This is a genomic window from Flavobacterium magnesitis (assembly GCF_041729735.1).
In the GTDB taxonomy this organism is placed as follows: domain Bacteria; phylum Bacteroidota; class Bacteroidia; order Flavobacteriales; family Flavobacteriaceae; genus Flavobacterium; species Flavobacterium magnesitis.
The window spans coordinates 1-57,671 of sequence record NZ_JBCFQK010000004.1 but is presented as its reverse complement, the minus strand read 5'-3'; the positions used below and the strand labels follow the sequence as shown (position 1 = coordinate 57,671).

56 protein-coding genes (1 of these 56 running past the window's edge) are annotated in these 57,671 nt (G+C 32.9%); 23 read left to right on the top strand and 33 right to left on the bottom strand.

Annotation, left to right across the window (positions count from 1 at the left end):
• A protein-coding gene (locus AAGV33_RS04220; RefSeq protein WP_373390702.1) for an ATP-binding protein crosses the window boundary here: on the top strand, positions 1-343 show its 3' portion. 806 nt of this gene lie to the left of the window's left edge; the window shows 343 of its 1,149 coding nt (coding positions 807-1,149); the start codon falls outside the window, past its left edge; its stop codon occupies positions 341-343.
• On the opposite strand, the gene AAGV33_RS04215 is transcribed toward AAGV33_RS04220, so the two are convergent.
• The 3 genes from AAGV33_RS04215 to greA form a co-directional block, all read right to left on the bottom strand.
• On the bottom strand, positions 340-1,512 hold the full coding sequence (locus AAGV33_RS04215) for a transglutaminase domain-containing protein (protein ID WP_373390701.1): 1,173 nt from the start codon (positions 1,510-1,512) through the stop codon (positions 340-342). The two genes, AAGV33_RS04220 and AAGV33_RS04215, sit on opposite strands and share 4 nt — an antisense overlap.
• Before the next feature lie 69 nt (positions 1,513-1,581).
• Positions 1,582-1,971, bottom strand: coding sequence for an HIT family protein (locus tag AAGV33_RS04210; RefSeq protein WP_373390700.1), 390 nt, complete (start codon positions 1,969-1,971; stop codon positions 1,582-1,584).
• Positions 1,972-2,024: 53 nt separating this feature from the next.
• Complete coding sequence (greA, locus tag AAGV33_RS04205) at positions 2,025-2,501, bottom strand: transcription elongation factor GreA (RefSeq protein ID WP_373390699.1); 477 nt, start codon at positions 2,499-2,501, stop codon at positions 2,025-2,027.
• A 151-nt stretch (positions 2,502-2,652) separates the two neighbouring features.
• Between greA and AAGV33_RS04200 the strand changes: the two genes are divergently transcribed.
• The gene (locus AAGV33_RS04200) at positions 2,653-3,072 is read left to right on the top strand and encodes a Rieske (2Fe-2S) protein (RefSeq protein WP_373390698.1); all 420 of its coding nucleotides are present in this window, start codon (positions 2,653-2,655) and stop codon (positions 3,070-3,072) included.
• Positions 3,073-3,130: 58 nt separating this feature from the next.
• Here AAGV33_RS04200 and AAGV33_RS04195 read toward each other — a convergent pair whose 3' ends face one another.
• The 5 genes from AAGV33_RS04195 to AAGV33_RS04175 all read right to left on the bottom strand — a co-directional run bounded on the left by AAGV33_RS04195 (position 3,131) and on the right by AAGV33_RS04175 (position 9,065).
• A complete protein-coding gene (locus AAGV33_RS04195; RefSeq protein WP_373390697.1) occupies positions 3,131-5,320 on the bottom strand; it encodes a TonB-dependent receptor in 2,190 nt (729 codons plus the stop codon).
• Between the two features lie 308 nt (positions 5,321-5,628).
• Positions 5,629-6,033, bottom strand: coding sequence for an alternative ribosome rescue aminoacyl-tRNA hydrolase ArfB (gene arfB, locus AAGV33_RS04190; RefSeq protein ID WP_373390696.1), 405 nt, complete (start codon positions 6,031-6,033; stop codon positions 5,629-5,631).
• A gap of 3 nt (positions 6,034-6,036) precedes the next feature.
• Positions 6,037-7,656 (bottom strand): DUF4301 family protein, encoded by a 1,620-nt coding sequence (locus AAGV33_RS04185; protein WP_373390695.1) that lies wholly within the window; start codon positions 7,654-7,656, stop codon positions 6,037-6,039.
• A gap of 29 nt (positions 7,657-7,685) precedes the next feature.
• On the bottom strand, positions 7,686-8,330 hold the full coding sequence (pnuC, locus tag AAGV33_RS04180) for a nicotinamide riboside transporter PnuC (RefSeq protein ID WP_373390694.1): 645 nt from the start codon (positions 8,328-8,330) through the stop codon (positions 7,686-7,688).
• Between the two features lie 3 nt (positions 8,331-8,333).
• A complete protein-coding gene (locus tag AAGV33_RS04175; protein WP_373390693.1) occupies positions 8,334-9,065 on the bottom strand; it encodes a phosphoglycerol geranylgeranyltransferase in 732 nt (243 codons plus the stop codon).
• A gap of 270 nt (positions 9,066-9,335) precedes the next feature.
• On the opposite strand from AAGV33_RS04175, the gene AAGV33_RS04170 reads away from it, so the two are divergent.
• Both AAGV33_RS04170 and AAGV33_RS04165 read left to right on the top strand, forming a co-directional pair.
• Positions 9,336-9,617 carry a hypothetical protein gene (locus AAGV33_RS04170; protein ID WP_373390692.1) on the top strand — a complete coding sequence of 94 codons (282 nt, stop codon included), beginning with the start codon at positions 9,336-9,338 and terminating at the stop codon, positions 9,615-9,617.
• Between the two features lies 1 nt (position 9,618).
• Positions 9,619-10,035, top strand: a complete 417-nt coding sequence (locus tag AAGV33_RS04165; RefSeq protein ID WP_373390691.1) for a group III truncated hemoglobin — start codon at positions 9,619-9,621, stop codon at positions 10,033-10,035.
• A gap of 134 nt (positions 10,036-10,169) precedes the next feature.
• Here the strand turns inward: AAGV33_RS04165 and AAGV33_RS04160 are convergent, their stop codons facing one another.
• On the bottom strand, positions 10,170-10,859 hold the full coding sequence (locus AAGV33_RS04160) for a transposase (protein ID WP_373390690.1): 690 nt from the start codon (positions 10,857-10,859) through the stop codon (positions 10,170-10,172).
• Positions 10,860-10,880: 21 nt separating this feature from the next.
• The gene (locus AAGV33_RS04155) at positions 10,881-11,531 is read right to left on the bottom strand and encodes a 4'-phosphopantetheinyl transferase family protein (protein WP_373390689.1); all 651 of its coding nucleotides are present in this window, start codon (positions 11,529-11,531) and stop codon (positions 10,881-10,883) included.
• 263 nt (positions 11,532-11,794) lie between these two features.
• On the opposite strand from AAGV33_RS04155, the gene ahcY reads away from it, so the two are divergent.
• Together ahcY and AAGV33_RS04145 are read left to right on the top strand one after the other, a co-directional pair.
• On the top strand, positions 11,795-13,111 hold the full coding sequence (gene ahcY, locus AAGV33_RS04150) for an adenosylhomocysteinase (RefSeq protein ID WP_373390688.1): 1,317 nt from the start codon (positions 11,795-11,797) through the stop codon (positions 13,109-13,111).
• Positions 13,112-13,317: 206 nt separating this feature from the next.
• Positions 13,318-16,101: an outer membrane beta-barrel protein gene (locus tag AAGV33_RS04145; RefSeq protein WP_373390687.1), complete on the top strand. Its 2,784-nt coding sequence runs from the start codon at positions 13,318-13,320 to the stop codon at positions 16,099-16,101.
• A gap of 340 nt (positions 16,102-16,441) precedes the next feature.
• Here the strand turns inward: AAGV33_RS04145 and rpmA are convergent, their stop codons facing one another.
• Both rpmA and rplU read right to left on the bottom strand, forming a co-directional pair.
• Positions 16,442-16,708: a 50S ribosomal protein L27 gene (gene rpmA, locus AAGV33_RS04140; protein ID WP_026709571.1), complete on the bottom strand. Its 267-nt coding sequence runs from the start codon at positions 16,706-16,708 to the stop codon at positions 16,442-16,444.
• Between the two features lie 24 nt (positions 16,709-16,732).
• Positions 16,733-17,155 (bottom strand): 50S ribosomal protein L21, encoded by a 423-nt coding sequence (gene rplU / locus AAGV33_RS04135; protein WP_373390686.1) that lies wholly within the window; start codon positions 17,153-17,155, stop codon positions 16,733-16,735.
• A 243-nt stretch (positions 17,156-17,398) separates the two neighbouring features.
• Here rplU and AAGV33_RS04130 point away from each other — a divergent pair, with 243 nt between their 5' ends.
• Positions 17,399-18,724: a M16 family metallopeptidase gene (locus AAGV33_RS04130; protein WP_373390685.1), complete on the top strand. Its 1,326-nt coding sequence runs from the start codon at positions 17,399-17,401 to the stop codon at positions 18,722-18,724.
• A 13-nt stretch (positions 18,725-18,737) separates the two neighbouring features.
• Positions 18,738-20,150: a M16 family metallopeptidase gene (locus tag AAGV33_RS04125; protein ID WP_373390684.1), complete on the top strand. Its 1,413-nt coding sequence runs from the start codon at positions 18,738-18,740 to the stop codon at positions 20,148-20,150.
• 81 nt (positions 20,151-20,231) lie between these two features.
• Here AAGV33_RS04125 and AAGV33_RS04120 read toward each other — a convergent pair whose 3' ends face one another.
• The 5 genes from AAGV33_RS04120 to mutY form a co-directional block, all read right to left on the bottom strand.
• Positions 20,232-21,098, bottom strand: a complete 867-nt coding sequence (locus tag AAGV33_RS04120; RefSeq protein WP_373390683.1) for a DMT family transporter — start codon at positions 21,096-21,098, stop codon at positions 20,232-20,234.
• 67 nt (positions 21,099-21,165) lie between these two features.
• The gene (gldD, locus tag AAGV33_RS04115; RefSeq protein ID WP_373390682.1) at positions 21,166-21,759 is read right to left on the bottom strand and encodes a gliding motility lipoprotein GldD; all 594 of its coding nucleotides are present in this window, start codon (positions 21,757-21,759) and stop codon (positions 21,166-21,168) included.
• On the bottom strand, positions 21,752-23,050 hold the full coding sequence (locus AAGV33_RS04110; RefSeq protein ID WP_373390681.1) for a gliding motility-associated protein GldE: 1,299 nt from the start codon (positions 23,048-23,050) through the stop codon (positions 21,752-21,754). The genes gldD and AAGV33_RS04110 overlap by 8 nt, the downstream gene beginning before the upstream one ends.
• 23 nt (positions 23,051-23,073) lie before the next feature.
• Positions 23,074-23,514: a single-stranded DNA-binding protein gene (locus tag AAGV33_RS04105; RefSeq protein ID WP_373390680.1), complete on the bottom strand. Its 441-nt coding sequence runs from the start codon at positions 23,512-23,514 to the stop codon at positions 23,074-23,076.
• A 53-nt stretch (positions 23,515-23,567) separates the two neighbouring features.
• A complete protein-coding gene (gene mutY / locus AAGV33_RS04100; RefSeq protein ID WP_373390679.1) occupies positions 23,568-24,602 on the bottom strand; it encodes an A/G-specific adenine glycosylase in 1,035 nt (344 codons plus the stop codon).
• A gap of 134 nt (positions 24,603-24,736) precedes the next feature.
• Between mutY and AAGV33_RS04095 the strand changes: the two genes are divergently transcribed.
• The 4 genes from AAGV33_RS04095 (at position 24,737) to AAGV33_RS04080 (ending at position 28,720) form a co-directional block, all read left to right on the top strand.
• Positions 24,737-25,027 carry an HU family DNA-binding protein gene (locus AAGV33_RS04095; protein ID WP_007805026.1) on the top strand — a complete coding sequence of 97 codons (291 nt, stop codon included), beginning with the start codon at positions 24,737-24,739 and terminating at the stop codon, positions 25,025-25,027.
• Positions 25,028-25,407: 380 nt separating this feature from the next.
• Positions 25,408-26,952, top strand: coding sequence for an Rne/Rng family ribonuclease (locus tag AAGV33_RS04090; RefSeq protein WP_373390678.1), 1,545 nt, complete (start codon positions 25,408-25,410; stop codon positions 26,950-26,952).
• A gap of 236 nt (positions 26,953-27,188) precedes the next feature.
• Positions 27,189-27,485: a helix-turn-helix domain-containing protein gene (locus tag AAGV33_RS04085; protein ID WP_373390677.1), complete on the top strand. Its 297-nt coding sequence runs from the start codon at positions 27,189-27,191 to the stop codon at positions 27,483-27,485.
• Positions 27,486-27,490: 5 nt separating this feature from the next.
• A complete protein-coding gene (locus AAGV33_RS04080; RefSeq protein ID WP_373390676.1) occupies positions 27,491-28,720 on the top strand; it encodes a type II toxin-antitoxin system HipA family toxin in 1,230 nt (409 codons plus the stop codon).
• Here the strand turns inward: AAGV33_RS04080 and AAGV33_RS04075 are convergent.
• Positions 28,700-29,866 (bottom strand): MFS transporter, encoded by a 1,167-nt coding sequence (locus AAGV33_RS04075; protein ID WP_373390675.1) that lies wholly within the window; start codon positions 29,864-29,866, stop codon positions 28,700-28,702. The genes AAGV33_RS04080 and AAGV33_RS04075 overlap by 21 nt on opposite strands.
• 119 nt (positions 29,867-29,985) lie before the next feature.
• On the opposite strand from AAGV33_RS04075, the gene AAGV33_RS04070 reads away from it, so the two are divergent.
• Positions 29,986-30,819, top strand: a complete 834-nt coding sequence (locus AAGV33_RS04070) for an AraC family transcriptional regulator (RefSeq protein ID WP_373390674.1) — start codon at positions 29,986-29,988, stop codon at positions 30,817-30,819.
• A 2-nt stretch (positions 30,820-30,821) separates the two neighbouring features.
• Here AAGV33_RS04070 and AAGV33_RS04065 read toward each other — a convergent pair whose 3' ends face one another.
• On the bottom strand, positions 30,822-31,265 hold the full coding sequence (locus AAGV33_RS04065; protein ID WP_373390673.1) for a nucleoside deaminase: 444 nt from the start codon (positions 31,263-31,265) through the stop codon (positions 30,822-30,824).
• A 38-nt stretch (positions 31,266-31,303) separates the two neighbouring features.
• Here AAGV33_RS04065 and AAGV33_RS04060 point away from each other — a divergent pair, with 38 nt between their 5' ends.
• Both AAGV33_RS04060 and AAGV33_RS04055 read left to right on the top strand, forming a co-directional pair.
• Positions 31,304-33,091 carry a 1-deoxy-D-xylulose-5-phosphate synthase gene (locus tag AAGV33_RS04060; protein WP_373390672.1) on the top strand — a complete coding sequence of 596 codons (1,788 nt, stop codon included), beginning with the start codon at positions 31,304-31,306 and terminating at the stop codon, positions 33,089-33,091.
• A gap of 31 nt (positions 33,092-33,122) precedes the next feature.
• Positions 33,123-34,292 (top strand): DUF3078 domain-containing protein, encoded by a 1,170-nt coding sequence (locus AAGV33_RS04055; protein ID WP_373390671.1) that lies wholly within the window; start codon positions 33,123-33,125, stop codon positions 34,290-34,292.
• Between the two features lie 4 nt (positions 34,293-34,296).
• Here the strand turns inward: AAGV33_RS04055 and AAGV33_RS04050 are convergent, their stop codons facing one another.
• Entirely contained in the window at positions 34,297-35,643 is a 1,347-nt protein-coding gene (locus AAGV33_RS04050; protein ID WP_373390670.1) for a deoxyguanosinetriphosphate triphosphohydrolase, read from the bottom strand.
• Between the two features lie 80 nt (positions 35,644-35,723).
• Positions 35,724-36,185: an Lrp/AsnC family transcriptional regulator gene (locus AAGV33_RS04045; RefSeq protein ID WP_373390669.1), complete on the bottom strand. Its 462-nt coding sequence runs from the start codon at positions 36,183-36,185 to the stop codon at positions 35,724-35,726.
• A 155-nt stretch (positions 36,186-36,340) separates the two neighbouring features.
• Between AAGV33_RS04045 and metE the strand changes: the two genes are divergently transcribed.
• Positions 36,341-38,665: a 5-methyltetrahydropteroyltriglutamate--homocysteine S-methyltransferase gene (gene metE / locus AAGV33_RS04040; RefSeq protein ID WP_373390668.1), complete on the top strand. Its 2,325-nt coding sequence runs from the start codon at positions 36,341-36,343 to the stop codon at positions 38,663-38,665.
• 48 nt (positions 38,666-38,713) lie between these two features.
• Here metE and AAGV33_RS04035 read toward each other — a convergent pair whose 3' ends face one another.
• From AAGV33_RS04035 to AAGV33_RS04020, 4 genes are all read right to left on the bottom strand, one after another.
• Positions 38,714-39,211, bottom strand: coding sequence for an RDD family protein (locus tag AAGV33_RS04035; RefSeq protein ID WP_373390667.1), 498 nt, complete (start codon positions 39,209-39,211; stop codon positions 38,714-38,716).
• Positions 39,212-39,365: 154 nt separating this feature from the next.
• On the bottom strand, positions 39,366-41,759 hold the full coding sequence (locus AAGV33_RS04030; protein ID WP_373390666.1) for a ribonucleoside-diphosphate reductase subunit alpha: 2,394 nt from the start codon (positions 41,757-41,759) through the stop codon (positions 39,366-39,368).
• Positions 41,760-41,914: 155 nt separating this feature from the next.
• Positions 41,915-42,904 carry a ribonucleotide-diphosphate reductase subunit beta gene (locus AAGV33_RS04025; protein ID WP_373390665.1) on the bottom strand — a complete coding sequence of 330 codons (990 nt, stop codon included), beginning with the start codon at positions 42,902-42,904 and terminating at the stop codon, positions 41,915-41,917.
• Between the two features lie 250 nt (positions 42,905-43,154).
• On the bottom strand, positions 43,155-43,733 hold the full coding sequence (locus AAGV33_RS04020; RefSeq protein ID WP_373390664.1) for a DUF3109 family protein: 579 nt from the start codon (positions 43,731-43,733) through the stop codon (positions 43,155-43,157).
• 205 nt (positions 43,734-43,938) lie between these two features.
• On the opposite strand from AAGV33_RS04020, the gene AAGV33_RS04015 reads away from it, so the two are divergent.
• The 3 genes from AAGV33_RS04015 to AAGV33_RS04005 all read left to right on the top strand — a co-directional run bounded on the left by AAGV33_RS04015 (position 43,939) and on the right by AAGV33_RS04005 (position 45,453).
• On the top strand, positions 43,939-44,517 hold the full coding sequence (locus AAGV33_RS04015; protein WP_373390663.1) for a MarC family protein: 579 nt from the start codon (positions 43,939-43,941) through the stop codon (positions 44,515-44,517).
• Between the two features lie 121 nt (positions 44,518-44,638).
• Positions 44,639-44,839, top strand: coding sequence for a hypothetical protein (locus AAGV33_RS04010; RefSeq protein ID WP_373390662.1), 201 nt, complete (start codon positions 44,639-44,641; stop codon positions 44,837-44,839).
• A gap of 8 nt (positions 44,840-44,847) precedes the next feature.
• Positions 44,848-45,453, top strand: coding sequence for an FAD-dependent oxidoreductase (locus AAGV33_RS04005; protein ID WP_373390661.1), 606 nt, complete (start codon positions 44,848-44,850; stop codon positions 45,451-45,453).
• 14 nt (positions 45,454-45,467) lie between these two features.
• Here the strand turns inward: AAGV33_RS04005 and AAGV33_RS04000 are convergent, their stop codons facing one another.
• Genes AAGV33_RS04000 through AAGV33_RS03990 form a run of 3 tightly spaced genes read right to left on the bottom strand, consistent with a single transcriptional unit; the run spans position 45,468 to position 48,072 of the window.
• Entirely contained in the window at positions 45,468-47,042 is a 1,575-nt protein-coding gene (locus AAGV33_RS04000; RefSeq protein WP_373390660.1) for a S41 family peptidase, read from the bottom strand.
• Entirely contained in the window at positions 47,026-47,475 is a 450-nt protein-coding gene (locus AAGV33_RS03995; RefSeq protein WP_373390659.1) for a deoxycytidylate deaminase, read from the bottom strand. Before AAGV33_RS03995 ends, AAGV33_RS04000 begins: the two co-directional genes overlap by 17 nt.
• Positions 47,476-47,478: 3 nt before the next feature.
• Positions 47,479-48,072, bottom strand: a complete 594-nt coding sequence (locus tag AAGV33_RS03990; RefSeq protein ID WP_373390862.1) for a HupE/UreJ family protein — start codon at positions 48,070-48,072, stop codon at positions 47,479-47,481.
• Between the two features lie 226 nt (positions 48,073-48,298).
• Here AAGV33_RS03990 and AAGV33_RS03985 point away from each other — a divergent pair, with 226 nt between their 5' ends.
• On the top strand, positions 48,299-48,730 hold the full coding sequence (locus AAGV33_RS03985; RefSeq protein WP_373390658.1) for a tellurite resistance TerB family protein: 432 nt from the start codon (positions 48,299-48,301) through the stop codon (positions 48,728-48,730).
• 158 nt (positions 48,731-48,888) lie between these two features.
• On the opposite strand, the gene AAGV33_RS03980 is transcribed toward AAGV33_RS03985, so the two are convergent.
• Both AAGV33_RS03980 and fbp read right to left on the bottom strand, forming a co-directional pair.
• Positions 48,889-49,263 carry a hypothetical protein gene (locus AAGV33_RS03980; protein ID WP_373390657.1) on the bottom strand — a complete coding sequence of 125 codons (375 nt, stop codon included), beginning with the start codon at positions 49,261-49,263 and terminating at the stop codon, positions 48,889-48,891.
• 61 nt (positions 49,264-49,324) lie between these two features.
• Positions 49,325-50,338, bottom strand: a complete 1,014-nt coding sequence (gene fbp / locus AAGV33_RS03975; RefSeq protein WP_373390861.1) for a class 1 fructose-bisphosphatase — start codon at positions 50,336-50,338, stop codon at positions 49,325-49,327.
• A 171-nt stretch (positions 50,339-50,509) separates the two neighbouring features.
• Here fbp and AAGV33_RS03970 point away from each other — a divergent pair, with 171 nt between their 5' ends.
• The 3 genes from AAGV33_RS03970 (at position 50,510) to AAGV33_RS03960 (ending at position 53,667) form a co-directional block, all read left to right on the top strand.
• Positions 50,510-51,016, top strand: a complete 507-nt coding sequence (locus AAGV33_RS03970; protein ID WP_373390656.1) for a GNAT family N-acetyltransferase — start codon at positions 50,510-50,512, stop codon at positions 51,014-51,016.
• An 89-nt stretch (positions 51,017-51,105) separates the two neighbouring features.
• Positions 51,106-52,362 carry an aspartate kinase gene (locus AAGV33_RS03965; RefSeq protein ID WP_373390655.1) on the top strand — a complete coding sequence of 419 codons (1,257 nt, stop codon included), beginning with the start codon at positions 51,106-51,108 and terminating at the stop codon, positions 52,360-52,362.
• A 231-nt stretch (positions 52,363-52,593) separates the two neighbouring features.
• Positions 52,594-53,667, top strand: coding sequence for a glycosyltransferase (locus AAGV33_RS03960; protein ID WP_373390654.1), 1,074 nt, complete (start codon positions 52,594-52,596; stop codon positions 53,665-53,667).
• A 100-nt stretch (positions 53,668-53,767) separates the two neighbouring features.
• On the opposite strand, the gene AAGV33_RS03955 is transcribed toward AAGV33_RS03960, so the two are convergent.
• The 3 genes from AAGV33_RS03955 to AAGV33_RS03945 form a co-directional block, all read right to left on the bottom strand.
• Positions 53,768-55,717 (bottom strand): OmpA family protein, encoded by a 1,950-nt coding sequence (locus AAGV33_RS03955; RefSeq protein ID WP_373390653.1) that lies wholly within the window; start codon positions 55,715-55,717, stop codon positions 53,768-53,770.
• A 12-nt stretch (positions 55,718-55,729) separates the two neighbouring features.
• Complete coding sequence (locus tag AAGV33_RS03950) at positions 55,730-56,644, bottom strand: PorP/SprF family type IX secretion system membrane protein (RefSeq protein ID WP_373390652.1); 915 nt, start codon at positions 56,642-56,644, stop codon at positions 55,730-55,732.
• A 54-nt stretch (positions 56,645-56,698) separates the two neighbouring features.
• Positions 56,699-57,671, bottom strand: a 973-nt coding sequence (locus AAGV33_RS03945; protein ID WP_373390651.1) for a gliding motility-associated C-terminal domain-containing protein, incomplete at its 5' end; no start/stop codon positions are given.

Sequence of the window (57,671 nt, the reverse complement as noted above, 5' to 3'; positions counted from 1 at the left end):
AATTTATACCATGCTGAATCCTACCTTGCATAGTTGGACTATAGAAAACCTGATTAAAAATGCCATTGACGCCATGAAAGGCAAAGGAAAAATTATTGTCAAGATAGAAGAAGATGCTCTTTTTGTAAAAATAAACGTTAGCGATACAGGCAGCGGAATTCCTAAAAATCAATTTAAAACCATTTTTGAGCCAGGATTTACAACTAAAAAAAGAGGCTGGGGATTGGGACTTTCTTTAACCAATAGAATTGTAAAAGAATACCATAAAGGGAACATCAAAGTTCTACATTCTGAAATTGGGAAAGGAACCACGATGCAAATTAGTTTTAAAAAACTAGTTTAATTTAATGGTATTCCTAACCAGAATATTTTTGAGAACATTGTTTTTCTAATCAATTTAGATTTACTCAAATAGTCTTTTACAAATGCAGCATGCTCATCTGCCTGAACCAAAGCCTGTGCAATGGTCTTTTTTACCGAAGTTAAATTAGATGCATTTTCTGCTCCAACAGTTCCAATCTTAAAAATATCGTTTTGGCATTTTGCTAATTTCTCTCTTGGAGTTTGAATCATTTTACTAATCGCTTCATCCGAAAAAACAGGTTTGAATTTTTTATTTCGATACATTATAAAATCATTCAACTGCATCAATGCTTCATTGAGTTCAGCTACAATGGTATTCAATTTTTCAATATTTGCATTTTGCATTACATTATTCCACTGATTCTTTTTAACACTATGATATTCTGCAATCATGGTATTTTTCAAACCATTTTTTTCTACTCGTGCAGCCGATTCAAACAACTGATCGTTTTCGGATATTTTATAGTAAAGAGCGATTTCTTTCTCATAATCAAAATACTTTTTAGTTTTATCTACTTGGGTTTTTCCAGCGTAAAACTCTGCATTGGTAACAGGATAATTCGAAAATTGCCATAAATAATCAAATGGCATGTGCGAAGCAATTATTTTAGAAGGTTCGACTTTAAAATAAGCATTATTTAATTTCTTTATAAACTTGCCATTGATTACACCACCAGCTCCCCATGTAGGATCAAACACAAACCATTTATTGTCAATTTGAGCCGCACACCAGGCATGAGATAGATCATCAACCTTTCCATGCTGTTTGGTATAGCCTTCAATTATTCGACATTTAATTCCAATTTTATTTGAAATATCGTTGAAAACCTCAGCATAATGAATACAAACTCCTTTCTTGGATTTTAATGTATTATCTATTTTTTGCTGTGCTGATTCGAATTGATTTGGCGCAAGCATATTGGGCACATCATAACTGATATTAGTAGCTGTCCAATAGAAAACTGCTCTGATTTTTTCAGTATCTGTTTTAAAATTATCCGTTATAAATTTTGCAATTCCTGTTGTAGAAGTAGTCAAATCCACTGGAATTTTGGAAATCTTATTATCAATATCAGTATAAATTGTTTTAGTTTGAGCAACACTTAAAACAGATAAAAACAAAAATATAAAAGGAACAATTTTTCTCATATTAGTTGAGTTTTTTATATAAAAAAACACGAAAAAATTTCGTGCTTTTATTTTATGCCATTTAACAGATTATAGATTAGCTCGAATTTCCTGAGCTAAATTTTCAAATTCTTCTTTACTTAAAGCTACTTTTTTCTGAAAACGAATGTCATCCATTGTATTTAATGGAATCAAATGAACGTGAGCATGAGGAACTTCAATACCTATAACTGATACTGCAATTCGGTTGCAGGGAATGGTTTTTTCTAAAGCAATTGCTACCTTTCTTGAAAAGTGCATTAATCCCAAATAATGGGCTTCGTCCATATCAAAAATCTTATCGATTTCAAATTTTGGAATGCACAAAGTATGCCCTTTTGCATTGGGATTAATATCTAAAAAAGCAAAATAATTATCATCTTCAGCAATTTTATAACATGGGATTTCTCCGTTTACTATTTTGGTGAATATTGAACTCATAGTTTAATTTTTAAAAATCTATATCGTGAGATTGCTTCGTTCCTCGCAATGACTTAGTCTCTTGAAATTTCTAAAATTTCAAATTTCAAAACACCATTAGGCACATTAATTTCGGCAACTTCACCTATTGATTTCCCTAATAATCCTTTTCCAATAGGAGAAGTAACAGATATTTTTCCTGTTTTCAAATCAGCTTCACTTTCGGCAACTAAGGTGTATTTCATTTCCATACCATTTGCCTGATTCTTAATTTTTACATTAGACAACACCAACACTTTTGACAAATCAAGATTAGTTTCATCAATCAAGCGAGCATTAGCATGAACTTCCTCTAGTTTAGCAATTCTCATTTCTAACATCCCTTGTGCTTCTTTGGCAGCATCATATTCTGCATTTTCAGATAAATCACCTTTATCCCTTGCATCTGCTATATCTTGAGATGCTTTAGGACGCATCACCGTTTTTAAATAATCTAATTCTTCTCTTAATTTTTTAAGTCCTTCCGCTGTGTAATAAGATACTGTACTCATAACTTCATCATTTTATAAAATAGAAAAAATCCCATCGGAACGGGATTTCTTTCCACAAAGATAATATATTTTTTTATAGTCTATAATTATATGTTAACCATATAATATTTCAAATGTAAATAAATTAAATTTGTTTCACTAATTTAAAACCATGAAAAAAATTATCCCACTTTTGCTAATTGCCCTTTTGTTTTTGTCTTGCTCTGACAATGGGTTTAACAATAAAAATCCTTACATTCCTAATTATACTTTTTCGGTAACTTTTGACTTGAATTTTCCAGCTTATTCGAATTTAAAATTTGTGAGTAATGCTATTTATTATGCAGGTCCCGAAGTAGGCCCAAGAGGGATTTACGTATTTAATACCGGAAGCGGCTACAATGCTTTTGACGCTGCTTGTCCTAATCAATCGCTGAGCAGTTGTTCTACTTTAGTACTCGATGGCATCAATGTAATTTGTCCTTGTGATGATGAAGAATACAGTTTATTTACTGGTCAGGGAAAACTACAATATCCTTTAAAACAATATCGGGTAGAAGTAAACGGAAATATCCTTCGAGTATACAATTAAAGCAAAAAAGCCTGAAAAAATTAAATTTTCAGGCTTTTTAAATATAAAAAACTACAAATTAAAACTTCAATGTTAGTCCAGCTAAAAAGTTGATTCCAGCTTGCGGATAGTAGTATGGATAAATATCCCACATGTATCCATTTGAAACATATTTTTTATCTAGAAAATTATTCACTAAACCAGTTATTGTTATTGATTTGAAAATTGATTTTGGTTTTATTTCGAAAGAAACATTCAAATCGTTTACAAAATAATCAGCTAATTTCGCTTCTGGCAATTCGATGTTGTTCATGAATTGCTGGCCAACAAATTTCTGCAATAACGAAATGTGTAAATTTTGAATCGGACTGTAAACAATAATATTTCCTACAATAATTTCTGGAGAATAAGCAATTTTAGTAGTTCCGTAATTTTGACCTTCAACAGCCAAATCAACATTTTTGTTACTACTTAAAGTAAAATTAGGACGAAGAATAATTTTTTCTGAAACTGCAATTGTTGCATCAACTTCAAAACCTAAACGGTAACTTTTATCAGTATTTGAACGAATTGGCGCTCCTACATCATCTAATCTTCCCGTTAAAATCAACTGATCTCTATAACCCATATAATAGAAATTAGAATTCAATTGGAATGTCTCTGAATTGAATCTCCATCCTAATTCAAAATCATTTAGCTTTTCAGGTTTTACGTTTCCGCCTTCGTAATCGGTTCTGTTTGGTTCACGATTGGCTCTGGCGTATGAAAAGTAAAGATTGTTTTTTTGATTTATTTCGAAATTTAAACCGGCCTTTGGATTAAAGAAATTGAAAGTATCATCAACTAGTCCTGTATCGGCACCATTGGCTTTGTAAGTTACATTTCGATATTGCAAATCGCCATAAAAACTTAATTGTTCTGAGATTTGATAATTGGCTTTGGCAAAAATATTTCCATCAGTTTTTGACGAAAAATCATCGTAATAATGATCTCCTAATTCTGTTGGACCAGAATTTCTTGCCCAAATCACTTTGCCAAAATGATCTCCTTCGTACTTATTCCAGCCTCCGCCAACGATAACATCTAATTTCTCCTCTTTATATTTTACAGAAAAAGTAGTTCCATAAAAATCATTGTCTAACCACTTTTGACGAATTAAATCAGTTCCAGGAACTAAGTCACCATTATCATTTTCAACCATTTTAGTTGACTGAATTGATCCATAGCCCTCAACTGGTTCATCATTTTTATAATTTTCAAAATAACCTTTCCCTTTTGTATAATGAAAAGCTAAATTAGTACTCCATTTATCCGAAAACGATTCGTTCCAATGCAATTGGTAATGATCTTGATTGTAATTATCAGTTTCATTATCATAATAACGATCAACTCCATTTGTATCAGTAAACATTCCTGCAGAATTAAATCTACGGTTTTCATTTAGAGTTTCACCATCAATTCCGTTCCATGATTGATAAGTTTTTTGTGTTCCTCCAAAAACTAAAGCTTTAATTAAAGTGGTTTTACCAATATAAGTTCCCTGAAGAAAGTACGATTTTAAATCAGAACTAGCACGATCCACAAAACCATCCGATTTTATTGTAGACAAACGCCCAGCCAATTCAAAATGATCATTTAATAAACCTGTACTGAATTTTACTGAATTTTTATTGGAATTAAAACTTCCGTAAGAACTTGAAATTTCTCCAGTTGGTTTTGATGCGTAATTGTCAGTCAACATATTCAAACTGGCTCCAAAAGCTCCAGAACCGTTTGTAGAAGTTCCAACACCGCGTTGCAATTGCAAACTTTCTACTGAAGAAGCAAAATCGGGCATATTTACCCAAAAAGTTCCCTGACTTTCGGAATCATTGTATGGAATTCCGTTGATGGTTACGTTTACTCTGGTAGCATCGCTTCCACGAACTCTAATTCCGGTATACCCTATTCCTCCTCCTGCATCAGAAGTGGTAACAACCGACGGTAGATAATTCATTAAAATTGGAATATCCTGCCCCAGATTTCTGAATTTAATTTCTTTTTTATCCATATTACTAAACGTAACCGGAGTTTTAGAAGTCACACGAATAGCCGAAACCAATACCTCATCGAGTCGGTTGACTTCTACAGTGTCTTTGACTTGGGAAAAAGAAAATTGAGAATAGAAAATAGAGGCTAGAAGAAAGAAAATAGATTTAGCTCCGACAATATTTTGGACCTTAGAACCTTTGTAGCTTTGTGCCTTAGCACCTAAAAAAAAAGTTTTCATTCGTAATTATTTTACGAATAAAAGGGGGAATTATTCTTTTTGTTATTTAATAAATAGATTTGTTCAACTAATAAACCAATAGTATTTACTATTAATTTATTGTATTTTCCCTTAGCAACATTACTTGCTCAGGTTCGTTGGGTATGATCTCAGCTTCATTCTGAACTTGTTTCAGAATCTGAAATAAATTCAGATTTAAGCACCCCTTTGAGACAGTGCAAATGTAGTGTTAAAAAACAAATTCCAAAAATTAAATTCCAAATTCCAAAAAAACTAACTTGATATAGTTTTCTATTGGATTTTGGAATTTAATCTAAATTAGGTTTCCTGCGAGATTGTTTAATTTCGGAGATATTCTTTTTGTCTTTGATTCGTTTTTTAATCACCGACTTAGGAATTTTAGTTGCTTTTCTAATTTTAGGCACAAAAAGTCCTTTTTTAATCAGTTCCAGAAATCGTTTGGTAACTATTTCTTTGTTTTTTAGTTGGCTTCTGTCTTCATCACAATTTAAAATCAAAACTAAATCGGCAGTTAACCTTGAAGAAAGATTGGTTTCTAACAACAACTTTTCTTCTTCTGATAATACCTGAGAATTTTTCAAGTCAAAAGTCAGCACCACTTTAGACGAAACCTTATTCACGTTTTGCCCTCCAGCACCACTACTTCTAACGGCTTTATACTGTAATTCGGATATGAGTTTTGGAATTTCCATTTTCTATTTCGACTGATGTGCTTCTTTTAGCAAATCATTTACTGTTTTTACGGGGTTAAAAGTAATCAAAGGTACTTCAACAAAAACAGTCAGCCAATTTGCCATTGCTCCATTCCACAAACCAGGCAATTCATAGCTTTTAATATCTTTTCCTAAATAATTTTTTTCTACTATAAAACCACTATTTTCATCTACAAACTGATGCAAATCAAATTTTTCGTTTTTATAATTTTTAGTAGCACAAACTAAATCAACAGGATTAAAATGAGTAGCATTTGCCATAATTTTTGCCTGTTTTTTATCATTCAAATCTACTTGCGAAGATTCTACAATTTGCAATGAAATTTCTTTTTGTCCATTTTTTACCCAAAAAGGGCCTCCACCAGGTTCTCCTTCATTTTTAACCATTCCGCATATTCTCATTGGACGATTTAAAATAGCTTTCAATACTTTAATTTTATTCTCAAAAGTATACAAATCAAAATCGGCTTTGATTTCCATATTCAGTTTCATTTTCAAGAAATTTTTAATCTCTTCTATTTGATTATTCTCGGCCGTATAAAGATCAATTAAATTCAAACAAGCAAATATTTCTTGTTGTAATTCCAGCAAAATTCCTGCTAACGCTTTTTTATAAAGTGCTATAGTATCATTATTATGAAGAATTACATTATCAATGTTTTTTACAAAAATAATATCAGCATCCAACTGATTCAAATTTTCAATTAAAGCACCGTGTCCTCCAGGTCTAAAAAGTAATTTTCCATCTTGGGTTCTAAAAACCTTATTATTCATACTCACTGCAATGGAATCGGTACTTTTATGCTGATAGGAATAACTTACTTCAATACTAGTATTGGTTTCTTTTTCTACCTTTCCCTTTACATTATTTATAATGTGCTCAAACTGTTTTTGATGCGATTCTGAAACTGTAAAATGCAAATACGACTGATTATTAGTACTCGAATAATAACCACATTCATATAAATGTTCTTCTATGGGTGTAGCAATTGCGGTTGCATATTTATGAAATGGTAAAATTCCTTTTGGCTTAGAAGCAAAATTAAAATACTCTGAACCCAACATGAATTTGATAAAATGGTAATTTTTATAATCACGAGACAAGGAATCAAAATCGGGAAATTCTTCTTTTAATTTTTTATAAATACTATCAAAAAAAGGCAACTTATCCATTCCTACAATAAAAACACGCAGCTTAGTGTCTTTCTTTCTATTGATATAAGCATTTATACTTTCCTCTTCCAGATTATATTCATTCAAGAATGTCAATAAAAATTTAAACATTCTGGTTGCTGCACCTGAAGCTGGAACAAACTTTAATAATTTTAAATCTGATTTATGTTCATCAAAAAAAGTAGCTTTTTCAACAAACTCTTCTTTGCTCAATTTTAAAATTCCATTTCCCACAGTAGCTGCTTCGAGCAATTCCATCTTGGCAATTCCTTTTTTAAAAATAGCCAGTTGTTTTTGGATATTTTCTAATGAAATACCATGCTGATTGATTTGTTCAAAATCTTGTTCTGACAATCCCATACTTTTAATTTTATTTAAATCCTCCATTAAATTAGATTGCTCTAACACCGAAATTTTTATTTCACTCATACAATTATAACTAAATATTCTGGAATTTATTATTCTAAAAGAACTCCTTTCGTAGAGTTTTTCTCTTGGTTATTCAAAATCTTCTTCCACTCTAAGTAACCAAAAATGGCAAGAATTGTAAAAATCAAATATTGTAAAGAAGTAAATGTATATCCTTTGCAAAAATACAAAGGTATCGAAATGAAATCTCCTACAATCCAAAAAATCCAATTTTCAATTTTCCGTTTAGCCATCAACCACATGCCTACAAAAAACAAAGCTGTTAAAAAAGTATCCACATAATTGTACCAATCTTTAAATTTATCAAAATATTGATAAACTAAAAACACAAAAACTAAAGTTAATAAAAAAATTACAACTGCTATTTTATTTTCATTTTTAGTTGCTGTAGAAATAGGAAAGACTACAACATCTCCTTTTTTCCTCGTCCAATGGTACCAACCATAAATACTCATTATAAAATAATAACCATTAATCATAGAATCGCCTAAAAGTTCCCATTTCCAAAGCAAATAAGCATAAATAAAAGTACTGACTAAGCCCGTAGGAAAAACCAAAATATTATCTTTCTTAGCAAACCAAACACTTGCTAATCCAAAAAAAACAGCCACTAATTCCAATATAATCCCCGAAGTGGGATAAGTAGCATATTGGGCAAAAAAGAACTCTATCATTTACTATTTTATTGGAAAATTAAAAAAATTAATGTCGTTTTCAAAAGAGGTTCCTATCACAACTAAATCAGCACCTGATTGATACGCATTTTGAATCCCTTGTAAATCTACAATTCCACCGCCTACAATTAACGGAATAGTAGTGTTTTGAGAAACTAATTCAATCATTTGTAGCGGAACTGCTTTTTGTGCACCACTTCCCGCTTCCAGATAAATCAATTTATTACCCAACATTTCTCCTGCTAAAGCTGTTGCCAATACCAAATCGAAATCATTTCTATCCAAAGGTTTGGTTTTACTCACACGCTCCACAGCAGTTTCACTTCCGCTTTCAATTAAAAGATAAGCCGTAGGAATAATTTCGAGTTGGCTTTGCTTTAAAATAGGCGCAGCTTTCACCTGATGTTCTATTAAATAATCTGGATTTCGTCCTGACAATAAAGATAAAAACAAAATTCCATCGGCGTGATTCGAAATTTGAGAAGGATGTCCTGGAAAAAGCACTATTGGCAAAACACAGTCTTGTTTGATTCTAATAATTAAATCGTCTAAAATGCTAGTTTCTACAAGGCTTCCACCAATAAAAACGTGAGTGGCTGGAGATTGATTGATCTTGCTAATTAAATCCGTTATTAGTTCCCAAACTATTTTATCAGGATCCAAAAGGATGGCCAATAATTTCTGATTAGCTAATTTGGCGGCTTGTATTTGTTGGTAAATTGTTGCTTTTTCCATGAGAACGTAAAAGTAAAAAGTTTTTAGAGTCCAAGAACCATTTCGAAACAATTATATTTGTTAGTACATTGGAATTCATAAAATCCTTTTATTATGATTGCTGTTACACTACTCGAACAATATGGAGGAATGATGAAAAACTTCAAAAAAGGCGATTTAAAAATAATTAACAGAAAAGTGTACTGATAAAAAATAGTATTTCTTATGATTTAAGTCATAAAATGCAGCTTCCTTCTGGTTGTAAATTTGTGTCATTAAAAACACATCATTATGACACTTTACAACAATACATTCGAAAAATTCAATGAAAACTTTATAGGATCTGCTACATTAAGCATTCTAGTGCAAAGCTGTTTTGGCGGAGCCGCTGCCATGAGCGTTTTAGCTAATGGAACTTCATTGATACAAATGGTTCAGCTAGCTTTAATTGTTTTCATTTGCATGATTGCAAACACTTCTATTCTTGCTCAATTACAACACAAATTTATCTTCAATTCTGTATTACTAAGTATTTTTTCAAGTATTCTTTTTATCATTTTGAATAATCTGTAAGATGAAAAAAGATATTGAAAACAGAGCTGACATTTCTATTTTAGTACATCAATTTTATGACAAGATAAGAGCCGATGCCGAAATCGGCTCTTATTTTAATTCTATGATAACGGATTGGGATGCACACCTGGAAAAACTGACTGATTTTTGGGAAATGAATCTCTTTGGCGGAAAGATTTACAAAGGCAATCCTATTGAAGTTCACAATAAAGTAGACGAACATTTTGAGGGTCAAATCAGCTCGAATGAATTTGGGATTTGGCTGAACTATTGGTTTCAGACTTTAGAAGAACATTTTGAAGGCGAAAATGTAGAAATTCTAAAAAGAAGAGCACGCAAAATGGGTAGTCTTCTTTATCTGAATATGTTTAAAAACAGATCAAAAGAAATATCAGGAACACAGATTGAAGAACTTTAAAAATCTCTTTTTATAATTTGTAGATTCTCTTTGGCTTTAAATATGGTACGCAGATAATACAGATATAAGCAGATTTTTTGGAACACAGATTAAAGAAATTCTATAAATTTTAAAAAGTTTTCAAATTTTGTATTTTAATCTTCAATAAAAAAATCTCTTTCAACTGAATCAATTTTGCGTGCATATTCCAAATGACAATATTTAAAATTTTCAACATCATTAAAATACCTAATCACTTCTCCTTTTAATAATTTAGTCTCTTTATTTGAAATTATATTATGATATGACGACCATTTCCACTCTATGAAATCTTTAACCAAATTATGTTTTTGTGCATTGGTATTAATATAACAGATTAATTCTAGTAAATAATTTTCGTCTTCTACCCGAACCCGCTTGAAAGGTGTTTGAAAAAGTGTTCCTATTCTGTTTTGTTCTTTGTTAAACGCCATTGCATAACTTTGAAAAAACTTCTTAAACTGATGGCTTATAATATTATGCGTAGTTTTATGTTGGCTTGATTCTTCAAGATTTGACAATTTTTTGGAAGTTGTTAAATTGTTTTCGTTATCGAGATTTGACAACTTTTCGAAAGTTGTCAAATCTGTCAAATCATTTACTTTTATCATAAAATGAAAATGATTTCCTAATAGACAATAAGCATAAATTTTAATATAACCAGAAAGATATTTATCAAATTGACGAATAAAAAAGTGGTAATTTCTATCCGATGTAAACATAGGTTTTCTATCTACAGTTCTATTATAAATGTGATAAACTCCATTATTTTCAAACCGAGTATAATAATGCTCTATTTTTGCCATTTTTTTTGGGTTTATCTCTATTTATTTAGATTTGACAACTTTTACTTCTAAAGCATAGACTAAAGTAAAATCTTCTACTTCTTTAAAATAGATATTGAATTCTTTGTGTAAACCTCCAAAATGAAGATTGGCTATAGCTTGAATTTGGTTCAAATCAAATTCATTAACTGCAATATGATCTTTAAAACTGATGCCTTTTTCGTTTCTAATTTTAAAAATGGCTTCTTTTGCTCCCCAAATCACCGTTAGTTTTTTAATGTATTCTTCTGTTTTATCTCGAATTAAATATTGAAATTCGGTATCACAGAACTTATCGGCAATGCGGATGATTTTTTGTCTTTGTAATTCGATGTCAATCCCAACAGTTTCATTGCTAATGATTATTGCAGCAAATTGATGGGAATGAGTAATCGAAATATGCTTTCCATCTTGAAGATGTGGTTTTCCAAATTCGTCATAATACAAATCAAAATCAGTATAGCCCGCTTCATTTAAAAGTTTGCGAACACTAAGAAATCCTCGTTGATGCAATTCTGATTTCATGCCATTAATGCGCAATAGGCATTTTGGGTTCAAAATGACTTCTTTGAACAACTGTTCGTAGGATTCAGTAATCTTCCAAATGAAAATTTGTGTGTGAGTATTAAACTGTATTTTCTGGTGTAAAGGCATTCTTTTGAATTATGTGTTATGAGTTATCCGTTTTATCTCTTAACCCAGATATCTACTAGCCCCGGTAGTAGCGGCATCCTTTTACTCCTTTCTTTAAGGAGTAAAAGATAGAGTGGATAACGGGAATAGCTTCAAATATAATAAATTGCTAGTATTCTAATTATTACCACATTAAACAATTCATAAATCTATCAGAATATAGTGGACTTCAAAAAGTTATTACGTAAATTTGCAAAAATTTTACAATTACAAATATACTATAAATGAGTACTACAACTACGCCTTATGTGGCTTTCAAAGTAAAAGACATTTCTCTAGCGGCTTGGGGAAGAAAAGAAATTGAATTGGCTGAAGCTGAAATGCCAGGTTTAATGGCGCTTCGTGCTGAATATAAAGATGAGCAACCGTTGAAAGGTGCTCGTATTGCTGGATGTTTACACATGACAATCCAAACTGCAGTTTTAATCGAAACTTTAATTGCTCTTGGTGCAGAAGTTACTTGGTCTTCTTGTAATATTTTCTCTACTCAGGATCAGGCTGCTGCTGCTATTGCTGCTGCTGGAATTTCAGTTTATGCGTGGAAAGGTTTAAATGAAGAAGAATTTGACTGGTGTATTGAGCAAACTTTATTCTTTGGTGAAGACAGAAAACCATTAAACATGATTCTTGATGATGGTGGAGATTTGACCAACATGGTTATTGATCGTTTTCCTGAATTGGTTCCTGGAATTAAAGGTCTTTCTGAAGAAACTACAACTGGAGTTCACAGACTTTACGAAAGAGTAAAAGCCGGAACTTTACCAATGCCTGCTATCAACATTAATGACTCGGTTACTAAATCTAAATTTGATAACAAATACGGTTGTAAAGAATCGGCTGTTGATGCTGTTCGTCGTGCAACTGACTTGATGTTAGCCGGAAAAAGAGTTATCGTTTGTGGATACGGTGACGTTGGAAAAGGAACTGCGGCTTCTTTCAGAGGTGCTGGATCTATTGTAACAGTTACTGAAATTGACCCAATTTGTGCTTTACAAGCTGCAATGGACGGTTACGAAGTGAAGAAATTAAACACTGTAATTGCTACTGCTGATATCATCATTACCACTACAGGAAATAAAGATATCGTTCTTGGAAGTCATTTCGAGCAAATGAAAGACAAAACTGTAGTTTGCAACATCGGACACTTTGATAACGAAATTGATATGGCCTGGTTGAACAAAAACCACGGTGCTTCTAAAATCGAAATCAAACCACAAGTTGACAAATACACTATCAACGGAAAAGATATTATCATTTTGGCTGAAGGTCGTTTGGTAAACCTAGGTTGTGCTACAGGTCACCCAAGTTTTGTAATGAGTAACTCATTTACAAACCAAACTTTGGCACAAATCGAATTATGGAAAAACAGTGCTGCTTACAACAATGACGTTTATATGTTGCCAAAACATTTAGATGAAAAAGTGGCTGCTTTGCACTTAGCTAAATTAGGAGTTGAATTGGAAACTTTACGTGACGATCAGGCTGCTTATATTGGAGTTCCTGTTGAAGGCCCATTCAAACCAGAATATTACAGATACTAAATGATTGTAAATTGCTGATTAGCGATTTATGACCTCAGATCTAAACCCTTGCAGGAAACTGAACTAAATTCAGTTTGAATGCGAGGGTTTTTTGTTTTGTTAAAAATTACCAAACCAACCACTAAAAAAATAAATATAAATTTCACACTTCTTGATTAAACCTTTTCTTTTAATTAACATCTTATGTTAAGTTTAACCAAATTATCATGTGTAAATATTTATCTTTTCTGTTTCTTCTTACTTTTTCTTTCTATGCTTCTGCACAAAACAGTTACACTTTAAAAGGAAAAGTACTTAACATCAATAACCAACTCCCATTAGAATCAGCTACAGTATACATTACAACTGTAAAGGATTCTACCGTATTAGAATACACTTTGACGGATAAAAATGGGGATTTTAACTTTGCAGTTAAAAAAAATGAAAAACCTGTATTTTTAAAAGTTACTTATATGGGGTTTGAAACCTTTACAGAAGAGCAAAAAGATCTTACCGCTAACAAGGATTTCAATAACATTTACCTTTCTGAATCAATAAACACCCTTAACGAAGTTACCGTAAAAGGAGAAGCCCCTCCTATTCGGGTTAAAAATGATACTATCGAATACAATGCTTCTTTATTTAAAGTACGTCCTGATGCCAATGTAGAATTACTACTAAAACAACTCCCTGGTCTTGAAATAGACAGTGATGGAAAAATTACAGCTAACGGAAAAGAAGTTACCCAAGTTTTAGTAAACGGAAAACCCTTTTTTGACCGCGATGGCGCCATGGCACTAAAAAACCTTCCTGCTGATATTATTAATAAAATTCAGGTATCGGATTTTAAAACTAAAAAAGAAGAATATTCTAAAGACCAGGCTGCTTCAGACAATGCAAGTATCAACCTGACTATTGACGAAGACAAAAACAAAGGTTATTTTGGAAAATTCCTAGGTGGCTATGGTACTGATGACCGTTATGAATCTAGTTTTTTAGTTAACTTTTTTAAGAAAAACAGAAAGATAAGTATCTTAGGATCTTCTAATAACATCAATGCTCAAGGGTTTTCTCAAGATGAAGTTTTTGACAATATGGGCGGTGGTAGAAACAACCCAGGAGCCGTTAGCAGAGGTCAGGCTAATGGAATTACAACATCAAATTTATTTGGATTCAACTATTCTGATGAATTATTTAAAGATTTTGAAACCAATGTGAGTTATGATTTTAGAGACACCCAAACAGAAAACATAAACAAATCCAACTCTACTAACTTTAGACCTGACGGAAACTTTAATACTGTTTCTGAATCAACAACGAATAACAATAACACTTCAAACAGAGCTAATGTAGAATTAGAATACAAAATATCGCCAAGCATGCGATTGTTTGTTGCTCCTAGATTCAATACCTCACAATCTGATAATCGTTCCGAATCAAATAGCAGCACGACTAATATAGATAACAACGAACTAACAAATGATTCACGTTCGATATCAGCAAATAAAAATGAATCTAATACTTTTAGCAACTCGATTAATTTTAATAAATCGTTCGAAAAAAAAGCCAGAAATCTTAGTGTAGTTTTCAACAATAGCAATTCAAATTCAAATGCTAATAATTTAGTTGAATCAGAAACACGATTTTATACCCGAAACGATAGTATTATTAGAAATCAAAATGTAAGAAACAATGGTATCAACGATTCTTACTCGGCCGAAATTGAATTTACTGAACCAGTAACAGATTCCATCCGATTCAGAGTCGGTGTAGAATATAATTTTCAAAATTCTATCACTGACAACAAAACCTTCGATGGCAGTAATGGAAATTACACTGATTTGAATGACTTACAAACGACTTATATTAGTTCCAAACAAAATAGTATTGCTCCTAAGGCTGGTTTTCGAATTCAAAAAAACAATCTTACTTTTGATGTTAACTCATCAACTTCAATTGTACAATTTGACAACAACTTTAAATATTTAGGAGAGTCAACTGATTTAAACCGAAAACACATTTTACCTAGTGCCAGCGCTCAGATCAGATATCGAGTAGATCGTTCTAAATTTTTTACCACTCGATACAACTACAATGTTTCGCTACCATCGGCAAATCAATTGCTTTTGGAAAACTTATCTAATCCTTTAGATACCATTGTAGGAAACCCCAATTTACTACCCAGAGAAACTCATAGTGCTAACATTAATTATAGAAATTTTGATTTCCGTACTCGTTCAGGTTACAATCTATATATAAATAGTAATTACACTAATAATGATGTTATTTCTTCTGTTTTTTATAATGATGATAACAGTAGAAGATCTTCTTATCAAAATGTTTCAGGAATCTATAACATATCTGGTGGTGGTAACTGGAATAAATCTATTAAGCAAGAATCTAATTTATTGCGTTATGGACTTGGAATAAACGGAAATTATTCCTTTACAAAGGGATTAATTGACGGAACATTATATGGTGCAAAATCTATAGGAATATCTCCAAGGGTCTACCTTAATTACGATTACGGCGAATTTTTTACTATAGCTCCTTCTTATAATTTCTCATATAATGAAACAACATACGACATTAGCTCACTCAATGCGAGATCAAATGTGGTTCACAGAATCAATCTACAAACCACAAGTTACTGGCCGAATAACTGGATTTGGGGTAACGATTTTGGATACACTTACAACTCTATCAATCAGGAATTTTACTTATGGAACACCAGCTTATCTTATACCTTCTTAGACAAAGCATTTATTGCCAAAGTAAAAGTATATGATGTTTTAAACCAAAATCAAAGCATTACCAGAAACATTTCGACAACATCGGTTAGCGATAATGAAAACACCGTTTTAAGACGCTATGCAATGTTCTCTCTTACATACAAAATCCAAAACTTTGCAGGAAAAGCTCCTGGAAGAAATAGAAATATGGAAGGAATGGACAGAGGTCAACGCCCAGAAGGATTTGGTGGTGGCAGACCTGGAGGACCAATGGATTAATCAAACCCTAATTATTAATTCAATTTACACAATAAATCCGCTTACTTTCTAAAAAGTAAGCGGATTTGTTCTTTCTATACTGGATGAAATATTTGTAAAATCTGAAATTCATTCAAATTAGTCACTTCTAAACTTACAAGCTACATAACAGTTAGAGCCAATTCGATACAATTACTAAACTAGTATCTTACTTAGAATCACAGCTTAATTTAGCATTAAAATCCAAAATTGCAAAGAATTGAATCCACCTAAATCAGATAAGTTTTCGAACTAATTCTATGCAGAAAAACCCGTTTCGAAATAAATCGAAACGGGTTTTTAATAAATTGAGATCAATCAATTATGCTTCTACTTCAAATGGAAGGATTGAAACGTATGATTTGTTGTCTCTTTTCTTTTGGAACTTAACAACTCCGTCTACTCTTGCGTGTAGGGTGTGATCTTTACTGATGTAAACATTTTCACCTGGATTGTGTTTTGAACCTCTTTGTCTTACGATGATGTTCCCTGCGATAGCAGCTTGTCCTCCAAAAATCTTAACACCTAAACGTTTTGATTCTGATTCTCTACCATTCTTAGAACTACCGACACCTTTCTTGTGAGCCATGATGTTTTAGTTTTAATATTGTTATTATTCTTGAGTATCTTCTTTTTTAGCTTTAGCTACCTTTTTCTTTGGAGCTTCAACCTCTTCTGTAGTTGCTTCAGCTGCTGCTTTTTTAGTAGCCGCTTTTTTAGCACCTGCACCTGTAATACCTTCAATTACAATTTGAGTAAGATATTGTCTGTGACCATTTCTCTTTTTGTATCCTTTTCTTCTTTTCTTTTTGAAAACGATAACTTTATCTCCTTTTAAGTGTTGTAACACTTTAGCTTCTACTGAAGCACCTTCTATAGCTGGGGCGCCTAAAGTTACATTCCCATTGTCATCTACTAAAAGAACTTTGTCAAAAGAAACTTTTGATCCTTCTTCGTTAGACAAACGGTGAACATAAACCTTTAAGTCTTTGCTTACTTTGAATTGTTGCCCTGCTATCTCTACGATTGCATACATACCAAATTGATTTATTGATTTTTAAGGTTGCAAATATACAATAATATTTTTATCACGCAATCACTAAATTTAAAAAAATATTTCTTCTTACTTTCGCTTTATTTTCAAGACGTTAGAAACTCGATTCCAACTTATTTTTTTGTTAAAAAATCGAGCAACACACATTCAATACTAAAAAAAAGTATTTTTGAAGAAACAATATCACTATTTAAGTATTGCAACTTTATTTTTTACTAATCTTATATGAAAAAAACAATAATGGCAATTAGTACTGCACTTTTACTTGGCGGTGTCGCCACAGCCCAAAAAATAGCTTTCGAAGAATACGATTTAGACAACGGCATGCACGTTATCTTACATCAGGACAATAGTGCTCCTGTAGTTATTACTTCGGTGATGTATCATGTGGGTTCTAAAGACGAAAATCCTAACAAAACAGGCTTTGCTCATTTTTTTGAACACCTACTATTCGAAGGCACAAAAAACATCAAAAGAGGCGAATGGTTCAACATTGTAACCGCTAATGGCGGAGTAAACAATGCCAACACTTCAGACGACCGAACCTATTATTATGAAGTTTTTCCTTCTAACAATTTAGAATTAGCGCTTTGGATGGAATCTGAAAGGTTGATGCATCCAGTGATTAACCAAATTGGAGTTGATACCCAAAAAGAAGTAATCAAAGAAGAGAAAAATTCGCGTTATGACAATCAACCTTACGGAAAAATAATTCAAGCTGTTAAAGAAAATTTATTCATCAATCATCCTTATCGCTGGACAACAATAGGTTCTACAGAACATTTAAATTCAGCGAAACTAGAAGATTTTAAAGCTTTTAACGAAAAATTTTATGTTCCAAACAATGCTGTTTTAGTAGTTGCAGGCGATTTCGAACACAAACAAGCCAAAGAATGGATTCAAAATTATTTTGGACCAATCAAAAAAGGAACTGCAATAAAAAGAGAAACATTTGTTGAAAAACCAATAACCGAAACTATCAAAGCGACTCACATTGACCCTAACATCCAAATCCCGATGTTGGTAACGGCATACAGAACGCCATCCATGAAAACCAGAGACGCTCGCGTTTTAGATTTCATTTCGTCGTATTTAAGTGATGGAAAAAGCTCGAAATTATACAAGAAAATAGTAGACGACAAGAAAAAAGCATTGCAAATTGGCGCCGTTGGTTTTAACCAGGAAGATTACGGCATGTACATTCTATATGGTTTACCAATGACCAACTTCACTAACAAAGACTTGCTCCAGGAAATTGACGAAGAAATTGTTAAAATCCAAACCGATTTGATTTCTGAAAAAGATTATCAAAAACTACTAAATCAATTTGAAAATCAATACGTAAATGAGAATTCAAGCGTAGAAGGAATTGCCGAAAATTTAGCAAAATACTACTTACTTTATGGTGACATCAGTTTGATTAATAACGACATCAATATCTACCACTCTATTACCCGAGAAGAAATTAGAGATGTTGCTAAAAAATACCTAAATCCAAATCAACGTCTAATATTGGATTATATTCCTACTCCTGAAAAGAACGAAAACTAAGCCATTTCGAATCATGAAAAAATCAAGCATCTTATTCATTCTAATTTTAGTTACCGCAATCATGCAAGCACAAGAACGCAAACAACCCACAGCTGGAAAACCACCTGTTGTTAATATAAAAAAACCACAAAGTTTTAAACTACCCAACGGACTTAAGGTAATGATTGTTGAAAATCATAAATTACCCAAAGTAACTTTCAACCTTACCATAGACAATCCACCTTTTGCCGAAGGAGAAAAAAAAGGAGTGGACGAATTATGCAGTAGCTTAATAGGAAACGGCAGTAGTAAAATCTCCAAAGAAGACTTTAACGAAGAAGTTGATTTTATGGGAGCTAATATTTCTTTCAGCTCTAGCGGTGCTTATGGGAGTTCACTTTCTAAATTCTCAAAACGCACACTTGAACTTTTAGCATACGGAGCTTTAGACCCTATTTTTACACAAGAAGAACTGGAAAAAGAAAAAGCAAAAGCTATTGAAGGATTACGTTCTCAGGAAAAAAGTGTTTCGGCAATTGCTAGTAGATTAGTCAATGCATTGTCTTATGGAAAAAATCATCCTTCAGGCGAATTCATTACTGAAGAAAGCTTATCCAAAATCACACTAGAGGATGTTATAAAAAACTACAACACTAATTTTGTTCCTCAAAATGCTTATTTGGCAATCGTTGGAGATGTGAAATACGATGAGATCAAACCACTTATTGAACAACTTTTTAGTTCCTGGAAAAAAACAGAAACTAGCAAAACCATTTACCCTGATCCGGAAAACGTAGCAACAACCCAAATTAATTTTATTGATGTTCCTAATGCCGTTCAATCTGAAATTTCATTAGTAAACACCTATAAATTAAAAATGAACGACAAAGATTTCTTTCCTGCCGTAATTGCCAGTTACATATTGGGCGGCGGTTTCAACAGCTACCTCAACATGAATTTAAGAGAAGCTCACGGATGGACTTATGGCGCAAGCACTAATATTGGAGCAGGAAAATATGTAACCAGCATCAGATCGTCATCGGCTGTAAAAAACAATGTGACAGATAGCGCCGTGGTAGAATTTGTAAAAGAAATCAAGAAAATCAGAACCGAAAAAGTAACCACCGAGCAACTGGACAATGCAAAAGCAGGATATATTGGTCGTTTTGTAATGAAGGCCGAAAAACCAGAATCGGTGGCGCGATATGCACTAAACATCGAAACCGAAGATTTACCAGCTGATTTTTACGAAAATTACATTAAAACCATCACTGCTGTTACTAAAGAAGATGTACTGGCTGCAGCCAACAAATATTTTTTAATTGACAATTCGCGAATAATCATAGTCGGCAAAGGCAGTGAAGTGATTCCAGGATTAGAAAAACTCAACATCCCAATTTCTTATTTTAACAAATACGGGAATCCTGTAGAAAAACCTAAATTCTAAATAGTAGAAAAATGTTATGAGTTATGGGTTATGAGATAAGCGTTAGAAGTTCACGCAATTTAGCTCATAACTTATAACTCCTTACTTTCTGGCACTCAAATACACTCCTATCAAAATAATAAATGCACCAAAAAACTGTACTGGTGTCAACATTTCATTATCTAACAAACCCCAAAAGAAAGCAACAACAGGAATTAAATAAGTTACTGAAGTCGCAAAAACAGGCGACGAAATCTGGATTAATTTAAAAAACAAAATATTCGCAATTCCAGTTCCAACAACACCTAAAACCATAATAAACAATACTGAATGCTGTACTTTTTCAACAACAAGCACATCATAAAATCCTGTAAAATAAAGAATTGTTAACGCTGGAAAAATTAGAAACAAGAAATTTCCCGTTGTAATACTAATTGGACTCAAATCAGATAAAAAACGTTTAATCAAATTAACATTTACCGCATAACAAAGTGAAGCAATCACAACCAAAATAGCATAATAATAATTTTGACTTGGATGATTCATCGCTCCGTTAAAAACAAGAAGCAAACTCCCAATAAGCCCTATGAAAACACCCCAAACTTGTCTTTTTTGAAAACTAATTCCAAAAAACAAGACACCTAAAATTAATGTATTTAATGGTGTTAACGAGTTTAGAATAGAACTTACAGAACTATCTATTTCTGTTTGGGCTAATGCGAAAAGAAAGGCAGGTACAAATGTTCCGAAAACAGAAGTTAAAGCAATAAACTTCCATTTATCTTTTGGAATTACAGATAAACTTTTAAATCCAATTAATAATAAAAACAGCGCTGCAAATACAATTCGTAAAGACCCCACTTGAATGGCAGACAATCCTATTAATCCTTTTTTAATTAGTATAAAAGAACTTCCCCAAACTAAAGAAAGTAATACTAAATAACCCCATTTTAATTGCTTTGATTCCAAACTCTAATTTTTTATCAAAATTGTACTATTTCAATGAAACACACTCTTTATTAGTAAAAAACCAATATCATTTCCAAGTTAAAGTTTCCATCAAACGCTGCATATCATTTTTAATATAGCTCGCCGCTGGCATAATCGAATCAAAATTAGGTTTTGCATAAAAATAAACCGAACCCGTAATAAAATGTTTGGTGCTGTCAGTCACGTAAAACTGAGAATTAGTCGCTGCATTTCCATCTACCTGATAAAACATTCCGTACACTTTTTTTTCAGTATTCAAATACGGCTGTTCTAAGATATCATCGGCTTTTATAACGTGTTCGAAAGTCAATTTTTGGGCGTCACGCAACAATTTATTCAAATTATTATTTACAGGCTTATAAGTCAAATAAATCGTAGCTTTCATCTTTGGATAAGAAATTGTAAAACCACAATCCTTTTCGCCTTTAATAATAGCTTTGGAATTCATATCAAATGCAAAAGGACATTGATTTTCAAAACCTACATATTCAGCCACAGGATAATCCAATCGAAGATAACTGGCAGGTTTTGGTAACACCTCATCTTTACAACTAGAAAACAACAACAAGCCTAAAACAATACACACAAAAACAACTGTATTGTAATTGTATTTTGTCTTGGCGTATTTTAAATTAAACATCAATAGTTACTTTTATCTGTTTGATACGTTTTTTATCCACAACCTCAATAGTAAACACACAATTATCGAAAGCTATTTTTTGTCCTTTAGCTGGGAAATTCCCTGAAATTTCTAAAATAAATCCTGCTAAAGTTTCTGCTTCTCCTTTTTGTTCTTCAAATACTTCTTCGTTTACATCAACAATTCTATAGAAATCTTTCAGGTTTATTTTGCCTTCAAAAAGGTAATTTCGATCATCTATTTGAGAGAAATTAATATCTTCATCATCAAATTCATCGCTAATATCACCCACAATTTCTTCGATTACATCTTCTAATGAAACCAAACCCGAAGTTCCGCCATACTCATCCACTACAATGGCAAGATGACTTTTCATGGACTGAAAATCCTTTAGTAAATTGTCCAACTTTTTGTTTTCAGGAACAAAAAACGGCTCTCTTATTAAGGTAATCCAATCAAATTCTACTTTATCAATATGAGGCAACAAATCTTTAACAAACAAAACGCCTTCAATCTGGTCAATATTGTCCCGATAAACCGGAATTCTTGAATAACCTTTTTCAACAATTTTAGTATAAATTTCACTAAAAGTTTCGGTTATTTCCAAAGCAAAAATATCAATCCTTGGACTCATAACCTGTTTCGTATCGGTATTTCCAAAAGAGACAATTCCTTCTAATATTTTTTGTTCATCAGTCGACGTTTCATCGGTTGCTGTAAGTTCCAAAGCCTGCGAAAGTTGGTCTACAGAAAAACTAGTCTTTTGTTTACCTAATTTATTATGCAAATAAATTGTTGTAGCCCGCATAGGAACACTAATTGGCGTTAGAAAATAATCCAAAAGCGAAATGGGATAAGCAACGGTTTTAGCAAACTTGACATTGTTTCTACTAGCATACACTTTTGGCAAAACTTCTCCAAAAAGCAACAACAAAAAAGTAACAAAGATAACTTCAAAAATAAACTTTAATAAAGGAGAACTAATAGCCGCAAACAAATCAGAACCAATAAAGGAGAACAAAATAACCACTCCGATATTGATAAAATTATTAGCCACAAGAAGCGTTGCTAATAATTTTTTAGGTTTTTGCAATAACTCAGAAATGATTTTTCCTGTCGAAAGATTCTCTTGAAGCGTATCGTCAAGGTCTTTTTGCGATAGCGAAAACAAGGCTACTTCGGCTCCCGAAACTACTGCAGAACAAAACAGTAATACAAATATTCCGGCAAAACCAAACAATAGATTAAGATCTAAAGTATAAACGAAATTTAAACTGGGCTCTGGGTCCAAATTAAAAAAAATTAGTTAAACAATTAAAAAGGCAAATCATTGATAGGCAAGCCTTTATTTGGTGGGTCAAAGTTAGTGTTTTTTGTGGATTCTGGACTCTGAATTTGCTTGTTGTTTTCAGCATCTTTTTTGGTTGACAAAAAAGTAAATTCTGTTACCTGAATCTCGGTGGTATGCTTCATCGAACCGTCTTCTGCCTGCCACTGACGGGACTTTATTTTCCCTTCCACATAAATCTTATCTCCTTTAGACAAATATTTTTCACACATTTCGGCGGCTTTATTACGCACCACAAGATTATGCCACTCGGTCGAAGTGATTTTTTCATTGGTAGTCTTATTAATATACACTTCATTTGTCGCCAACTGAAATCTTCCAATACAATTGCCTGCTTCAAAATAGTGCATTTTAACATCGTCACCCAAATGACCTATTAGCATTACTTTATTAAGTGTTCCGTTCATAACCGTTTTAATGTGTGGTACAATTCCAAAGATACATTTTTTTGCTCTTTTATTTATTCCGATTCAATAAAATTATGAATCACAATTGGAAAAGGATATTGCTTTAATTCCTCTTTAGTAATTCCATTCTCCACCTTCCCTTTTACATTCAGCTTCCAAAACTTTATATGCAAATGTTGATGCGATAATTTATGTACAATGCTTTTTTCGTTACATGCTCGCATACTTATAATAGGATTAGTAAAAAATGATTCGTTCAAAACGGCATTCGATACAAATTCAAAATCTTCCTCCTGCAAAGTTTCTATTAATGGGAACTCATATAAGTTATGCCAAATTCCTTTTGCCGTTCGTTTTTGAATCAGAGTCTTTTCTTCGGCATCCGAAAGCATTAAATAATTAAAGTATCTATTTCTAACTTTCAGTTTTTTTAATTTCACTGGCAATTGATCAACTTTCTTTTTCTGCAAAGCCGCACAGCTAGAATTAAAAACACATATCCCGCAATTAGGACTTTTAGGAACACATTGTAATGCACCAAATTCCATTATAGCCTGATTAAAAATCGCTGGGCTGTCTTTTGGCATTAATTCGAAAGCCAAAGCAGCAAATTCTTTTTTGGCGGAAGCCAAAGCAATATCCGTTTCTACATCAAAATAACGAGAAAGTACTCGAAATACGTTTCCATCTACAACAGGAACGGCTTCGTTATAAGAAAAAGAAGCAATTGCAGCAGCAGTATATTCGCCTACTCCTTTTAATTGTAACAAGTTTTTATAATTATCTGGAAAAACTCCGTTTAATTCGGCTGCTATATATTGAGCGGTTTTATGCAAATTGCGAGCACGGGAATAATAGCCCAAACCTTGCCACAATTTTAAAACTTGTTCTTCATTTGCGGCGGCGAGATCAAAAACCGTTGGAAAAGCAGTTGTAAAAGACAAAAAATACGGCATTCCTTGCGCTACTCGAGTCTGTTGCAGCATGATTTCGGAGAGCCAAATATGGTATGGATTTGAGGTATTTCGCCAAGGCAAATCGCGCTTGTTTTCTAAATACCACTTTATAAGCAAGTTATGAAAATTCATTATTAATTATTTGTTCACAAATGTAAAAGTTTATGTAATTAAAATTTAATGAATTAGCTTGAATAATTGTTTTTTAAATTCATATATTTGCACACTCAAAAAAATTATTACAGAATAATAAATAAGGAAAGAAAATGACGAAAGCAGATATCGTAGCGAAAATTTCAGAAAAGTTAGGTCTTGAAAAAGGTGATGTGCAAGCAACAGTAGAGACTTTTATGGAGGAAGTAAAAACTTCATTAGAAACTGGAGACAATGTTTATTTAAGAGGTTTTGGTAGCTTTATCGTAAAGACTAGAGCTGAGAAAACAGGTAGAAATATCTCTAAAAACACTACAATTAAAATACCTGCACACAACATTCCTGCTTTCAAACCTGCAAAAGTTTTTGTAGAAGGAGTAAAAACGAATAACGAAGCAAAATAATATTATTAATCATAAAATCTAAAAGATTATGCCAAGTGGTAAAAAAAGAAAAAGACATAAGGTAGCTACTCACAAACGTAAGAAAAGAGCGAGAGCTAACCGTCACAAAAAGAAAAAGTAGTTTTTAACTACTTTTTTCTTTTTAAACGTTCATTGAAATTTGGATTTCAGACTTCAGATTTTAGACTTCAGATTGCAGCATAAACTGCCATCTGCTCTCTGAATACTGCAAACTGCATTCCTCAGGGTTCATACCTGTTCAAAAATATTGTTTAATCCATCCTTACCGAAGTTGGAAGTTAGAAGTTAGAAGTTTTTTGTGTTTACAAAAATCTGAAATCTGAAATCTGAAATCTGAAAGTGCGGATAAAAATTTGCAAATGAATAAAGAATTAATCATTCGATCTAGTTCTGATTTCGTAGATTTTGCCTTATTAAAAGATGGAAAACTAATTGAATTGCACAAGGAAGAAGAGACAAGCAACTTTCAAGTAGGCGATATTTTTATTGCCAAAATAAGAAAACCAGTTGCTGGATTGAACGCTGCTTTTGTAAATGTAGGCTTCGAAAAAGATGCCTTTTTACATTATCACGATTTGGGTCCTAATCTAACTTCTCAACTGAAATTCATAAAACTTGTAAGCGCAGGTAAAATAAAAGATTTCTCCCTAAAAAACTTTCAGTTTGAAAAAGAGATAGACAAAGATGGGACCATTACTGATGTAATAAACGCCAATCAATCTATCTTAGTACAAGTTGTAAAAGAACCAATATCTACCAAAGGACCAAGAATTAGCGCTGAGCTATCTCTTGCCGGACGTTTTATTGTTTTAGTTCCTTTCTCTGATCGTGTATCTATTTCTCAAAAAATAGAAGACAAAAAAGAAAAAGACCGACTAAAAAAACTTGTACAATCCATCAAACCAAAAGGATTTGGTGTTATTGTTCGCACAGTAGCCGAAGGCAAAAATTCAGCCGAATTAGAAAAAGATTTGCAGAACCTGCTAAGCAGATGGACTGCAATGTGTAAAAAATTACCAACTGCTCATCATCCCTCAAAAGTATTAGGCGAACTCAACAGAGCTTCCTCAATACTAAGAGACGTTTTTAACGATACTTTTACCAGTATCCAAATAGATGATGAAGAGTTGTACAATCAAACCAAGGATTACCTGCAAGAAATTGCACCATCCAAACAATCTATTGTCAAGTTTTATCAATCAAACGACACACCTATCTTCGAGAAATACAATATAGAGAGACAAATCAAAACTTCCTTTGGAAAAACTGTTTCTATGAGCAAAGGCGCTTACCTTATTATCGAACACACTGAAGCTTTGCACGTTATAGACGTGAATAGCGGAAACCGTTCGAATAAAGCGACTAATCAAGAAGACACAGCCATGGAAGTCAATATGATTGCCGCAGCCGAAATAGCCAGACAATTGCGTTTGCGCGATATGGGCGGTATCATTGTAATTGATTTTATCGACATGTCTAATCCCGAAAATCGCAAAGTCCTGTTCGACTTCCTGAGAGAAGAAATGAGCGATGATAAAGCAAAACACAAAATCTTACCTCCTAGTAAATTTGGATTAGTTCAAATTACCAGACAAAGAGTAAGACCAGAAAGAAATATTAAAACCAGAGAAGAAGATCCAAACAATGAAAATGGTGAAATCGAAGCGCCAATTCTAATCATTGATAAAATCAACGGAGATCTGGAAAGAATTTTAAAAAACCACAAAAAAGTTGTACTTAATGTACATCCGTTTGTGGCTGCTTACCTCAGTAAAGGTTTTCCATCATTACGTTCAAAATGGTTTCTTGAACATAAAAAATGGGTGAAAATTATACCACGTGACGCTTACACGTATTTAGAATATCATTTCTTTGACAACAAAGGAAATGCTATAAAAGACTAAACAAAAAACCGCTTCTCGAAAGATCAGCGGTTTTTTTGTGTCTTTTTTTTAGGAGCTATTTCCTGCTATTCGCTTCAATCTTTTATCTCTAAAAACGAGATAAAAGGATTTCCGCTGCTATCAGGGCTAAGGATTTTGATTTCACAACAACTATATCTAATAGAACAATATTACCTTCAATACAACACAACAATAATAGCAATTATATTAGCTATTTTAGTTTAAAAATGATATATTTGGCTATTATTTTAGCTAAAATGAAAAACTATTCCATCAACAAAACACCTTTACAAGTTCAAATAGAGCTTGCCGAAAGATTACGGAAAATCAGGAAAGATAAAAAAATATCACAATCCGAATTAGCTGCTAAGTCAGGGGTTTCATTAGGAAGTATCAAACGATTTGAACATACTGGAGAAATAGCATTAGCATCATTACTCAAACTGGCACATCTTTTTGACAAATTAGATGATTTTAATTCTATTTTTAAATCTGATGATAATTTGAAAGAAATAGAAAAATTATTTAAGTAATAATTATGGGAAGAATTCAAAAAATAAAAGCTTTTCTAAATCTAGATGACACAAAAGTTGAAATTGGAACCATGGTAGAAAACCAAAGCAAAATTTATTTCAAATACCATCCAGATTTTATTTCAAGTGGATTAGAAATTTCTCCTTTTAAAATGAAATTGTCCAACGAAATATTAACTCCAAAAGAAGCACATCTGGAAGGGCTTTTTGGTGTATTTTCAGATTCCATACCTGATGGCTGGGGAAGACTATTATTAGACAGAAAATTACTCTCCATGGGAATCAATTTAAATGAAATTGGTCCGTTAGATCGATTGACCTATATAGACCGAAATAGTGCTGGAGCAATCTCTTACGAACCTGAATACGAAAATAGTTATACTAATTTCAATACGGTAGATTTAGACCTGATCTCTAATGAAATTGAAACCGTTTTAAACGGAACTTCAGAAGATGTAATTGAAGAACTTTTTCTTCTTGGTGGCTCATCAGGAGGCGCTAGACCAAAAGTTCTTATTGGATTTAACCCAAACACTCAGGAATTACTTTATGGAAAATCAGAATTACCAGAAGGTTATGAACACTGGATCATAAAATTTCCATCATCTAATGATTTAACTGACATTGCCGTAATTGAATACACTTACAACCAAATGGCGCAAATGGCAGGAATTGAAGTGAATGAATTTCGATTATTTCAAAGTAAAAAAGGACAATACTTTTTCGGAAGCAAGCGATTTGACCGAATTCAAAATAAGAAACTTCATCTACACTCGGCAGCAGGACTATTACATGACAATTTTAGAATGAGCACTTTAGATTATGGGCATCTCATGGATTGTGCTTTCACATTAGAAAAAGACTTTAATGCTTTTAATAGAATCCTTCAACTAGCCACTTTTAATGTTTTAGCTCACAACCGAGATGACCATAGCAAAAACTTTTCTTTTTTAATGGATAAAAAAGGTAAGTGGAAATTAGCTCCTGCCTATGATTTAACCTTTTCCAACTCCTCTTATGGTTTTCACAGCACAACCGTTGCTGGCGAAAGCAAAAATCCAACATTAAAACATCTAACAACCTTAGCCAAGCATTTTGGAGTTAAAAACCCTAATTCAATTTTTGAAAAAGTACAAGAAGCAATTTCTCAATTTAACATACTCGCAAAAAATAATGAAATCAGTAAAGATTCTATAAAATTAATAAGCGGTAATTTAAACAGTTTGAAATCTTAAACTTCGTTTTCTTCTTTGTATCAGAATCACTATAATCAAAACACCTATTAATGACATTCCAACTCCAACCAAATTAGGAGAAGCATAACTAAATCCAGCAATTAAAGGTAAACCACCTAAAAAAGCCCCTAAAGCATTCCCAATATTAAAAGAAGCTTGTATCGCAGCCGAAGCAATCATCTCAGCACCCGCAGCAATTTGAATTATCAACATCTGGATAGGTGCAATCAACGCAAAAGCAATGCAACCCGTACAAAATACCAAAACCAGACTAACATACGGATTTGAGGATAAGAAAAATACCATTGCCAAATCTAAAGCCATCAGCAAAAGCAAAACAATTAAAGTTTTCTCTGGCGAAAACTGATCGGCTAATTTACCTCCAAGAATATTTCCTACCACCATTCCAGCACCGGCAAGAATCATAATATAAGGCACATCGGCAGCATCAAAACCAGAAATATCAGTCAACAGAGGAGCAATATAACTAATCCAGCAAAACAAACCTCCTACTCCAATTGCGGTAATTAAAATAACTAACCAGGCTTCCATTTTCTTAAAAAACTGCATCTGCTCTTTAACCGAAACTTTCTCATTCGATTCGATATTTGGCATCCAGAAATAAAGCGAAATAAAAGTGATAATACCAAAAATTGCAATCAGAATAAAAGTATAGCGCCAGGAAAAATGATGTCCAATGTAAGTTCCGACGGGAACGCCAATTAAATTAGCAATTGTCAAACCCGCAAACATAATTGATATTGCCTGAGCTTCTTTTCCTTTTTGGGCAAGCTTACTGGCTACTACGGCTCCTACTCCAAAAAAAGCTCCATGAGGTAAACCAGACAGTAACCGACTTAAAAAGAAAAAACCGTAACTGGGAACTACAATAGACAATGCATTAAAAAAAGCAAGCATAGCCGCCAGAATTAAAAGCGTTTTTTTAGGCGGATAATTTCTCGCGATAACAACCAATAACGGCGCACCAATAACTACTCCAAGTGCATAAGCTGAAATTAAATAACCTGCAACAGGAATACTTACATTTAAATCAGACGCAATATCGGGCAATATTCCCATCATTACAAACTCGGTAATTCCTATTGTTAAACCGCCCAAAGCGAGTGAAAGCAAACTCTTTTTCATTTTATTATATTAACTAAGATTGTATAATTGATTAAGCAACCTCTATTTACTTTGCAAATTTATTGATATCAGCAACAAAGAAATTGTAAATTTGCAATATAAACTTGTAATTATAGGTTATGAAAAAATTAAATCAGTTTGACACCTTAGTAATAGATGAATTTGAAGAAGACCAATATCATCTTCCCAGACACAGTCACACCTATTATGAGATTATTTACATCATAAAAGGAAGCGGAATTCATCAATTAAACCAAAACCTGATTCCTTATAAATCTGGGGATTTGTTTCTTCTTTCTACCGATGATGAGCATTATTTTGATATCAAAAAAACAACTCGATTCTTCTTTATAAAATTCACCGACACCTATTTTAATTCGAATAAAAAACTGGCTTGCGATGAGTTTTTACTGAACACTCCCGAGAATTTCATGCGTGACAAATCGCTTAAAGAAAATGTACTGAAACTGGATTCGACTTGTGCAAGTATATTAAAAAACACCATTGACAACATCAGAACTTACAATAGCAAATCGAATATTTCTACTTCGCCAATTGCCTTTTACCAAATCTTATCGATTTTTGGGTTGATCAAAGAAAGCCTGCAACAACAGAACATAAAAATCACAGGATCAGGAATAGACAACGACCAGATTATCTCCTATATTCATCAGAATATCTACAAACCAAAACTGGTTCTAATTAAAAACATTGCAGCCCATTTTAATATTTCTCAGGGTTATTTCGGGACGTATTTTAAACGAAATTTCACAATAAGTTATCGGGAATATTGTAATAAACTGCGAACACAGTTAATAGAAAAGCGGATTTTAAACAAACAATTATCCATGAAACAAATTGCTTATGAATTTGGTTTCACCGATGAAAGTCATCTTTCTAATTATTTTAAAAAACAAAGAAATTTAAAACCAAGCGAGGTTAAAAAAACATAAAATTATTTTCTTCTTTCTAGAAAAAAACGTTTCATCAAATCGGCAGCTTCATTAGCCATAACTCCAGAAACTACTGTAGTTTTTGGGTGTAATTTGGTTCCCATAATCATAAATCCGCGTTGCTCATCTCGTGCTCCAAAAACAATTTTAGAAATCTGGCTCCAGTATAAAGCACCAGCGCACATTTGGCAAGGTTCTAAAGTCACATACAAAGTACAATCTTTAAGGTATTTTCCGCCCAAATAATTTGCAGCTGCGGTAATGGATTGCATTTCTGCATGAGCCGTAACATCATTCAACATTTCGGTTAAATTATGACTTCGTGCAATGATGGTGTTATTCACCACAATAACAGCTCCTACGGGAATTTCGCCCTTTTCAAAAGCCATTTCCGCTTCTTGCAAAGCCTTTTTCATAAAATATTCGTCGGTGAAAATGTTTTCCATACGGCAAAAATACAGCATTCAATTCGTACATTTGCCTTATGCCAGAAAATTTGCTTTCAAACATAAATAACCCAACTGATTTACGCCAACTTGACGAAGCCCAACTTCCTCAAGTAGCACAAGAATTACGTGACTTTATTATTGATATTGTTTCGGTAAAAGAAGGACATTTGGGCGCTAGTTTAGGAGTTATCGAATTAACCATTGCTTTGCATTATGTTTTCAATACACCTGATGATGCATTAATTTGGGACGTGGGTCATCAGGCTTACGGACATAAAATTCTAACGGGTCGGAGAGCCATTTTTCATACTAATCGCCAACTAGACGGTATTTCTGGTTTTCCAAAAAGATGCGAAAGTATCTATGATGCTTTTGGCGTAGGCCACTCCTCAACTTCTATTTCGGCAGCTTTGGGAATGGCAATTGCATCTAATATTAATGGTGATTTCGAAAAACAACATATTGCTGTAATTGGCGATGCTTCGATAGCTTCAGGGATGGCTTTTGAAGGATTGAATCATGCCGGAGTAACTAATGCTAATTTATTAGTTATTCTTAACGATAATGCCATCGGGATTGACCCGAGTGTTGGTGCTTTGAAAAACTACCTTACTGCAGTAAAAGAAGGCAAGAATCCGAGGCAAAACAACATGATAAAATCCTTGAATTTTAATTATTCAGGACCCATTGATGGAAACGATATTTTTGCCGTCATTAAAGAACTAAAGCGTTTACAAAAAATAAAAGGACCAAAATTTCTTCATGTAATTACCAAAAAAGGAAAAGGATTACTACAAGCCGAAGAAAATCAGGTACAATATCATGCTCCAGGAAAATTTGATGCCCTAACTGGAGAAATTATTCCCAAAATAGAAGAAAATCTTCCTCCGAAATATCAGGACGTTTTTGGGTTGACTATTTTAGATTTGGCACAAAAAAACAAAAGAATAGTTGGAATCACTCCCGCCATGCCTACGGGAAGTTCGCTAAAATTCATGATGGACGCCTTGCCAGATCGTGCTTTTGATGTAGGCATTGCCGAACAACATGCCGTAACCTTGGCCGCTGGAATGGCCACTCAAGGTTTGATTGTTTATTGTAATATTTACTCTACTTTTTTACAAAGAGCCTATGATCAGGTCATTCATGATGTGGCTTTGCAAAAACTGCCTGTTATTTTTTGTTTGGACAGAGCTGGTCTTGTTGGCGAAGACGGAGCAACACATCACGGTGTTTTTGATATCGCTTATTTACGCTGCATTCCTAATCTAATTATTTATGCTCCTGCCAATGAAATTGCGTTGCAAAACATATTATACACTGCCCAATTAGATTTAGAATTACCAATTGCAATAAGATATCCAAGAGGTCGAGGCATTATTGCTGATTGGAAAAAAGAACATTTTGGCAACTATCAAAAAATCACTATTGGCGAAGCAAATTGTGTTAAAGAAGGTTCAGAAATAGCTGTTTTATCGAATGGAACCATCGGGAACAATGTAAGTTTAGCATTAGAAGAGATTGAAAACTCAGATCAAATTGCACATTATGATTTTGCTTTTGTTAAACCACTGGACGAAAAAGCATTACACGAAATATTTAAAAAATTCAAAAACATCATCACAATAGAAGATGGCACAGTTATTGGTGGTTTCGGAAGTGGAATTCTCGAATTTGCCGCTCACAACAATTATCAGAATAGTATTAAAACATTAGGAATTTCAGATAAATTTATTGAGCAAGGAACTGTAAATCAATTACAACAATGTTGCGGAATTGACGTTAAAACACTAAAGTTACTTTTTTTAAGTTATATAAATTAGTAATTTTCGCAACCCAAATTTCAATTTAATAATGAAACTACAAGACTTCAAAAAAATTATAATTGCATTTATATTCTTAACAAGTACTTCTGTTTTTTCGCAGATATTAAACGACACCATTTTAAAAGACTCTGTAAGGACGGCTACTATTCCTAAATTGAAGAATATAACTCCACAAACAACCCCTGTTCTTGTAGTAAACGATACCATTGTGAAAGATTCTGTAAGAAAAATAATTGTATCAGTATTAGATGACAACTTTTATCAAAAACCAGACCCACAGAAACTAAAATATACTCTTGCAAGAATAGTTACTATTCCTGAAATAGTACAAATAGAGGCACATTATTCTCATTGGAAAGGAAAAAACATTCTAGGATTTGATATCTCGGAAATTGCATTTGTAAACTGGAGTGCGGGTGGAACCAGTTCCATTTCCGGACTACTCAAAGGGGATTTTAACAGAACATACGAGAGAAAATACACAAAATGGGTGAATGAACTCAGTATTAGATACGGAATGAACAAACAGGATGGAATTGAACTCCGTAAAACAGATGATGCTTTTCGATTTGACTCTACTTTTGGATACCGAAGAGACCCAAAAAGCAACTGGTATCACTCCGGAAAACTAAACTTTAATACTCAGTTGACCAACGGTTACAAATATCCAGACAAAAGCAATCCTATTTCCAGACTATTTGCACCTGCTTATATGTTTTTAGGAACTGGAGCTGAGTATAGCAAGAAAAAGAAAGATCTTGTTTTTTATGCATCTCCTTTTACTTATAAAGCAACTTTGGTCTGGGATGAAACTCTAGCAAACTTAGGATCTTTTGGTGTTGAAAAAGCTATTTATGATGAAGAAGGAAACGTCCTTAAACGAGGAAGAAGAGCTAAAAATGAAGTCGGTGTTTTAGTCACAAATCATTATAAAAGTGAAATTTCCAAAAACGTTATCTTTGTAAGTAATGTGAGTCTCTATTCAGATTACATCAACAAATTTGGAAATGTCGATGTAGACTGTGATTTAGCGCTGAATTTAGTGGTAAATCAATATGTAAGAGCAAACATAGGTGCTAGAATTATTTATGATGACGACATCAAAAATAAAACTGAAGTAGCCGGAGTACAAGTTACTGAAGGTCCAAAAACACAAATAAAACAAGTTTTAGGTGTGGGATTAACTTATGCATTTTAATCCATTATCGTTTTTTTGTACCATTTATTGTTTCATATAATTCCAGCGCATTTCCATCAGTAAGTAACGAAACATAATGGCAAATATGTAACAATCGATCGTAAAGATTTTCTTTTTCTAAATGATGTTTCTCTGGCATTAATTTGAGAATTAATTTGTCATAATTAGAAGCGGTGCCGTTGAATTTATTGTCATAAGCTGTAATAAATCTATCAAGCAAAGTTTGTATGATTTGGTAACCCACCAATTCTTTTTCAATAACTTCCCGGCTTTGGTAAATATTATCAATACTAATTTTGATAATATCATCCATTTGTGCCTTGTACTTGCTTTTATCCATTAATGCAAAAGGAAATTTCCCTTCTAAAATTGATTCTTCATTGGCAATAAAAACTTTAACCGCATCGTTTATCAAACTACTTATTGCCAAAGCTCGCAAATAACTGATTCGGTCTTCTTTAGTTTCCAAAGTTTTATATTTCGCAGTATTAATACTATCTTTTACCAATTTAATTAGGTATTCCAAAGCAAAATCTTCTGAAACCAAACCTAAATTAATTCCGTCTTCAAAATCAATAATGGTGTAACAAATATCATCTGCTGCTTCAACAAGATAAGCCAGCGGATGTCTTTCAAAACCAATATCATCACCTGATTTATTTGGGATTAAACCCATATCTTTTGCCGCTTCCTGGAAAAAAGCTTTGTCTGCCTGAAAGAATCCGTATTTTTTATCTGAGATATTTCGGGTTGGTTTTTTAGGCAAACTCTCTTTAGGATATTTCATAAAAGCGCCCAGAGTAGCATACGAAATACGCAATCCGCCTTCAATTCCGGGACGACTGGAAGTCATTACCGAAAAACCATTGGCATTGCCTTCAAAATGAATTAAATCCTGCCATTGTTTGGCAGTTAAATGCTCTTTGTATTTCTGGCCTTTTCCGTTCGAAAAATACTCTCCTATGGCTTTCTCTCCCGAATGACCAAATGGTGGATTTCCAATATCGTGCGCTAACGATGCTGCAGCGACGATAGCTCCAAAATCGTTCATGTGGAAACCATGGACTTCTTTTAAATGCGGATATTTTTCGATGATTTTTTTTCCAACCAAACGTCCCAAAGAACGTCCCACAACCGAAACTTCTAAACTGTGTGTCAATCGAGTGTGCACAAAATCAGTTTTGGAAAGCGGAATAACCTGTGTTTTATCTTGTAAACTTCTAAACGCAGCCGAGAAAATAATACGATCATAATCGACCTCAAAGCCCAATCGGGTGTCGTCTTGCTCAATTCGTAATCTTTTGCTTGTATCGCCCTGACGTTTTAAAGATAAAAGTTGTTCCCAGTTCATGTTGATTTTTTAATTCAGATTTAAAAACCAAAAATACGTTTTATTTTAAGACTTTTTCCATACGAAAACGTCCAACTTTTTTAAAAACTCAGTTCCGTACTATACTTAATCTCCCCCATTACAAAAATACTTTGGGTATAACCAATATTTTCGATGGTAGATAATTTATTCATCACAAAATCCTGATAACTGGACATATCTTCTACCAAAATTTTCAGCATAAAATCATAATCGCCAGCAATGTTATAACACTCTATGATTTCTGGAAGTGCAACGATATCTTTTACAAAATTACTTCCCACATTTCTTGCATGTTCTTTCAGTCGAACATTACAAAAAACAGTCATTCCAAGATTAAGTTTTTTCTTGTCTAATAAAGCCACATACTTCATAATATAACCATCTCTTTCCAGTCTTTTGATACGTTCATAAACAGGAGTAACTGTCAGGAATAATTTACTTGCCAGCTCTTTTGTATTGATATTCGAGTTCTCTTGCAAGTGTTTTAATATCTGTAAATCGATTTTATCTAAGTTTTCCATAGTTTTTTTTACTGTCAAAGGGATATTACAAGCACCTATTCCATACAAATTACTGTAAAAAAGACTAAAAAAACATCATTTTACTAAAATAAATAAGATTTATAAGTATAAAAAACCATTACAATACATTTGTACAGTAAAAAATACTTTAAAAAATGAAAACAAATAATTTAGGTTATCCAAGAATTGGTAACAATAGAGAACTAAAAAAAGCCAGCGAATTATACTGGGCTGGAAAAATCACTGCAGATGAATTATTAGAAGTTGGAAAAAACATTCGTGCTGCAAACTGGCAATTACAAGCCAAAGCAGGAATCGATTTAATTCCTTCTAATGATTTTTCTTTCTACGATCAGGTCTTAGATTTAACGCTTACTTTGGGAGTAATTCCGAATCGTTACAGCGAAATTGCTAAAGCCAATTCTCCTTTAGATTTGTATTTTGCTATGGCAAGAGGTTCGCAAAAAGAAGGACAAGATGTTGTAGCAATGGAAATGACCAAATGGTTTGACACCAATTATCATTATATAGTTCCTGAATTTACAAAAAACCAAAAATTCGAATTGTTTTCAACCAAAATAATCAAAGAATTTGTCGAATCTAAAAAATTAGGAATCACTACAAAACCAGTTCTTATAGGACCTGTAACTTATTTGTTATTGGGAAAAGAAAAAGAAGCAGATTTTCACCGAATTGATTTGATCGAAAAATTATTGCCTGTATATTTTGAAATTCTTACCGCTTTACAAAACGAAGGAGCCGAATACATTCAGCTAGACGAGCCATTTTTAGCTTTGAATTTAACCGATAAAGAACGCAATGCAATTACTTACGTTTACAATGAAATCAACAAAAAATTCCCTGCTTTAAAAATAATTTTAGCGAATTATTTTGACTGTTTTGGAGAGAATCTAGAGACTGTTTTAGCTTTGCCAGTTCATACTTTACACTTAGATTTGGTTCGTTGTTCATCTCAATTGGATGATATTTTAGATTCAGGAAAATTGGCTGGCAACGTGAATCTTTCTCTGGGAGTGGTTGATGGAAGAAACATCTGGAAAAATGATTTCAAAAAATCTTTGGCAACTATCAAAAAAGCAACTGATGCTTTAGGCAAAGACCGAATTTTGATTGCACCGTCTTGTTCGCTTATTCACAGTCCGTGCGATTTAGATTTGGAAACCAATGAAGCTACATTGACACCTGAAATCAAACAATGGCTAGCTTTTGCCAAACAAAAAATAGAAGAAATTGTATTGCTTCAAAACTTTGCTCTGGACGAAATAAGTCTGGTTGATTCTGTTTCATTTCAGCAAAATACTATTGCTAATAAAAACCGAAAAACTTCGAAATTAATCCATAACGAAGGAGTTAAAAATCGTGTAGCGAGTATCACAACTGGCGATGATCAAAGAGAAAATACTTTTGCAAAAAGAAGAAAAAGTCAAATTGACGCCTTGAATCTTCCTTTGTTTCCAACTACAACAATTGGTTCTTTTCCACAGACAGCAGAGATACGTAGCTGGAGAGCCAAATTCAAAAGCGGTCAATTGACGCAACAGCAATACGATGATTTATTACAAAAAGAAACCGAAGAAACCATCCGTTTTCAGGAAGAAACTGGAATAGATGTTTTGGTTCACGGAGAATTTGAACGTAATGATATGGTAGAATATTTTGGAGAACAATTAGACGGATTTACGTTTACCAAAAACGGTTGGGTTCAAAGTTATGGTAGCCGTTGTGTAAAACCTCCAGTTATTTATGGTGATGTTTCTAGACCAACTCCAATGACGGTAAAATGGGCTGAATTTGCACAATCGCTTACACCAAAATGGGTAAAAGGAATGTTGACTGGCCCCGTAACCATCTTGCAATGGTCGTTTGTTCGTAACGATCAGCCCCATTCTGAAACCTGTACACAAATTGCTTTGGCGATTCGTGATGAAGTAGTTGATTTAGAAAAAGCAGGAATCAAAATCATTCAAATTGATGAACCAGCCATTCGTGAAGGATTGCCTTTGCGTAAAGAAGAATGGGCAAACTATTTGGATTGGGCAATCAAAGCGTTTAGAATTTCGGCCAGTGGTGTAAAAGACGATACGCAAATCCACACGCACATGTGCTACAGCGAATTCAACGACATCATTCAAAATATTGCCGATATGGATGCCGATGTAATCACCATTGAATGTTCGCGTTCGCAAATGGAATTATTGGATGTTTTTGCTGATTTTAAGTACCCTAACGAAATTGGTCCTGGAGTGTATGACATTCACTCGCCACGAGTTCCATCCCGAAATGAAATGGTACAATTATTAGAAAAAGCATCCGCTGTTGTTCCTGTAGATAAGCTTTGGGTAAATCCTGATTGTGGTTTAAAAACCAGACATTGGGACGAAACTAAAAAAGCTCTAATCGAAATGGTTGCTGCCGCACAACAAATGCGAGTTGCCGTTGAAAATACTGCAACAGTATAAATAAAAAAAGTCCTAGTTCTTCGATTTGAACTAGGACTTTTTTCAATTTTAAAACTGAACAACAGTTTCTAAAGCACCGTTTTCTTTTCTCTTTTTGATTAATTCTCCTTTTCTAACCACAAATGTTTTAGAATATTCATCATGTAAACCCAATCCATTTTTTCTTAAAAAAGTAAAAGCTTCAAAAGGAATAAAACGACAACAGGTTCTAATAAAAACAATTCTTTTTGATGGTTTAGTTCCATCTGTATTAACAACAATGGTACGAGTTAATAATTTAGCAATAGTGCGAGAAAAATAAACCTCGGTAATGTAATAATACAAAAAGGCAACTATAGCAGTATAAAAACCAATTTCAACAGCACTTAAGTTGGTTACCCAATTAGAAAGCGCAAAATTATCAACTGATAAAGCAACCAAAATAATAGTGGTTCCTAAACTTAATACCAGAATATAAATAAATAATAAATCAATAATTAGATTAAGAAAACGCTGGAGTTGGCTTGCCTGCAAATCATCTGTGATTGTAAATCCTTCGTTTTTCATAGCATAATTTTTTAGCATTAATAAATAATGAACTATCTCAAATATAGTAAAATATATGCTAAAAACCGAGACAAATAGTATTTTAAACTTCTATCAAAACAAAAAAACAGCTACCAAAATTGATAGCTGTTTCTTTTTTATTCTATTTTCTAGATTACGCTCCACACATTTCGCAATCCTCTGGACCACCTGCCTGAGCTTGAAGAATCATAGCTTTATATTCGTTAATATCAATTGCTTCCGTTTTTACTTCTTCAGCAGCAACTGGCTGTTCTTTTTTATCATTATTTAAGGTAAACTTAATTGCATCTACTGCCGATTTTGTTCTTAAATAATACATTCCTGTTTTCAATCCTGATTGCCAAGCGTAGAAGTGCATCGAAGTTAATTTAGCATAATTAGCATCTTGCATAAACAAGTTCAACGATTGTGATTGGTCAATAAAATATCCTCTTTGACGAGACATATCAATAATATCCTTCATTGACATTTCCCAAACCGTTTTATACAATTCTTTCAAGTCTTGAGGAATGATATCAATATTTTGAACAGAACCGTTGTGACGCATGATTTCTTGTTTCAAACTTTCGTTCCACAATCCGCGATCTACTAAATCGTGCAATAAATGTTTGTTTACCACAATAAATTCTCCAGATAATACACGACGTGTATAAATATTAGAAGTATACGGTTCGAAAGCTTCGTTGTTTCCTAAAATTTGAGATGTAGAAGCCGTAGGCATTGGCGCCACTAACAATGAATTACGAACTCCATATTTCATCACTTCTTTACGCAATGCAGCCCAATCCCAACGTCCTGACAACTCTTCGTCTTTCAAGCCCCACATATTGTGTTGGAATTCTCCTTGAGAAATTGGAGAACCTGGATAAGTTAAATAATGACCTTCTTCTTTAGCCATTTCCATAGAAGCGGTTACGGCAGCAAAGTATAAGGTTTCAAAAATTTCCTGGTTTAATTTCTTAGCTTCCTCACTTGTAAACGGCATACGCAACATAATGAAAGCATCGGCTAATCCTTGTACTCCTAAACCAATTGGTCTATGACGAAGGTTAGAATTTTCTGCTTCCTGAACTGGGTAATAATTTCTATCAATTACCTTGTTCAAGTTTCTAGTTACACGTTTAGTAACATTAAATAAAGCTTCGTGATCGAATTTTCCGTTATCAACAAACATTGGTAATGAAAGTGAAGCCAAGTTACAAACTGCAATTTCGTCCTTAGAAGTGTACTCCATAATTTCGGTACACAAGTTAGAAGAACGTATCACTCCTAAATTCTTTTGGTTCGATTTACGGTTAACTGAATCTTTATACAACATGTATGGCGTTCCAGTCTCAATTTGAGATTCCAGAATTTTCTCCCATAATTCACGAGCTCTGATGGTTTTTCTACCTTTTCCACGGTTTTCATAATCAATGTACATTGCTTCAAACTCGTCTCCATATACATCATACAATCCTGGACATTCGTTAGGACACATTAAAGTCCAAGCTGCATCGTCCTGCACACGTTTCATGAACAAATCAGAAGTCCACATCGCGAAGAATAAATCTCTGGCACGCATTTCTTCTTTTCCTGTATTCTTTTTCAAATCTAAGAATTCGAAAATATCAGCATGCCAGGTTTCGATATAAATAGCAAAACTACCTTTACGTTTTCCACCACCTTGATCTACATAACGAGCGGTATCATTAAATACTCTCAACATTGGAACAATTCCGTTTGAAGTTCCATTTGTTCCACGAATATAAGAACCTGTAGCACGAACGTTATGAATAGAAAGACCTATTCCTCCCGCTGATTGCGAGATTTTAGCGGTTTGTTTTAAAGTATCATAAATTCCATCAATACTATCATCTTGCATTGCCAAAAGGAAACAAGAAGACATTTGAGGTTTTGGTGTTCCTGCATTAAATAATGTTGGAGTAGCATGTGTAAAGAACTTTTTAGACATTAAGTCATAAGTTTCTAAAACAGCTGCTAAATCATCTAAGTGAATTCCAACAGCAACACGCATTAACATGTGTTGTGGTCTCTCAACAATTTTTCCGTTTATTTTCAATAAATAAGAACGTTCTAAAGTTTTGAAACCAAAATAATCATAATTAAAATCTCTGTTATAAATGATATGAGAATCTAGAAATTCTGAATTTTCTTGTATTACTTTAAACACTTCATCCGAGATTAATGGTGCTTTTTGACCGTTTCTTGGATTTACATAATAATACATTTCGGTCATTGTTTCCGTAAATGATTTTTTTGTATTCGAATGCAGGTTCGAAATTGCAATTCTCGCTGCTAATTGTGCATAATCCGGATGCGCAATAGTCATCGAAGCCGCAGTCTCGGCTGCTAAATTATCTAATTCTGACGTAGAAACTCCATCATACAATCCTTCAATCACGCGCATTGCCACTTTTACGGCATCCACTAAATCATTTAAACCATAGCAAAGTTTTTTAATTCTTTCTGTGATTTTGTCGAACATTACTGGCTCTTTGTGGCCGTCTCTTTTTACTACGTACATACATTTTTGATTTTGTAAAACAGAAAATCCCTTCGCTGTTTTTGGTTATTTGTAACATTTTTTTGCCACTAAGGCGCTAAGACACAAAGTGCTTATTTTTTCCACTCACGAAACCAAGTCTTTTCTTTGTGACTTAGTGTCTTTGTGGTAATTTTTTAAAAATCAGCATCGAAAGAAATTTTCTGAGCATCAGAATCATTACCCGTTCCGCTGTTCAAGACGCCTGATTTTTGATATTCAGATACTTTTTTCTCAAAGAAATTTGTTTTTCCCTGAAGTGAAATCATATCCATAAAATCAAATGGATTTGCAGTGTTGTACACTCTTTCGCATTCTAATTCTACTAACAATCTATCCGTAACAAATTCTAAATATTGAGTCATCAAACCTGAATTCATTCCTATCAAACTTACAGGAAGTGACTCAGTGATAAATTCTCTTTCAATATTCAAAGCATCAACAATGATTTCTTTGATTCTTTCTTTAGACACTTTGTTTACCAAGTGATGATTGTGCAAATGCACCGCAAAATCACAGTGAACACCTTCGTCACGAGAAATCAATTCGTTAGAAAAAGTCAAACCTGGCATTAAACCACGTTTTTTTAACCAATAAATAGAACAAAAAGCTCCTGAAAAGAAAATTCCTTCTACGGCTGCAAAAGCAATCAATCTTTCAGCAAAAGAATCTGATTCGATCCATTTTAAAGCCCAATCGGCTTTTTTTCTAATTGCTGGAAAAACGTCTAAAGCATTGAATAATTCGTCTTTTTCTGTTTCGTCTTTTACATAAGTATCAATCAAAAGTGAATAGGTTTCACTATGAATGTTTTCCATCATAATTTGGAAACCATAGAAAAATTTAGCTTCAGCATATTGCACTTCGTTCACGAAATTCTCTGCTAAATTTTCATTTACAATTCCGTCAGAAGCAGCAAAAAAAGCTAATATATGTTTGATAAAGTATTTCTCGTCCGAATTCAACTTATTGTTCCAATCGTGTAAGTCTTGAGATAAATCTATTTCTTCCGCTGTCCAGAAACTAGCCTCCATTTTTTTATACCATTCCCAGATATCATGGTGTTTAATAGGAAAGATTACGAAACGATTTTTATTCTCTTGTAAAATGGGTTCAATTTGCGACATCGGTATTTTATTTTAATGAGATTTAAGGATATTTTTTGCTTTTTGAAGCTTTACAAAGATTGTGAAATATTGCGGGAATTAAAAGTCAAACTTATTCACAATACCCTCTAGTTTTTAACAAAGATTAAAAACTAGTCTTCTTTTTACAAATTAACCAACTAATTAAATATCAATAAATTAAAAAATAAAAAAACAGGTAGAATACCGTAAAATATAGGATTTAAATAATACAAAACAAGAAAAAAATATTTTATTTTGACTTCGTTTTTTTCCATTCTTGAGCCACTGTTTCAAGCTCTAAATACCAATCTTCACCAAACCTTCTAATCAAAGCTTCTTTAACGAATTTATAAACTGGAACTTCTAATTCTTTACCTAATGAACAGGCATCATCACAAATATCCCATTTGTCATAATTAACCGCTGCAAACTCTGTAAAATCTTTTACTCGAATGGGATACAAATGACAAGAAACTGGTTTTTTCCATTCTACAAGCCCTTGGTTGTACGCTTGCTCCACACCACAAAGAGCGGTTTTTCCATCAAAAATCACATAAGCACAATCCTTATTGTCAATTAATGGAGTTTCCAGATCACCATCTGTTCCTTTTACCCAAGTACCCTGAGCTTCAATTGCAGCAATTCCTTCTTTGCGTAAAAAAGGTTTCACTTTAGGATATATTTGTTCCAAAATTTTAGTTTCCTCTTCACTTAAAGGTGCTCCAGCATCTCCATCAACACAACAAGCACCATGACAAGCGGATAAATTACAAACAAAATCCTTTTCTAAAATATCCTCTGAAACGATGGTTTTTCCTAATTGAAACATAACTTTAAAACACTAAATTATAAGCCACAAAGATAGGCTATTCTGTTATTAAAAACGAGAATAGCACAATGACAAAAAGGAAATTAACATTTTAAAAAAATCATACTAGAGTATCTCAAAAAATAATTTTATCTTTAATTCATTCTTTTCATTCAATGAATTCCTATATTAAAAACTAAAATCTTCCTTTGCTAAAAAAAATACTATGATGCAATTTGACCTAAAAGAAATTATCACAGTTGGAATGGTATTATTTGCAGTAATAGACATTGTAGGATCTATACCTATTATTGCAGATTTGAGAAACAAACACGGTCATATTGAATCTGAAAAAGCTTCATTAGTAGCCGGATTAATCATGCTTGTATTTCTTTTCATTGGAGAAGATTTCTTAAGCATTATTGGAATTGATGTAAGTTCGTTTGCAGTAGCAGGTTCTTTTGTGCTGTTTTTTATAGCCTTAGAAATGATTTTAGGGATTCGTATTTATCGTGATGAAGAAGCTAGCTCCGCTTCAATAGTACCTCTTGCATTTCCTTTAATTGCTGGAGCAGGAACTATGACAACCTTACTTTCTTTACGTTCTCAATTTCACACTATAAATATTGTAATTGCAATCGTACTGAACATCATATTAGTATACATCGTATTAAAATTATCTGCAAAAATTGAGAAAATCCTTGGAAAAGATGGCCTTGGAGTAATCCGAAAGGCTTTTGGAGTAGTACTTTTAGCTATTGCTGTTAAATTATTTGCCGCTAATGTTAAAGGTCTATTCGTATAAACTATTTTTTTATAATTTTACCCCATAATTTAGCCTGTAGCGACAATCTGAATTTTTATACAACACCCTGAATCAAGAAACAGATTTCTTTTTTAAAAAACTACAAGTCAAAATAAATATCATGAAAATCTTTACTAACATCTTAGTGTTTCTAGCAGCAGCTCTTGTTATTTTCAACATCACTCAATTGGATTTCAATAATTTATTTGGCGGAGACAATGCAGTAGCTTTTATTGGAATTGCTGCTTCTTGTTGTGCCATCCTAATTCTAGTGATTTTTAGAATGTCTAAAAAAATAGAAGATAAAATGAATGACAAATAATAAACTTTATGTTTGACGTACTTATAATTGGAGGTGGAGTTTCGGGAATGTCATGCGCTTTAGTTCTTGGCTCAGCCAAAAACAAAAGTTTTGTATCTGATAAAAAAATCGGCATATTTTCACATCAAAAAGCATCCTCTCTTCAAGACGCCTTATTCAATAATGCTTATGGAATTCCTGCGGGAAAATTAGGCTCTGAATTACTTAGTGAAAGTACCGAACACCTAAATCAAACGTATCCTCACATTACACAAATTCAAAACGAAAAAGCACTTCGTATTGAAGGAGAAGCTGATAACTTTACAATAATTACCAATAAAAATAGTTACAAAACTAAAGCGATTGTAATAGGCATTGGATCAGCAAATACATTTGCAATCGAAGGATTAATGCAATATGTAATTCCGCATCAAAAAGCACTTCCTGAAAAACAAAGAATACAATTAAAAAACAGCGATCATAAAGTAGCTGAAGGCATTTACGTTATTGGAACATTAGCCGGATGGAGAAGCCAGCTTGCTATTGCTGCCGGAAGTGGCGCAGCCGTTGCCACCGATATTCTTACTTTATGGAATAACGGAACGCAAACTCACGCTCACGATAGCATTCGATAAACAAAACAAGTTTGTTATTTTTTACTCAACACCTTCTTAAGCATAACATCTTCTTTCAAAACAATATCATAATACGCATTTTCGCCGTACAATTGTTTCGCAAATTCTGCATTGATATATCGTTTTACCACTGATTTGCTTTGTTCTAATCGAATTCCTTTTACATGTTTAGAAATAAATTTTTCGAAAAGATTAAAATACAAATCTGTTGCATTCATCTTGCTTAGAAATTGTTCAAACGTAAGATCTTTAAAAATGTTTCTATTTTTATCCAATTGTTCGAAAACAAAATTTCCTAAAATACCCGATTCCATTAAATAAGCAGTTGCTTCATCGGCATTTTCAAATTCGATTGGCACAAAAACATCTGGAACAATTCCGCCACCACCGTAAACAATTTTCCCTTTTGGCGTTTTAAATTTTAAAGTATCTGCTATTTTTATACTGTCTTTATCATACAATTCGCCATTTCTAAAACGCAATTCTGATTCTTTAAAATATTGCTCAGCTCCTTTAACATAAGGCTTTTGAATCGATCTTCCTGTTGGCGTATAATAACGAGCTACAGTCAACCGAACAGCCGAACCATCTTCAAAATCCATTTCGCGCTGTACCAATCCTTTTCCAAAAGAACGTCGTCCCACAATAGTTCCTCTGTCATTATCCTGAACTGCACCTGCAAGAATTTCGCTGGCTGAAGCTGAATTTTCGTTAATTAAAACAAACAATTTACCCGTTTCAAAATCGCCTTTTTTAGTAGCAAATGTTTTATCGACTCTTCCTTTTTTATTTTTTGTAAAAACAATCAACTTTCTATCAGCTAATAATTCGTCCGCAATGGCAATGGCTTCTTCCATGTAACCGCCTCCATTATCACGAAGATCAATTACTAGAGATTTAGCACCTTGATTTTTAAGTCGGGTTAAATTAGATTTAAATTCCTTGTAGGTTGTCTCAGCAAAACGATTGATTTTAATGTAAGCTGTAGACGAATTTAACATCAAACCAACATCTACACTTTTAAGCGGAACAACGCCACGCTTTATAGTAAACTTAATGTTTCTCTTTTCGGATTTTCTATAAACAGTCAAAACTACTTTGGAACCTTCTTTTCCTTTCAACTTTGTATACAAAGAATCGGTTGGTAGTTTTCGTCCGAATAGTTTTGTTCCATCGGCATATAAAATTCGGTCTCCGGGTTTGATTCCTGCTTTTGCCGAAGGGCCATTTTCTATAGATTGAATAATAGCAACCGTATCTTTAAAAATATAAAAACGCACGCCAATACCCACAAAATCGCCTTTCATGTTTTCAGCAACTTCTACTTGTTCACTTGGCGGAATGTAAACCGAATGTGGATCTAATTGCGCTAAAATATTATCGACTGTTTTATCGACAATAGAATCTGTATCTAATTCATCAACATATTCATTATCTATAAAATCAATTAACTGATTGAGTTTTGCCTTAGAATTACTAGTAACCAAAAAATCATTTTGATTAAAAAACTGCAACGATCCACCAATAAATATCCCAATAGCCAGGATGATACTAATATAAACGGGTATGTATTTATAATTTATTTTCACTTTTTTCTTCTAATTCTGGAATATGATCCACAATTACACCTGCTTTTTTTAAAAATTGAATTCCAGAATCGTCACGATATCCGTTTTGATACACCACTCTTTTAATTCCAGATTGATGAATTAATTTGCTACATTCTTTACAAGGAGAAAGTGTAATATAAAGTGTTGCTCCTTCGCAGGATTGAGTCGATCTTGCTACTTTAAGAATCGCATTGGCTTCGGCATGCAAAACATCCCATCGGGTTAAACCTTCTTCGTCTTCGCAGCAATTATCAAAACCAGAAGGCGTTCCATTATATCCATCCGAAATAATCATTCTGTCTTTTACAATAATAGCTCCTACTTGCTTGCGTTTACAGTAAGACAAAAGTCCCCACTCCTTAGCAATACGGAGATAGGCTTTATCGTATTTATTTAATTTTCTTTGTTCCATAATTTATCGTAACCAAATTTTATTCCCTATAATAATTGGCAAAACTACTCCAATAATAAATGCTGACATAACCAATGTCCAATCTCTTTTAGAAAATCTAAAAACGGTTTGAACAATATAAGCTATAATTAAAACAATAAGAACTACCACTAACTGTCCCACTTCGATACCTAATGCAAATTCTAGCACAGCAAGCAACTTAGAAATTGATGTTCCGCGATGAATGGAATTAAAAGTATTCAAAAACCCTAAACCATGGATAATTCCGAAGAAAAGCGTAATAAAGAAAACCAAATTAACACTTTCTTTCTTGCCGGATTTCCCTGCCGTAAAAAGATGAAACAAGGCGACTATTAAAATTGTAAACGGAATTAACAATTCAACTACAGCCACTTTAACTGTAATAATACCATAAATTGACAATAACAAAGCTACAGTATGACCAAGAGTAAATGTGCTGACCAGTACTAAAATTCGTTTCCAGTCTTTAAACGAAAGCGGAATTGCGAGTGCAATTAAAAACAAAATATGGTCGTAGGAATAGATATTTAAAATATGTTTTAATCCTAATTGAAAGTAGATTAAAAATTGGGACATCATTATGCTATTTTATTGATAAAGGAATGTAAACTTACGATTAATTTTGAAACCTCTCTATCCAATTTGGTAAATCCTTTAGAACAATTTATCATTATACCAGAGCTATTGAACTTAAACGCAAAAGCATTCGTATTATTTAGCTTATCTCGTTAAATAAAATTCAAAAGAAAATTAATAATTTAAAAATTGAATTATATTTGCCGAATAAAAAAACACAATAATTATGTCATTTTCAGATTTATTTGATAGCGAATTTAAACAAAGAAATAAGGGGCATTTCTCTGCGATTGTTCGTATTGCTCTAGCTGATGGTATTGTATCTGCTGAAGAAAAAGGTTTCTTAGACAAATTAGCCACGAAACTTGAAATTGCCCCTTCAGAGTATGAAGAAATTTTAGAAAATCCAGCGATTCACCCAATCAATCCTCCTTATTTGTACACTCAAAGAATAGAGCGTTTATATGATTTAGCCAGAATGGTTCATGTGGATCACCAATTAGGTGACAAACAAGAAGTAATTTTAAAGAAAATTGCAGTTGGTTTAGGATTTACACCTGGTAACGTTAATTATATTATTGCAAAAGCCTTATCTTTAGTAGACAAAAAAGTAGATTTTGATACTTTTGCTTACGAAATGCAAAATATGCACAAATAATCCTATTTGTTTCCATAATGAAAAAGCTCTTGATTTCTCAAGAGCTTTTTTGTTTTATTAATCCTGTATCACTTTTGCAGGACTAGAGACTGATAAGTGGAATATTGAATGATTTATAAATACCTCAATTTACAGCCATGGATTTATTTCTGGTATTTTTAATCTTTAATTAATACCAAACTCAATTTCCCATGTTGCTCTTGTGAATCATTTGCAGAAATTTCATATGTATAATTTCCTTTTTCAAGTGGAATTTCTCCAACATAATCAATTGGTTGTAATGTATATGTTTTTCCGTCAATTTGTAATTCAACAAATGCATAACTATAAGCGGTATCAAATATTTTATATACCGTATTCTGTCCTGGGACAATATTCTCAAAATTCACATCATCGGTTGAAGTATTTACTTTGATATTTTGGAAATTAAATTTACTCGCATTCGACAATCGAATCCTTAATTCGGATGTATCATCATTGGAACAACCAAATAAACCTACAGTCATTATAACTAAAATCAATATTTTCCTCATAAATTCTATTTTATTTAAAAGATATTGAAAATATAAAAGGTTGCGTTGAGAAAATAAAATATTATGATTGTTTTGCTTTTAACATAAATTCTTCTGCCTTAGTTACCATGTTGTAACTTCCGCAGAAAAACGGCACACGTTCGTGCAATTCCGTTGGTTTAATTTCCATTATTCTTTTAAATCCATCCGAAGCTTTTCCTCCAGCTTGTTCAGCAATAAATGCCAGTGGGTTGCATTCGTACAACAATCTTAATTTCCCTTTAGGGGCTTTAGAACTTGTAGGGTAAATATAAATCCCGCCTTTTATCATATTTCTATGAATATCCGAAACTAAACTACCAATATATCTTGAAACATAAGGTCGATCTTCTTCTTCAGATTGGCAATATTTAATATAATCTTTAACTCCTTGAGGAAACTGAATGTAATTCCCTTCGTTGATAGAATAAATATGTCCGTCTTTAGAAAATTTCATATCAGGATGCGAAAGGTAAAAAGTACCAATGGCTGGGTTTAAAGTAAAACCATTTACACCATGACCTGTTGTATAAACTAACATGGTTGATGTTCCGTAGATTACATATCCCGCAGCAACTTGCATGGTTCCTGGTTGTAAAAAATCTTCTATTGTAACTGGTGTCCCTACTGGAGTTGTTCTTCTATAAACCGAAAAAACTGTTCCTACTGAAACATTTACATCAATATTAGACGAACCGTCTAAAGGATCCATTAAAACCACATATTTATTTTTATGTCCTTTATCGTTTCCTTCAACAGTAATAAAATCATCATTTTCTTCGGATGCAATTCCGCAAACAATTTCACGGTTTTTTAAAGTTTGAATAAAAACTTCATTTGCATACACATCTAATTTTTGCTGATCTTCTCCTTGAATATTTTGTTCACCTGCTGCTCCTGTAATATCAATTAAGCCCGCTTTATTTACTTTATAACTCACCACTTTTGCGGCTAAACGTATTGAATTGATTATTCGAGATAATTCACCCGATGAATATTGAAATGCTTTTTGATTTTCAATAATAAATTCTCCTAAGGTTTTACTGCTTTCTTCCATTACGAAATCGATATAATTTGAATTTGAAGTCACAAATATCGTTTTTTTTGTGATAATGATTCAATAAAACTTACTTAGTTTGTCAGTATTGTATATTTGCTAAGGATTTACAACGTAATAGAATTTCAACACAACTTATTGTGAATTTTCAAAGCCTAATTATACGAATTTATGAATATTAGAGTTGGTCAAAAAGACGATATGACGGCTGTTCTTAGCTTAATTCAAGAATTAGCCGATTTTGAAAAAGAACCTGATGCTGTCAAAATAACAGTAGACGATTTGATAAGAGATGGTTTTGGTCCCCAACCGCTGTTTCATGTTTTTGTTGCCGAAGTAGAATCGGAAGCTAGCAAAAATGAAGACACGAAAGAAATTGTGGGTATTGCGTTCTATTATTACCGCTATTCTACTTGGAAAGGAAAAATAATCCACCTTGAAGATTTGGTAGTAAAAAACAACATGAAAGGCAAAGGAATTGGCTATGCTTTGTATTCAGAAATTATCAAACAGGCTGAAAAAGATAAGGTAAAAAGAATTGATTGGAATGTACTAGACTGGAATACACCGGCAATTAATTTTTACGAAAAAACAGGTGCTAAAGTATTAAAAGAATGGCATGTTGCTCAAATGGATGAAGCAGGAATTGCCGATTTCATTAAGAATAAATTGAAATAAAAATTAGAAAATAATAAATATATAACAAATAACGACTTTAAAATTTCAGCGATAAATCTGAAATCTGAAGTCTGAAATCTTAATTTAAAATGAAAGTATTTAAATTTGGTGGTGCATCTGTAAAGGATGCTGCCGGAATAAGAAACGTGTACGACGTTTTACAAAAAGCAGGTTACGAAGATGTATTATTAGTGGTTTCGGCAATGGGGAAAACTACTAATGCACTGGAGTTAGTAATCAAAAACTATTTCGATAAATCGACTGAACTGAGTGCATCAGTACAAGAGATAAAAAAATACCACAATCAAATATTATTGGATTTATTCGAAGATGATAAACATGAAGTATTTGAAGCGGTAAACACCCTTTTCTCTGATTTAGAATATTTCTTATCACATAACAAATCACCAAATTATAATTTTGTTTACGACCAGATTGTAAGTTATGGTGAGTTGATTTCGACTACAATTTTAAGTCGTTTTATGAGTTTCATGGACATTAAAACCGAATGGATTGATGTGCGTAATTACATTAAAACAAATGCTAATTACAGAGATGCAGAAGTGGATTGGGAATTGACTCAAAAAAATATTGCTAATAATTTCAAATCGAAAGTATTAAACATTACTCAAGGATTTTTAGGTTCTGACGAAAATAATTTCACTACTACTTTAGGTCGTGAAGGTTCAGATTACACGGCTGCTATTTTTGCTTATTGCTTGAATGCCGAAAGTGTTACGATCTGGAAAGACGTTCCTGGAGTGATGAATGCTGACCCAAGGTATTTTGAAAACGCTAGTTTGTTAAACCAAATATCTTATAGAGAAGCAATCGAATTAGCCTTTTACGGTGCAACAGTAATTCACCCAAAAACATTACAACCTTTACAAAAAAAGGAAATTCCTTTGCTTGTAAAATCATTTATTAATCCTTTATTAAAAGGAACGGTTGTAAGCAAAGGAGCTGCTTTAGAGCCATTCATGCCTTGTTTTATTGTAAAAAGAGAACAATTATTGATTTCGCTTTCTTCTATCGATTTTTCATTCATTATGGAAGAAAATATCAGCGAGATTTTTGCTTTATTCCACGAATTTAAAATTAAAGTAAACTTAATTCAAAACTCGGCTATTAGTTTCTCTGTGTGTGTGGAAGACAAGTTTGGTAACTTTAAAGATTTACTTGCAATTTTGTCTAAAAAATTCAAAGTAGGCTACAACGAAAATGTTACTTTGTACACCATTAGACACTTTAACGAGACTGCTGCTCAAACAGTGGTAGAAGGAAAAACAGTACTCTTAAAACAATTAGGTACTGAAACGATGCAAATTGTAACCAAAGAAAACTAAACGTTTTTTATATATTTTCTAAAAGACACTGTGTTTTACATTAAACATAGTGTCTTTTTTTTGCCTCACCCCAACCCTCCTAAAAAAAGATTATTTTTACTTCTCAATGGTCTAAAATCCAATCTAAGATTGATAATTAGATTAAGAAATAATAACTTAATAGTTTGATAATTCTTAAGCTGGCTAATAAAAACTTTGTTTAACTATTTTTATCATTTAAATGAATAAAAAATGAATTTAAACACTCCTAGTAAAACAATTTTAGTAGCACCATTAAATTGGGGTTTAGGTCATGCAACGCGATGTATTCCTATTATTAAAGCACTACAAGACAACAACCACATTCCTATTATTGCTTCAGATGGAATAGCTTTGGACTTATTAAAAAAAGAGTTTCCTTATCTCAAATTCCTTGAATTGCCCTCTTACGAAATAGAATATGCTAAAAATGGCAAATATTTTAAATGGAAACTGCTAAAAAATTGTCCTAGAATGATTGAAGCCATTTTAGAAGAAAAAAGATTAGTCAAAAAATGGGTTAAAAAACATGATATAGACGGCATTATTTCTGACAACAGACTTGGCGTATTCAGTAAAAAAGTACCTTCGGTATTTATCACGCATCAACTGAATGTAATGACTGGGAACACTACGTGGATTACTAGTTTGTTACATCAAAATATTATAAAAAAATATACGGAATGCTGGGTTCCGGACACCATTGGCTCGCCTAATTTAGCGGGTGAATTAAGTCATTTAAAAAACCCTGACTTAAACATCAAATACATTGGCCCGTTGAGCCGAATGAATCCTAAAAAAGTGGAAAAAAAATATGATTTAATGATCATACTTTCTGGCCCTGAACCACAAAGAGGATTACTAGAAGAGAAATTGAAAAAAGAAATTTCTTTTTATAATGGGAAGATACTTTTTATAAAAGGAATTATAGAAAAAGAGCAAGTAAAAGAACAAAGAGACCATGTTACTTTTTATAATTTCATGCACAGTCGCCAGCTTGAACAAGCTTTAAACGAAAGTAATACTATTATTTGCCGCTCAGGATATACTTCGATAATGGATTTATCAAAACTGAATAAAAAAGCTTTTTTTATTCCTACTCCAGGACAATATGAGCAAGAATACTTAGCTAAAAAATTAAAAAAAGAAGGTCTTGTTCCTTACATCGAACAAAACCTCTTTACTATTAAAAATTTAAATGAAATTGATAACTACAAAGGACTTTCTGAAATAAAATCCGATTTAAATTGGCCAGAAATTTTTAATGTATTTTTAAACGAACACTAATCAACCACATTACATGGTCGATTAGTGCGTTTAAAACGTTACCCTAAATAACCCCCGTTATAGGATAACCATACAAAAACTAACCTAACTAAAAACTTAGTTATTCTATAGAAACAATTACAAACTCACTTCGTCTGTTGGCTTGATGTTCTTCTTCAGTACATTCAACACCATCAGCACATTTGTTTACTAATTGAGATTCTCCGTAACCTCTGGCAGCCAAACGTGATTTGTCAATCCCGTTTTGAATCAACCATTCTTTTGTTGAAGCAGCTCTTCTTTCAGAAAGCCTTTCATTGTATGCTGCTGTATTTCTACTATCAGTATGCGAACGGATATCAATTTTAATCATTGGATTTTGCACCATAACGTCTAAAATCTTAGATAATTCTAAAGCCGCATCCGGACGGATATTAAATTTATTTAAATCGAAATAGATGATTTTTATTCCAAATACTTTAGCAATATCATCTCCAACAGTTACTTTTTTAAGTGTTTTTTCTATTGTAATAGGAACAATTGTTTTTCCTGTATTATCAGTAATTGTTGTAGCAATTTCATCTGTATTATACTCTTCCTTTTCTGTTTTAATATAATATTTAGCATCGCAATCAACCTGACCGAAATCAAACTCTCCTTTATCATTTGTAGTAGTTGATTTTAACAGTTTATAGCTACTACTATATAAGCTTACTTTAGCATTGGCAATCAGTTCACGCGTTTCTAAATCAGATACTGTACCTTCTAAAAATTGTTCACATGGATATTCTATTGGTCTGTTTTCCTTAACTTTGTAAATATCATCTCCTCCTACACCACCATCTCTGTTAGAAGTAACATAACCGATTTTAGTTTCTATATTAAACAATAAAGCGAAATCGTCTTTAGAACTATTTAAAGGTTCACCTACATTTAAAACATCAGTAAAAGTTCCATCTTGCCTTGCTTTTGAAACAAATACGTCCATTCCTCCTAAACCTGGATGACCGTCAGAAGCAAAATAAAGTTCATTCTTTTTAGTGATAAAAGGAAAAGTCTCCCTTCCTTCAGTATTGATTCCTTTTCCTAAATTTTCTGGAGTTCCATAAGTTCCATCTTCATTGATACTTACTTTGTAAATATCCGATTGTCCTATAGTTCCAGGCATGTCTGAAGCGAAGTATAAGGTCTTTTCGTCAAAGCTCAGCGCTGGATGTGCTACACTGTAATTGTCACTATTAAAAGGCAATTCGGTAACATTTTCCCAATTTTGTCCATTTAAAGTTGCTTTGTAAACTTTCAATAAAGTGGTTTGATTATCATCTTTTCCTTTTTTTCCCTTATTGTAGTTATTTCGAGTAAAATAAACTGTTTTAGCATCCTTAGTAAAAACTGGCGTAGACTCATGAAACTTCGTATTCAAGTTTTTAAATGCTCTTTTTACATCTTTCAAAAAACCATCAGAATCAATGCTAGCCTGATACAAATTAGTAAAACCTTCTCCTGTCCAAGGATCCATACGTTTTACAAAATTTCCAGTATCACGAGCAGTAGTAAAAATTAAATTCCCGTTGTAATAGGAACTTCCATAATCAGAATATTTTGAATTGATTCCAGCATTTTCAATATCATATCGGCCTGAATTTTTTTTAATAACTTCAAGATAATCTTTTTGAGTACTGGCTAGTTTAGCTCTCAAATCGTTACCGTTTTCTTTATTAAATTTTGCCATCATCTCATCTGCCTTTTCGTATTCTTTAATCGATTTTAAAGACTGAGCATAACGGTAATAACATTCGGGAGCGACAATTGTTTCTGTAGCAAACAGCTCTTTGTAATACTTTGCTGCATTTTCTAAATCACCATTAAAATAATAAGCATTGGCAAATTTCAATAGCATATCTGGCGACTTATATCCTCTTTCATACATGCGTTCGTATGTTTTGATTGCGTCAATATAAGCGAATCTATCGTACTCTTTATCTGCTTTGCTATCCTTAGAACTTACCTGTGCTGTGAGTTGTAAAGCAAAAAAGCTAAACAATAATATGGATATGTAATACTTTTTCATAAGCTATTTATTTTAGAAAAATCTTGGAGTTATTATTCTTCTTTGAACATTAAATAGTTCAAAGCGTAAGAATATTTCATGAGAACCTGAATTATAGTTCTCTAAACTGGTTGTGTCAAAATCATAACTATAACCTACAAGTAGTCCATCTGTAATTTGAATTCCCGCCATCGCTGTTGCAGCAGCACTCCATCTCCAAGAAAGACCTAATGAGAATTTATCTTGCAACAGCACATTAGCTGCCACATCTACTTGCAAAGGTGCTCCAGACACCATTTTAGTCAGAACACTTGGTTTTAATTTGACAGTTGGACTTACATCAAAAACATATCCTCCCATTAAATAATAATGTAACTTATCGTTAATCGCAGTTGAAGTGTTGTCATCAAAATGTTTTATCTTCAAGAATCTTGGAACCGAGAAACCTAAATACAACTTATCAGAATGGTAGTAAACACCAGCTCCTATGTTTGGAGAAAAAGCATTATCGATATTGTTTTGAAATCTTGGATTATTCAAATCATAACGATTTAGCTTAGTATAATCTACATTTAATAAGTCTGCAGAAGCTTTTATACCAAAAGACAAATCGTACTTTTCAGATGTTGGAATCGTATAAGATAAATCTGCAGAAATGTTGTTTTGATCCGAAGCCCCAATCTTATCATTAACAAATGAAACTCCAATACCTAATCTTGAATTTTGTATTGGTGAATTGATAGAAAATGCATTTGTAGTAGGTGCACCATCTAATCCTACCCATTGTGTACGGTGTAACCCAAAAATACTTGTTACTCCTCGACTACCAGCATAAGCAGGATTAATATTAATGGTGTTATACATATAATGTGTGTATTGCGAATCTTGTTGGGCAAAACCAGACACCATTACTAACAACAGAAGTATTATTATAGAATTTGTTTTCATACTATTAATTTTAATTATTCTAAAAGAACCTTTCTTTTTCGTATTCTGCATTTATTAATCATTAATTAAATGCAGGTAGCCTGATTTGTTATTGCCTTTACCATCTTTATCTACATAATTGATTATATAGAAATAGGTTCCATCTGCTAACCCTTTTGATTGATTTACTGTTACTCTTCCTTCAGAAATTCCTCTAAAGGCTTTCGTATTGTTGTCATAACCATTAACCTCATACACTTTTACACCCCAACGGTCAAATATTTGAACTGTATTATCTGGATAACAATCTAATCCTCTGATGTATAAAATTCTCTCATACTCTGTTCCTGAATTTGGCGAAACAGCATTGAATATGGCTAATTGACAACCATCTACATCTATAACAGTAAAGCCATCTTCCAGTGGACTGGTATCATGTGATAAATCCTGAACCACACTTCCTAATGGAGTTGTACCAAACACTGTAGCTTGATTACTAACATTTCCTGCTATGATATCAGCCTGAGTAAGTACATACGTTGAAGAGAAAGTAGTACTGTCCATAGCTCCAATTGGTAAGTCAATTGTTCCTGAATTCATACCTAAACCAACCATTGCATCTTGAATCCATACATTAGACAATGGAACATCTCCCATATTCATAATAGTGTATTCATATCTAATAGTCTCCCCTATCTGAGCTAGTCCATCTTGATTTTCATCTTGTAATTCACCTTTTAGTATTAATGCGATTTTTCCATTTTCTGGTAAATCTGTAACTGTTGGCTCATCATTATCTACTGCTGTTCCTGAGATATCCTCAACATCAACTCCTTTTGGATCTTGTCCTTTTGCGATAGCCGTATTAGTTACTTTCCTAGCATCAATATCAGCCTGAGTGATAGCGTAATCTTGTGTTACTACTCCTGTTGCTGATGGTGCTAAAGTTGATGGAACTAATGCTAAATTAGTCACTCCTAGTTTTGCATCATTGATTACAATATTATCTACTGTTACGTTTCCTGTATTGGTTACTGTAAAGGTGTAC

Coding starts and splice junctions, on each gene's coding strand:
- AAGV33_RS04215 (WP_373390701.1), bottom strand. CDS start 1,512: ATGAGAAAAATTGTTCCTTTTATATTTTTGTTTTTATCTGTTTTAAGT.
- AAGV33_RS04210 (WP_373390700.1), bottom strand. CDS start 1,971: ATGAGTTCAATATTCACCAAAATAGTAAACGGAGAAATCCCATGTTAT.
- greA (WP_373390699.1), bottom strand. CDS start 2,501: ATGAGTACAGTATCTTATTACACAGCGGAAGGACTTAAAAAATTAAGA.
- AAGV33_RS04200 (WP_373390698.1), top strand. CDS start 2,653: ATGAAAAAAATTATCCCACTTTTGCTAATTGCCCTTTTGTTTTTGTCT.
- AAGV33_RS04195 (WP_373390697.1), bottom strand. CDS start 5,320: ATGAAAACTTTTTTTTTAGGTGCTAAGGCACAAAGCTACAAAGGTTCT.
- arfB (WP_373390696.1), bottom strand. CDS start 6,033: ATGGAAATTCCAAAACTCATATCCGAATTACAGTATAAAGCCGTTAGA.
- AAGV33_RS04185 (WP_373390695.1), bottom strand. CDS start 7,656: ATGAGTGAAATAAAAATTTCGGTGTTAGAGCAATCTAATTTAATGGAG.
- pnuC (WP_373390694.1), bottom strand. CDS start 8,330: ATGATAGAGTTCTTTTTTGCCCAATATGCTACTTATCCCACTTCGGGG.
- AAGV33_RS04175 (WP_373390693.1), bottom strand. CDS start 9,065: ATGGAAAAAGCAACAATTTACCAACAAATACAAGCCGCCAAATTAGCT.
- AAGV33_RS04170 (WP_373390692.1), top strand. CDS start 9,336: ATGACACTTTACAACAATACATTCGAAAAATTCAATGAAAACTTTATA.
- AAGV33_RS04165 (WP_373390691.1), top strand. CDS start 9,619: ATGAAAAAAGATATTGAAAACAGAGCTGACATTTCTATTTTAGTACAT.
- AAGV33_RS04160 (WP_373390690.1), bottom strand. CDS start 10,859: ATGGCAAAAATAGAGCATTATTATACTCGGTTTGAAAATAATGGAGTT.
- AAGV33_RS04155 (WP_373390689.1), bottom strand. CDS start 11,531: ATGCCTTTACACCAGAAAATACAGTTTAATACTCACACACAAATTTTC.
- ahcY (WP_373390688.1), top strand. CDS start 11,795: ATGAGTACTACAACTACGCCTTATGTGGCTTTCAAAGTAAAAGACATT.
- AAGV33_RS04145 (WP_373390687.1), top strand. CDS start 13,318: ATGTGTAAATATTTATCTTTTCTGTTTCTTCTTACTTTTTCTTTCTAT.
- rpmA (WP_026709571.1), bottom strand. CDS start 16,708: ATGGCTCACAAGAAAGGTGTCGGTAGTTCTAAGAATGGTAGAGAATCA.
- rplU (WP_373390686.1), bottom strand. CDS start 17,155: ATGTATGCAATCGTAGAGATAGCAGGGCAACAATTCAAAGTAAGCAAA.
- AAGV33_RS04130 (WP_373390685.1), top strand. CDS start 17,399: ATGAAAAAAACAATAATGGCAATTAGTACTGCACTTTTACTTGGCGGT.
- AAGV33_RS04125 (WP_373390684.1), top strand. CDS start 18,738: ATGAAAAAATCAAGCATCTTATTCATTCTAATTTTAGTTACCGCAATC.
- gldD (WP_373390682.1), bottom strand. CDS start 21,759: ATGTTTAATTTAAAATACGCCAAGACAAAATACAATTACAATACAGTT.
- AAGV33_RS04105 (WP_373390680.1), bottom strand. CDS start 23,514: ATGAACGGAACACTTAATAAAGTAATGCTAATAGGTCATTTGGGTGAC.
- mutY (WP_373390679.1), bottom strand. CDS start 24,602: ATGAATTTTCATAACTTGCTTATAAAGTGGTATTTAGAAAACAAGCGC.
- AAGV33_RS04095 (WP_007805026.1), top strand. CDS start 24,737: ATGACGAAAGCAGATATCGTAGCGAAAATTTCAGAAAAGTTAGGTCTT.
- AAGV33_RS04090 (WP_373390678.1), top strand. CDS start 25,408: ATGAATAAAGAATTAATCATTCGATCTAGTTCTGATTTCGTAGATTTT.
- AAGV33_RS04080 (WP_373390676.1), top strand. CDS start 27,491: ATGGGAAGAATTCAAAAAATAAAAGCTTTTCTAAATCTAGATGACACA.
- AAGV33_RS04075 (WP_373390675.1), bottom strand. CDS start 29,866: ATGAAAAAGAGTTTGCTTTCACTCGCTTTGGGCGGTTTAACAATAGGA.
- AAGV33_RS04070 (WP_373390674.1), top strand. CDS start 29,986: ATGAAAAAATTAAATCAGTTTGACACCTTAGTAATAGATGAATTTGAA.
- AAGV33_RS04065 (WP_373390673.1), bottom strand. CDS start 31,265: ATGGAAAACATTTTCACCGACGAATATTTTATGAAAAAGGCTTTGCAA.
- AAGV33_RS04060 (WP_373390672.1), top strand. CDS start 31,304: ATGCCAGAAAATTTGCTTTCAAACATAAATAACCCAACTGATTTACGC.
- AAGV33_RS04055 (WP_373390671.1), top strand. CDS start 33,123: ATGAAACTACAAGACTTCAAAAAAATTATAATTGCATTTATATTCTTA.
- AAGV33_RS04050 (WP_373390670.1), bottom strand. CDS start 35,643: ATGAACTGGGAACAACTTTTATCTTTAAAACGTCAGGGCGATACAAGC.
- AAGV33_RS04045 (WP_373390669.1), bottom strand. CDS start 36,185: ATGGAAAACTTAGATAAAATCGATTTACAGATATTAAAACACTTGCAA.
- metE (WP_373390668.1), top strand. CDS start 36,341: ATGAAAACAAATAATTTAGGTTATCCAAGAATTGGTAACAATAGAGAA.
- AAGV33_RS04035 (WP_373390667.1), bottom strand. CDS start 39,211: ATGAAAAACGAAGGATTTACAATCACAGATGATTTGCAGGCAAGCCAA.
- AAGV33_RS04030 (WP_373390666.1), bottom strand. CDS start 41,759: ATGTACGTAGTAAAAAGAGACGGCCACAAAGAGCCAGTAATGTTCGAC.
- AAGV33_RS04025 (WP_373390665.1), bottom strand. CDS start 42,904: ATGTCGCAAATTGAACCCATTTTACAAGAGAATAAAAATCGTTTCGTA.
- AAGV33_RS04020 (WP_373390664.1), bottom strand. CDS start 43,733: ATGTTTCAATTAGGAAAAACCATCGTTTCAGAGGATATTTTAGAAAAG.
- AAGV33_RS04015 (WP_373390663.1), top strand. CDS start 43,939: ATGATGCAATTTGACCTAAAAGAAATTATCACAGTTGGAATGGTATTA.
- AAGV33_RS04010 (WP_373390662.1), top strand. CDS start 44,639: ATGAAAATCTTTACTAACATCTTAGTGTTTCTAGCAGCAGCTCTTGTT.
- AAGV33_RS04005 (WP_373390661.1), top strand. CDS start 44,848: ATGTTTGACGTACTTATAATTGGAGGTGGAGTTTCGGGAATGTCATGC.
- AAGV33_RS03995 (WP_373390659.1), bottom strand. CDS start 47,475: ATGGAACAAAGAAAATTAAATAAATACGATAAAGCCTATCTCCGTATT.
- AAGV33_RS03990 (WP_373390862.1), bottom strand. CDS start 48,072: ATGTCCCAATTTTTAATCTACTTTCAATTAGGATTAAAACATATTTTA.
- AAGV33_RS03985 (WP_373390658.1), top strand. CDS start 48,299: ATGTCATTTTCAGATTTATTTGATAGCGAATTTAAACAAAGAAATAAG.
- AAGV33_RS03980 (WP_373390657.1), bottom strand. CDS start 49,263: ATGAGGAAAATATTGATTTTAGTTATAATGACTGTAGGTTTATTTGGT.
- fbp (WP_373390861.1), bottom strand. CDS start 50,338: ATGGAAGAAAGCAGTAAAACCTTAGGAGAATTTATTATTGAAAATCAA.
- AAGV33_RS03970 (WP_373390656.1), top strand. CDS start 50,510: ATGAATATTAGAGTTGGTCAAAAAGACGATATGACGGCTGTTCTTAGC.
- AAGV33_RS03965 (WP_373390655.1), top strand. CDS start 51,106: ATGAAAGTATTTAAATTTGGTGGTGCATCTGTAAAGGATGCTGCCGGA.
- AAGV33_RS03960 (WP_373390654.1), top strand. CDS start 52,594: ATGAATTTAAACACTCCTAGTAAAACAATTTTAGTAGCACCATTAAAT.
- AAGV33_RS03955 (WP_373390653.1), bottom strand. CDS start 55,717: ATGAAAAAGTATTACATATCCATATTATTGTTTAGCTTTTTTGCTTTA.
- AAGV33_RS03950 (WP_373390652.1), bottom strand. CDS start 56,644: ATGAAAACAAATTCTATAATAATACTTCTGTTGTTAGTAATGGTGTCT.